The organism is Leptolyngbya subtilissima AS-A7 (assembly GCF_039962255.1).
Taxonomy (GTDB): Bacteria; Cyanobacteriota; Cyanobacteriia; order Phormidesmidales; family Phormidesmidaceae; genus Nodosilinea.
Map to the genome: position 1 here is coordinate 1 of NZ_JAMPKY010000001.1, position 56,677 is coordinate 56,677.

General features: G+C 54.0%; 54 protein-coding genes and 1 rRNA gene (1 of these 55 cut by a window edge). 22 read left to right on the forward strand and 33 right to left on the reverse strand.

Annotated features, from left to right (window positions below):
- The 4 genes from rrf to NC979_RS00015 all read left to right on the forward strand — a co-directional run.
- Positions 1-102, forward strand: a 5S ribosomal RNA gene (rrf, locus tag NC979_RS25255); the annotation flags it as partial.
- A gap of 101 nt (positions 103-203) precedes the next feature.
- Entirely contained in the window at positions 204-710 is a 507-nt protein-coding gene (gene tsaE / locus NC979_RS00005) for a tRNA (adenosine(37)-N6)-threonylcarbamoyltransferase complex ATPase subunit type 1 TsaE (protein WP_190522565.1), read from the forward strand.
- On the forward strand, positions 685-1,143 hold the full coding sequence (locus NC979_RS00010) for an EVE domain-containing protein (protein WP_190522566.1): 459 nt from the start codon (positions 685-687) through the stop codon (positions 1,141-1,143). Before tsaE ends, NC979_RS00010 begins: the two co-directional genes overlap by 26 nt.
- 39 nt (positions 1,144-1,182) lie before the next feature.
- Positions 1,183-1,590, forward strand: coding sequence for an ExbD/TolR family protein (locus tag NC979_RS00015; RefSeq protein ID WP_190522567.1), 408 nt, complete (start codon positions 1,183-1,185; stop codon positions 1,588-1,590).
- Positions 1,591-2,183: 593 nt separating this feature from the next.
- On the opposite strand, the gene NC979_RS00020 is transcribed toward NC979_RS00015, so the two are convergent.
- From NC979_RS00020 to NC979_RS00035, 4 genes are all read right to left on the reverse strand, one after another.
- Positions 2,184-3,677 carry a YcjF family protein gene (locus NC979_RS00020; protein WP_190522568.1) on the reverse strand — a complete coding sequence of 498 codons (1,494 nt, stop codon included), beginning with the start codon at positions 3,675-3,677 and terminating at the stop codon, positions 2,184-2,186.
- A gap of 160 nt (positions 3,678-3,837) precedes the next feature.
- Entirely contained in the window at positions 3,838-4,140 is a 303-nt protein-coding gene (gene rbp, locus NC979_RS00025; RefSeq protein ID WP_190522569.1) for an RNA-binding regulator, read from the reverse strand.
- A gap of 333 nt (positions 4,141-4,473) precedes the next feature.
- Positions 4,474-5,262, reverse strand: coding sequence for a hypothetical protein (locus NC979_RS00030; protein WP_190522570.1), 789 nt, complete (start codon positions 5,260-5,262; stop codon positions 4,474-4,476).
- Positions 5,263-6,101: 839 nt separating this feature from the next.
- Positions 6,102-7,583 carry a leucyl aminopeptidase gene (locus NC979_RS00035; RefSeq protein WP_190522571.1) on the reverse strand — a complete coding sequence of 494 codons (1,482 nt, stop codon included), beginning with the start codon at positions 7,581-7,583 and terminating at the stop codon, positions 6,102-6,104.
- A gap of 206 nt (positions 7,584-7,789) precedes the next feature.
- On the opposite strand from NC979_RS00035, the gene NC979_RS00040 reads away from it, so the two are divergent.
- The 5 genes from NC979_RS00040 (at position 7,790) to NC979_RS00060 (ending at position 17,437) form a co-directional block, all read left to right on the forward strand.
- Positions 7,790-10,000, forward strand: coding sequence for a lytic transglycosylase domain-containing protein (locus NC979_RS00040; RefSeq protein WP_190522573.1), 2,211 nt, complete (start codon positions 7,790-7,792; stop codon positions 9,998-10,000).
- Between the two features lie 33 nt (positions 10,001-10,033).
- The gene (dacB, locus tag NC979_RS00045; protein ID WP_190522575.1) at positions 10,034-11,515 is read left to right on the forward strand and encodes a D-alanyl-D-alanine carboxypeptidase/D-alanyl-D-alanine endopeptidase; all 1,482 of its coding nucleotides are present in this window, start codon (positions 10,034-10,036) and stop codon (positions 11,513-11,515) included.
- A gap of 244 nt (positions 11,516-11,759) precedes the next feature.
- Positions 11,760-13,325: a peptide ligase PGM1-related protein gene (locus NC979_RS00050; RefSeq protein ID WP_190522577.1), complete on the forward strand. Its 1,566-nt coding sequence runs from the start codon at positions 11,760-11,762 to the stop codon at positions 13,323-13,325.
- Positions 13,326-14,001: 676 nt separating this feature from the next.
- Positions 14,002-15,720: an EAL domain-containing response regulator gene (locus tag NC979_RS00055; RefSeq protein ID WP_190522579.1), complete on the forward strand. Its 1,719-nt coding sequence runs from the start codon at positions 14,002-14,004 to the stop codon at positions 15,718-15,720.
- Positions 15,721-15,784: 64 nt separating this feature from the next.
- The gene (locus NC979_RS00060; protein WP_190522581.1) at positions 15,785-17,437 is read left to right on the forward strand and encodes an ATP-binding protein; all 1,653 of its coding nucleotides are present in this window, start codon (positions 15,785-15,787) and stop codon (positions 17,435-17,437) included.
- A 162-nt stretch (positions 17,438-17,599) separates the two neighbouring features.
- Here NC979_RS00060 and NC979_RS00065 read toward each other — a convergent pair whose 3' ends face one another.
- From NC979_RS00065 to NC979_RS00080, 4 genes are all read right to left on the reverse strand, one after another.
- Positions 17,600-18,163 (reverse strand): IS630 family transposase, encoded by a 564-nt coding sequence (locus NC979_RS00065; protein ID WP_190522583.1) that lies wholly within the window; start codon positions 18,161-18,163, stop codon positions 17,600-17,602.
- A 37-nt stretch (positions 18,164-18,200) separates the two neighbouring features.
- Complete coding sequence (locus NC979_RS00070; RefSeq protein ID WP_190522585.1) at positions 18,201-18,551, reverse strand: helix-turn-helix domain-containing protein; 351 nt, start codon at positions 18,549-18,551, stop codon at positions 18,201-18,203.
- A gap of 150 nt (positions 18,552-18,701) precedes the next feature.
- Positions 18,702-19,658, reverse strand: coding sequence for an SPFH domain-containing protein (locus NC979_RS00075; protein ID WP_190522587.1), 957 nt, complete (start codon positions 19,656-19,658; stop codon positions 18,702-18,704).
- Between the two features lie 59 nt (positions 19,659-19,717).
- A complete protein-coding gene (locus tag NC979_RS00080; protein WP_190522589.1) occupies positions 19,718-20,143 on the reverse strand; it encodes an NfeD family protein in 426 nt (141 codons plus the stop codon).
- Positions 20,144-20,356: 213 nt separating this feature from the next.
- On the opposite strand from NC979_RS00080, the gene NC979_RS00085 reads away from it, so the two are divergent.
- The 5 genes from NC979_RS00085 (at position 20,357) to NC979_RS00105 (ending at position 25,285) form a co-directional block, all read left to right on the forward strand.
- Positions 20,357-22,147 carry a protein phosphatase 2C domain-containing protein gene (locus NC979_RS00085; RefSeq protein ID WP_190522591.1) on the forward strand — a complete coding sequence of 597 codons (1,791 nt, stop codon included), beginning with the start codon at positions 20,357-20,359 and terminating at the stop codon, positions 22,145-22,147.
- Positions 22,148-22,271: 124 nt separating this feature from the next.
- Positions 22,272-22,694 carry a hypothetical protein gene (locus NC979_RS00090; RefSeq protein WP_190522593.1) on the forward strand — a complete coding sequence of 141 codons (423 nt, stop codon included), beginning with the start codon at positions 22,272-22,274 and terminating at the stop codon, positions 22,692-22,694.
- A gap of 75 nt (positions 22,695-22,769) precedes the next feature.
- Positions 22,770-23,564, forward strand: a complete 795-nt coding sequence (locus NC979_RS00095) for a YdcF family protein (RefSeq protein WP_190522595.1) — start codon at positions 22,770-22,772, stop codon at positions 23,562-23,564.
- Between the two features lie 69 nt (positions 23,565-23,633).
- Positions 23,634-24,530: an ROK family protein gene (locus tag NC979_RS00100; protein WP_190522598.1), complete on the forward strand. Its 897-nt coding sequence runs from the start codon at positions 23,634-23,636 to the stop codon at positions 24,528-24,530.
- Positions 24,531-24,697: 167 nt separating this feature from the next.
- A complete protein-coding gene (locus NC979_RS00105) occupies positions 24,698-25,285 on the forward strand; it encodes a general stress protein (RefSeq protein ID WP_190522600.1) in 588 nt (195 codons plus the stop codon).
- Positions 25,286-25,504: 219 nt separating this feature from the next.
- Here the strand turns inward: NC979_RS00105 and NC979_RS00110 are convergent, their stop codons facing one another.
- Both NC979_RS00110 and NC979_RS00115 read right to left on the reverse strand, forming a co-directional pair.
- Positions 25,505-26,062 carry a hypothetical protein gene (locus tag NC979_RS00110; RefSeq protein WP_190522602.1) on the reverse strand — a complete coding sequence of 186 codons (558 nt, stop codon included), beginning with the start codon at positions 26,060-26,062 and terminating at the stop codon, positions 25,505-25,507.
- Positions 26,063-26,296: 234 nt separating this feature from the next.
- Complete coding sequence (locus tag NC979_RS00115; protein WP_190522604.1) at positions 26,297-27,157, reverse strand: DUF6559 family protein; 861 nt, start codon at positions 27,155-27,157, stop codon at positions 26,297-26,299.
- Positions 27,158-27,540: 383 nt separating this feature from the next.
- Between NC979_RS00115 and NC979_RS00120 the strand changes: the two genes are divergently transcribed.
- Together NC979_RS00120 and NC979_RS00125 are read left to right on the forward strand one after the other, a co-directional pair.
- The gene (locus NC979_RS00120; RefSeq protein ID WP_190522606.1) at positions 27,541-28,203 is read left to right on the forward strand and encodes a DUF938 domain-containing protein; all 663 of its coding nucleotides are present in this window, start codon (positions 27,541-27,543) and stop codon (positions 28,201-28,203) included.
- A gap of 37 nt (positions 28,204-28,240) precedes the next feature.
- A complete protein-coding gene (locus NC979_RS00125) occupies positions 28,241-28,546 on the forward strand; it encodes a hypothetical protein (RefSeq protein ID WP_190522608.1) in 306 nt (101 codons plus the stop codon).
- A gap of 86 nt (positions 28,547-28,632) precedes the next feature.
- On the opposite strand, the gene NC979_RS00130 is transcribed toward NC979_RS00125, so the two are convergent.
- A complete protein-coding gene (locus NC979_RS00130; RefSeq protein ID WP_190522610.1) occupies positions 28,633-28,815 on the reverse strand; it encodes a hypothetical protein in 183 nt (60 codons plus the stop codon).
- A gap of 223 nt (positions 28,816-29,038) precedes the next feature.
- Between NC979_RS00130 and NC979_RS00135 the strand changes: the two genes are divergently transcribed.
- Positions 29,039-30,148, forward strand: a complete 1,110-nt coding sequence (locus NC979_RS00135) for an extracellular solute-binding protein (RefSeq protein ID WP_190522612.1) — start codon at positions 29,039-29,041, stop codon at positions 30,146-30,148.
- A 50-nt stretch (positions 30,149-30,198) separates the two neighbouring features.
- On the opposite strand, the gene NC979_RS00140 is transcribed toward NC979_RS00135, so the two are convergent.
- From NC979_RS00140 to NC979_RS00150, 3 genes are all read right to left on the reverse strand, one after another.
- Entirely contained in the window at positions 30,199-31,044 is an 846-nt protein-coding gene (locus NC979_RS00140) for a hypothetical protein (RefSeq protein ID WP_190522613.1), read from the reverse strand.
- Between the two features lie 23 nt (positions 31,045-31,067).
- On the reverse strand, positions 31,068-33,722 hold the full coding sequence (locus NC979_RS00145) for a TIGR03960 family B12-binding radical SAM protein (RefSeq protein ID WP_190522615.1): 2,655 nt from the start codon (positions 33,720-33,722) through the stop codon (positions 31,068-31,070).
- A 77-nt stretch (positions 33,723-33,799) separates the two neighbouring features.
- On the reverse strand, positions 33,800-34,108 hold the full coding sequence (locus NC979_RS00150; RefSeq protein WP_242024162.1) for an STAS domain-containing protein: 309 nt from the start codon (positions 34,106-34,108) through the stop codon (positions 33,800-33,802).
- Positions 34,109-34,433: 325 nt separating this feature from the next.
- On the opposite strand from NC979_RS00150, the gene NC979_RS00155 reads away from it, so the two are divergent.
- Positions 34,434-34,667, forward strand: a complete 234-nt coding sequence (locus NC979_RS00155) for a hypothetical protein (RefSeq protein WP_190522619.1) — start codon at positions 34,434-34,436, stop codon at positions 34,665-34,667.
- Between the two features lie 138 nt (positions 34,668-34,805).
- Here the strand turns inward: NC979_RS00155 and NC979_RS00160 are convergent, their stop codons facing one another.
- Positions 34,806-35,204, reverse strand: coding sequence for a hypothetical protein (locus NC979_RS00160; RefSeq protein ID WP_190522620.1), 399 nt, complete (start codon positions 35,202-35,204; stop codon positions 34,806-34,808).
- A 322-nt stretch (positions 35,205-35,526) separates the two neighbouring features.
- Between NC979_RS00160 and clpS the strand changes: the two genes are divergently transcribed.
- Positions 35,527-35,814: an ATP-dependent Clp protease adapter ClpS gene (gene clpS / locus NC979_RS00165; RefSeq protein WP_190522622.1), complete on the forward strand. Its 288-nt coding sequence runs from the start codon at positions 35,527-35,529 to the stop codon at positions 35,812-35,814.
- Positions 35,807-36,679: a CPBP family intramembrane glutamic endopeptidase gene (locus NC979_RS00170; RefSeq protein ID WP_190522624.1), complete on the forward strand. Its 873-nt coding sequence runs from the start codon at positions 35,807-35,809 to the stop codon at positions 36,677-36,679. Before clpS ends, NC979_RS00170 begins: the two co-directional genes overlap by 8 nt.
- Here the strand turns inward: NC979_RS00170 and ppk1 are convergent.
- Both ppk1 and NC979_RS00180 read right to left on the reverse strand, forming a co-directional pair.
- Entirely contained in the window at positions 36,668-38,836 is a 2,169-nt protein-coding gene (ppk1, locus tag NC979_RS00175) for a polyphosphate kinase 1 (RefSeq protein ID WP_190522626.1), read from the reverse strand. The two genes, NC979_RS00170 and ppk1, sit on opposite strands and share 12 nt — an antisense overlap.
- Before the next feature lie 243 nt (positions 38,837-39,079).
- A complete protein-coding gene (locus NC979_RS00180) occupies positions 39,080-40,741 on the reverse strand; it encodes a mechanosensitive ion channel (RefSeq protein ID WP_190522628.1) in 1,662 nt (553 codons plus the stop codon).
- Between the two features lie 242 nt (positions 40,742-40,983).
- Here NC979_RS00180 and NC979_RS00185 point away from each other — a divergent pair, with 242 nt between their 5' ends.
- Complete coding sequence (locus NC979_RS00185; protein ID WP_190522629.1) at positions 40,984-41,439, forward strand: SRPBCC family protein; 456 nt, start codon at positions 40,984-40,986, stop codon at positions 41,437-41,439.
- A 94-nt stretch (positions 41,440-41,533) separates the two neighbouring features.
- Here the strand turns inward: NC979_RS00185 and NC979_RS00190 are convergent, their stop codons facing one another.
- Together NC979_RS00190 and NC979_RS00195 are read right to left on the reverse strand one after the other, a co-directional pair.
- Positions 41,534-41,983 carry an RNA recognition motif domain-containing protein gene (locus NC979_RS00190; protein WP_190522632.1) on the reverse strand — a complete coding sequence of 150 codons (450 nt, stop codon included), beginning with the start codon at positions 41,981-41,983 and terminating at the stop codon, positions 41,534-41,536.
- Positions 41,984-42,667: 684 nt separating this feature from the next.
- A complete protein-coding gene (locus NC979_RS00195) occupies positions 42,668-45,193 on the reverse strand; it encodes a M48 family metalloprotease (RefSeq protein ID WP_190522634.1) in 2,526 nt (841 codons plus the stop codon).
- Positions 45,194-45,367: 174 nt separating this feature from the next.
- Between NC979_RS00195 and NC979_RS00200 the strand changes: the two genes are divergently transcribed.
- Positions 45,368-46,114, forward strand: a complete 747-nt coding sequence (locus tag NC979_RS00200) for a sulfite exporter TauE/SafE family protein (protein ID WP_190522636.1) — start codon at positions 45,368-45,370, stop codon at positions 46,112-46,114.
- On the opposite strand, the gene NC979_RS00205 is transcribed toward NC979_RS00200, so the two are convergent.
- The 14 genes from NC979_RS00205 to ldpA all read right to left on the reverse strand — a co-directional run.
- Entirely contained in the window at positions 46,107-47,441 is a 1,335-nt protein-coding gene (locus tag NC979_RS00205; protein WP_190522638.1) for a metallophosphoesterase family protein, read from the reverse strand. The genes NC979_RS00200 and NC979_RS00205 overlap by 8 nt on opposite strands.
- Positions 47,442-47,556: 115 nt before the next feature.
- Complete coding sequence (prfA, locus tag NC979_RS00210; protein WP_190522640.1) at positions 47,557-48,657, reverse strand: peptide chain release factor 1; 1,101 nt, start codon at positions 48,655-48,657, stop codon at positions 47,557-47,559.
- Between the two features lie 57 nt (positions 48,658-48,714).
- The gene (gene rpmE, locus NC979_RS00215; protein ID WP_190522642.1) at positions 48,715-48,963 is read right to left on the reverse strand and encodes a 50S ribosomal protein L31; all 249 of its coding nucleotides are present in this window, start codon (positions 48,961-48,963) and stop codon (positions 48,715-48,717) included.
- A 125-nt stretch (positions 48,964-49,088) separates the two neighbouring features.
- Entirely contained in the window at positions 49,089-49,502 is a 414-nt protein-coding gene (rpsI, locus tag NC979_RS00220; protein ID WP_073609642.1) for a 30S ribosomal protein S9, read from the reverse strand.
- Entirely contained in the window at positions 49,502-49,960 is a 459-nt protein-coding gene (gene rplM / locus NC979_RS00225; RefSeq protein WP_190522645.1) for a 50S ribosomal protein L13, read from the reverse strand. Before rplM ends, rpsI begins: the two co-directional genes overlap by 1 nt.
- 72 nt (positions 49,961-50,032) lie before the next feature.
- Positions 50,033-50,905 (reverse strand): tRNA pseudouridine(38-40) synthase TruA, encoded by an 873-nt coding sequence (gene truA / locus NC979_RS00230; RefSeq protein ID WP_190522647.1) that lies wholly within the window; start codon positions 50,903-50,905, stop codon positions 50,033-50,035.
- Positions 50,906-50,950: 45 nt separating this feature from the next.
- Positions 50,951-51,301, reverse strand: a complete 351-nt coding sequence (gene rplQ / locus NC979_RS00235) for a 50S ribosomal protein L17 (protein ID WP_190522649.1) — start codon at positions 51,299-51,301, stop codon at positions 50,951-50,953.
- Between the two features lie 105 nt (positions 51,302-51,406).
- The gene (locus NC979_RS00240) at positions 51,407-52,354 is read right to left on the reverse strand and encodes a DNA-directed RNA polymerase subunit alpha (RefSeq protein ID WP_190522652.1); all 948 of its coding nucleotides are present in this window, start codon (positions 52,352-52,354) and stop codon (positions 51,407-51,409) included.
- Between the two features lie 68 nt (positions 52,355-52,422).
- A complete protein-coding gene (gene rpsK / locus NC979_RS00245; protein ID WP_073609638.1) occupies positions 52,423-52,815 on the reverse strand; it encodes a 30S ribosomal protein S11 in 393 nt (130 codons plus the stop codon).
- Between the two features lie 168 nt (positions 52,816-52,983).
- A complete protein-coding gene (gene rpsM / locus NC979_RS00250; RefSeq protein ID WP_190522654.1) occupies positions 52,984-53,367 on the reverse strand; it encodes a 30S ribosomal protein S13 in 384 nt (127 codons plus the stop codon).
- 212 nt (positions 53,368-53,579) lie between these two features.
- Positions 53,580-53,693, reverse strand: coding sequence for a 50S ribosomal protein L36 (rpmJ, locus tag NC979_RS00255; protein WP_071527191.1), 114 nt, complete (start codon positions 53,691-53,693; stop codon positions 53,580-53,582).
- 168 nt (positions 53,694-53,861) lie between these two features.
- Positions 53,862-54,263: a photosystem II protein Psb27 gene (gene psb27, locus NC979_RS00260; protein WP_190522656.1), complete on the reverse strand. Its 402-nt coding sequence runs from the start codon at positions 54,261-54,263 to the stop codon at positions 53,862-53,864.
- Between the two features lie 151 nt (positions 54,264-54,414).
- The gene (locus tag NC979_RS00265; RefSeq protein WP_190522658.1) at positions 54,415-56,289 is read right to left on the reverse strand and encodes a R3H domain-containing nucleic acid-binding protein; all 1,875 of its coding nucleotides are present in this window, start codon (positions 56,287-56,289) and stop codon (positions 54,415-54,417) included.
- Positions 56,282-56,677 carry the 3' end of a circadian clock protein LdpA gene (gene ldpA / locus NC979_RS00270; protein ID WP_190522660.1) on the reverse strand. 921 nt of this gene lie beyond the right edge of the window, so 396 of the gene's 1,317 nt are visible here — the last part of the coding sequence; its start codon lies beyond the right edge, outside the window; its stop codon occupies positions 56,282-56,284. The genes NC979_RS00265 and ldpA overlap by 8 nt, the downstream gene beginning before the upstream one ends.

The window sequence follows — 56,677 nt, forward strand, 5'->3', positions numbered from 1 at the left end:
GCTGTGGTCCCACTCTGACCCATCCCGAACTCAGTCGTGAAACGCAGCTGCGGCGAAGATAGTGAGGGGGTTGCCCCTTGTCAAAATAGCTCGATGCCAGGTCCTTACTTGAACCCCTTCAACTGCTCCTCGGAGTGCTTGGAGGGGTTCTATTTTGAGGCTATGTTTAGTGAATCGAGGGCTATGTCGAGGTTTCCTTGTTGATGAGTAAGCTCTTTTCCTCTATTGTTGATTTGCCAGATCACGATGCAACTTATGAGCTTGGTTATAAGTTAGGGCAATGCTGTCCTGAAGGAACGATATTGCTCCTATTTGGAGATCTAGGTGCCGGGAAGACAACACTGGTGCAGGGGCTCGGTGCAGGTCTTGGAATTGCGGAGCCGATTAGTAGTCCTACGTTTACTCTTGTTAATGAGTATTTGGAAGGGCGTATTCCTCTTTACCACGTAGACTTGTATCGTTTGGAGACGAGTCAAGTAGATGCACTGGAACTAGAGGAAATTTACTGTGAAGGAGATGAGGTGCCTCCTGGTGTGCTAGCAATTGAGTGGGCAGAGCGTATGTGTGAACGTCCGCAGCGGGCGATAACTCTTAGGCTTGAGCATGCAGCCACAGGTGGAAGGCAAGCTATGCTAATGGTCCATGGGAATGTTCAAATAGCTTTATTAAAGAATGTGATTGGCGATGGCTTACTGGTTGATGAAGTCTGAACCTGATGCTTATAGTATTGAAGATCTAAGGCGCGATCGCACTGAAATTTGGGATGGGGTGCGTAACTATCAGGCTCGTAACTTTATTGCCAGCATGGCTTTAGGGGACAAAGCTTTTTTCTATCACTCAAACACTAAGCCACCGGGAATTGTAGGCTTGATGGAAGTTGTAGAAATCAATGTAGTTGATCCTACCCAGTTTGATCGGGAAAGCAAATACTATGACCCAAAATCGCTTAGGGAAAAACCACGCTGGCATACCGTGACAGTTGGTTATTTAGAAACCTTCAAATCTGTCATTTCTTTAGACGAGCTTCGGAAAACGTTTTCTCCTGAGGAGTTATGGGTGGTGCGACAAGGCAATCGTTTATCTGTAATGCCGGTTGATGATATGGTGGCTGAAAAGTTGTTACACAAAATTCAAGCTGCTTAGTTCTTCAAAAATGCTCACGCTTTATTCAAAGTTCTAACTATGCACCTCCCTGAAGACCCGGAAACACCTGTGCAGATTAATATTGTGCCGATGATTGACGTGGTTTTCGCGGTGCTGACGTTTTTTATTCTTTCTAGTTTGTTTTTGAGCCGCAATGAGGGGCTGCCGGTAGCGCTGCCGGGGGCAGAAACAGCGGAAACTCAAGACCAACGCCAAGTTGTGGTGTCTTTGAATGCGGCTGGTGAGCTGTTTGTGGGCGCTCGTGCGGTAACAGATGAGCAGCTTCTGGAGGCGATTCAGACCTTGGGTATTCTGTCTGACGGTGGCCTTGTGGTAATTCGAGCAGACCAATCAGTGAGTCATGGGCAGGTTGTGGCGGTTATGGATCAGCTACGGGCTTTACCTGGAGTGCAGTTAGCGATCGCAACTGAAGGCAATCAACCCTAAGGACCTGAAGTAACACAGCAGCATTTAACTCTCTTAACGCTGTATTGCAGGACATCTAGATTCAATAATTTGTGGATCACAGTGAGCACCAAGCCTAAAATGATAGCTGAAGCTGAGAAAATGAATTTCAATCTTTGAATTATGGTGCTACAACTCATGGCTTTGCCAGTGTGGTTAGTGTCGCTAGTGCAGGTTGCGCTAGTGCCTTTCTGCTTTGTTGTGGCTTGGTTGATGATAGGACTAACTCTTTGGAATCTGGTGATAACCATACGAGATGGGGTAAACCGAGCAACAGTGATGCACAAAATTCCCTGTGCAGAGTGCCGCTACTTTACCAACGACCATCGCTTGAAGTGCCCTATACATCCCAAGATTGCTTTGTCAGAATCTGCTATTGACTGTCCTGACTTTGAGGATTCGGGGTTGGGGTAGAACCTCTGAAGCTCAATAAAAAGCCAGCCCTGTCGGTTAAGTAACCGAATTTAGGGCTGGCGGAAGTGAATAGATATGGCTGCCCTGTAGTATGCCCGGAAAGTTGGCTGTTCTCCGGTTGATCAGCTTGCTGAAAAAGGATTGCGGGGTTTTCTTTAGAGCTACCCTTGGGCTGTTGGTGCAATTCGAGCAATTGCCTCTTTGATAAACGCTTTCATGACTGCATCGCGCTGGTTGAGGCGAAATTGCTGCTCGACAACCGCACCCATCCCATCGTCTCCCCAACTTTGATTGTGGCGAAAATACTCTACAAAGCTTTTGCCGGCAATACGGGTTAGGTAAGCACCGCTGGCTCCTTTTAGTGCGCGCCCGGCAATCACGGTGGCTAAATTGGTTTGCAATCCTATGGCTAATAGGTCTACAGTGCCTTTGACTAACCCTAGACCGGCTAGTGTTTTAGCTACTGATAGAGCCAGGGCTTTTCCTTCTTCTAGGCTGACCTCACAGCCATAAACTTGACTCAGTTCAACAACCATTTGGGCATTGATAACGGCTGTAGCTAAAAAGTCAAGGCCGGGCAGGGGGGTAACTGCGATCGCCCCCGCTCCAAGCCACTGGTAGCGGTCGATAATTGTCTCGGCTTGGATCTGCCTTTGGTCATTGATCATCTGCCGAGCTGTTTCTCCAAGCTGCTGGGTTTGTAGCAACAGGTTGTCAGCGATTAGGGTCTCGCCTTCTTGGCGGAGTAGGTCGGCGAGACGTGTCTGTAGGGGTAAGAGATTAGGCTGCATTTGCAGCCAACCACCCCCTACCTGGGGCAGTGGCTGGGGTAGTGCCGCTACGGCAATGACATCATCGGGGTTGAGGGGTGGCACAAGGCGCGATCGCAGACGGTCTAGCAATGCTCCTAAGTCGGCTTCAACGTAGCGATCGGCCTTGTTGAGCACTACCAACACCCGCTTGCCTACGTCCATCAACGTTTTCAAGACAGTATATTCTGCTTGCCGCAGGTCGTCGTCAAGCACAAATATAACTAAATCGGCTTCGGTCGCGGTTCTGCGAGCTTCTGCTTCCCGCTCTGTGCCAGCAATGCCGACTTCTGCAATACCGGGCGTATCTATAATTTGAATGTTTCTAGAACTGTTGGGTATCGTCCAAGCATAGGTGTGCTGAACTTGTGTTGTGCCCATAGCGGCGCCGATCTCACCGATGGATTGCCCTAAAAGCCCGTTGATTAGCGCTGTTTTTCCCGCTGACCCCACTCCAAAGACGGCAATGACTAGAGGACGGGTATTTAGCTCTGACTGTAGATTTAATGCTTTTTGCTGTAGCGCTTGACGGGCTACCTGGTCTTGAATTTGTTCAACCTGGCGCTGTACAGCAAGTAGGTTGACCGTTGCCGCCTCTTCAGCATGACGAGGGGTTTGAAGATAGCGACGTCGGCGAGGACGCAAAAAAGGCCACAGCCGGTGGATGACAACCCCTAGCGATGCTAGGCCAAGAATTGTCACTATGCTCAGCGTTGCCCGAGCTAGCAGGGGCGACACTAGTGCTAACAAGGTGTAGAGGCGCAGCAATGAGTCGGCTAGCAACAGCAATGCGCCTAAGCCAACCAGTAGCCCTAGCGGAAAAAGTACCCAGTGCCACCGTCCCATAGCTATCCTGTTCAACCAACGGCAGTGGATGAAGAATAGCGTAAAACCACGGTTTAAAGCCTGCTGTGGCAAGACCGTTGAAATAACCCTCTTACCCAGCAACTAATACAACTCCGCGCAGAGCTACCTGCATCTATGGCTAAGGGTCAGAGATACTGGTTTAGAGCGGGTTGTGGGAGAACCGATCGCTGCGATTGGAGCGATCGGCACTGCCATTGTCGGTGCGGGGACGGGCCTTGTTAACGCGCAGTTCGCGACCTAGCCACTCGGCTCCATCCAGCTCAGAAATAGCCTGGTCTTCTTTAGCTTCGTCAGCCATGTCGACAAATGCAAAGCCACGCTTGCGACCGGTTTCGCGATCGATAGGTAGGCTAATACGGGTGACCTCACCGTATTCAGCGAAAATGCTTTTGATGTCGTCCTCAGAAGCCTGAAAGGACAAGTTCCCAATGTAGATAGTCACGAGTCTCTCCGAACCAAAATGCCAAGGTGTTTTAGGTATTGCACCAGTAGGCTAGGAAGCCAGAAGCTTTATCCTGGGGCTTTCAGGGGCAATATTTGCTGCCATGATAGCCGATCAGTTTATCGCTAGCAGTAGCCCACCTCACACCTAGACGGTTTCTTACAACTGAACCCTAGAGCAGTTTCCTACTGCTCTAGGGTCGAGTGCTACTAGGCTTACTAAGAAGCACTATCTTTTGTCTACCTCTGTTTCGCAACCTGCAGGATGCCGAACAAGATGCAATGCCTACAGGACGCCTAAATAGCACTAGGGCAGACGGGGCTTGGCAAAGCTTTAACCAACTTGCTGATCGCTAGGCGTTAAGCTGTGACGAACAAAGTCTGCTGTTTCTAAGCAAAAATTCTTGGTTCCTCGAACAACATGCAAAGCTGAAGACACCCCAGGAATGCGGTCTAATCTGCCCGGGTTAAGGTTGCTTACGCTGCTTAAGGGCCAACCTAAATTAGGTGCAGCAGCCAGGGTAACTAGGTCTGGGTTGCGATAGCGAATCTCGTTCATGTATCCATCAAAATACATGGGTCCACAGTCTGGGTGATTCACAGGGCGATCGAAGGATGCTTCCATAAATTCAACAAGTTTGGGAATGGCCCGGCCTTGGCAAGTCCAAAAATGGGTTTCACGAATGTTTTGGCGAACCCTAATTTGGGAGAAAAAGCGATCGGGCGTGGGGGCAATGGTTGTTTTCTTACCGTTGGCCATGTCGTTGGAGTAGGGCTGACACCCAAAGTAAGCAAAATCCCAGCGGCGATCGGTGAGTTCATCTAAGATTGCTGACTCTTGGCGAATCAGGCGTTGGCTGAGTACACAGTCTTCTTGAAATAGCAGGAGACGTTCAACGTTGTCATCAGCAGCTTTGCGAAGCAACTCATAGTTGCTCATGACGCAGCCCCTCACACTGGCCTTGGGAAATTGTCCCGCATCATCGAACTTTAGACCCTGAAACCATTGCACTTTGTTTTCTATGCCCAAGCGTTTGACCTGGCGCTGAATACTTCTCAACCGTCGTTTCCGCTCCGGTAGATAGACGATCGCAATGCGGTCAAAATAATCGGTGAACTTCATGGGCTTATTCCAATGAGACAACACAAATAGACAGCGATGACACCTCTGGAGTAATCATCTGGGTTTCATCAAAAGCAAGAATAGTTAAGGCGGTGTGCTCACTTTTAAAACCATGATTGTATTCATCGAGCCGACGAATTGCATGTTGGGAATAAATCTACAGCTAAAACTGGGAGGAAAATAACTACCTTTAGGATGAAACCTCAAGTTCCTAAAGACGACCCTTTAAACCAATTTAAATAGGTCTTTCCAGCCTGAAGTTTGCCTGGAAAAAAGCTAAGCACGGCTAGTTAATTAAGATAATGGGCACCTAAAAAACTCTAAGTATCTGGAAAAATTATAGAGGCTTAGAGCGCTGACGTAGAGATACAAAGAATTAGATCGTTCAGAACAGCACTGACTAAGAATTAATAACTTGCTACTAAAACGACTACAAATAAAAAACTCTCACATTTAACCAAAAGGTAAAAAGGTGATGCCCTGATTAACCACTGCTTAAATGGAACAGAGAACTCAAAGCTCAACAGAGTTGCGGCGAGGTCTATCTGATTTACTGTGTTTTAGCACAGGGAACATGGCTTATTAAGTGTTTTTAAGCACAGGAGCCGCTTGAAATGTCAGTGATTTTAGTAATTTCGGATTAACTCACTACTTTGTGGCGTATCGCGTATGTGCTCAAGGCTAAGACGAGCTTAGAAATGGTTTGTTCCGCTCAATGTAGATCTGTAGTCAACATATCAATAGATGAACAGATAAGAATAACCCCGCGACCTTGATGATGCTCGTCCGTATCATCAAGGTCGCGGGGTTACCGACCAACGTAGTTAGATTAGAGTTGTCTAAGCTTCTTGCCTAAGCACCCAATGCACCAGGGTGCGTACCCCAAATCCCGTTCCGCCAGGGTTGTTGTAACCGCTTTCTTTCTCGGTCCACACCGGCCCGGCTACGTCGAGGTGAACCCAGGGAGTGGAGGTAACAAACTGCTTAAGGAAGAGGGCAGCTGTGATAGATCCGCCGGGGCGGGGACCGGTGTTTTTCATGTCGGCCACAATGGACTTGAGCCCGTCGAAGTACTTTTCTTCCATGGGCAGACGCCAGAACTTTTCGCCAGCGGCTTCGGCGGCAGCAGCGATCGCCCCTGCTAGCTCCTCGTTTTCGCTAAACAGTCCGGCAATATCGTCGCCTAGGGCAATGATGCAGGCTCCGGTGAGGGTAGCCAAGTCAACGATCGCATCTACGCCCAGCTTTTCGGCAAACACCAGGGCATCGGCCAGGGTGAGGCGGCCCTCGGCGTCGGTGTTGTTGACTTCAATGGTTTTGCCATTAGAGGCGGTAAGAATGTCGCCGGGGCGCATGGCTCGACCGCTGATCATATTCTCGGCGGCGGCACTGATAAAGTGAACTTCGGTGTTGGGCTTGAGCTGGGCGATCGCCTTGGCGGCCCCGAGCATAGCGGCAGCGCCGCCCATGTCGATTTTCATCATCTCGATGCCGCTGCCTGCACCTTTGATATTAAGACCGCCGGAGTCAAAGGTGAGGCCCTTACCGATGATGGCCAGCTTGCGAGCGGGTGCACCGGCAGGTTTGTAGGTGAGGTGAATGAACTTGGCTGGCAGGTCGGAGGCTTTGGCTACTCCTAGATAGGCGCCCATGCCTAGCGCTTCGCAATCGGCTTGCTCTAGAATCTCTAGCTCTAGGCCATGGCCTGTAGCGATGTCTTGGGCGGTTTGGGCCAGGGCTTCTGGGGTGACAATGTTAGCCGGAGCCGACACCAGCTCACGGGCTAAAATAACGCCGTCACAGATGGCCTGAGCGGTTTGAAGACTGCTTTCTTGCCCAGCTAAATCGAGCAGATGAACCTGTTCGACAGTGGCTTTGCCGTTCTTATCCTCTGACTTGAAGCGGTTGTCTTGGTGCAGGGCCAGGCTGACGCCTTCAGCTAGGGCCTGGGCAGTAAGGGCCGGATCGTTCTGCACTACGGGCATGCTCAGGCCGAGGGAGGCCGATTTTTCTTTTTTGGCAAGGCGGGCGGCGGCAGCGGCGGCGCGGCGCAACGTTTCGGCAGTCATGGTGTTACTCGCCCCTAGGCCAATCAGCCCTAGCTTGCGGAAGCTGGCCCCACCGCCCACGCGAGTGATGGCGGTAGACCCATCTTTGCCGGTGAACTCAACATCGTCGATCAGGTCTTGCAGCAGGCCAGAGACGCGACTGTTGAGCTCGGCCACTGTGCCGGTAAGGGGCAGGGCGTCTTCGCTGAGGCCAATAATGAGGGCGTCGCCAGACCAGTCTAGAAGGGGGGTGTTAGAGGCGTGAAATTCCATTCAACCTTGGGGCTAATATGCTCTGTTTACTATAAACCTTAGGCAGCCTCTGGCGGGGAGAGGGCGGGTGAAGTCATCAATCCCGAATTGGCTAGGTAAGATATAACGGCATGGGTCAGCCAAGGAGAAATTTTACTTCGGCTGCCCCGCTGCGCCACGGGCTAATTTTTCGACTACAACCCTTATCTAGAGTGCATGGACGTGCCATGGTGAAACGGTTAAAGGCGAAGCTGCCCCTGGTGGCGATCGCGGGGCTTGGTGCCCTATCTTTGGGGATGGCCGCTGCCCTGGTGAATACGGTGTCGTCACCGGGTGACTCCACAACAATTTTGGAAGAATCACTGCTGCCGGGCCTGGGGCGATCGCCGGCTTTAGATGCCGATGACCCGGTGCTGGCCCTCGCCCTACAGCCTGCTGAGCAGCGCCAAGAGGCGCTGGTGGCCCTGGCCGATGGGGGAGATGCGCTCAGCCAAAGCCGAGCGCGCTATCTGCTGGCGCTAGATTTAATTGCCCAAGATCGCGGCGGTAGTGCGATTCCCCTGCTAGAGGGGCTGGAGAAAGAGTACCCGGCGATGGCCCCCTACGTGGCGCTGGCGCTAGCTCAGGCCCAGCGAGCGGCGGGGCAGGCCGAGGCCGCCCAGCAAACCCAGCAGCGCCTGCTGAAAGAGTATGAGAAGAATGGCGCGATCGCCCTGCTGCTCTTTGAACTGGGTCAGCAAGACCCGGCCTACTGGGATCGCTTGGTGCAGCAGTTCCCCAACCACCCCAAAGCGGTGGAAGTGGCCCACCAGCGACTGACCGCTGATCCCAATCGCGCGGACACCCTCCCGTTGCTGATGATTATGGCGCGAGCCGGGCTGTATCACCCCAATGCTGGGGCGGCTCTGCTGCGGCTCAAAACTGAGTTTGCTAGCCAGCTCAGCCCGGAAGATTGGCAGACCGTAGGCTTTGGATTTTGGCGAATCGACAGCTATGGCAACGCAGGGACGGCCTACGCCCAGGCCCCGCCGTCGCCCCGCAACCTCTACCGGGCGGCACGAGGAGCCCAAGTGAGCGGCCAGCGCGATCGCGCGATCGCCCTCTACAGTAGGCTCGATCAGCAGTTTCCCGACGCGCCCGAAACCGCCACCGGGCTGTTGCGTCTGGCCCAGAGTGTGCCCGACGAAGCGGCCCTCGGGGTGCTCGATCAGGTGGTCAGCCGCTTTCCCGATCGGGCGGCGGCAGCACTGCTGGAGCGGGCCAAAATTCTCGACAAGTTAAACAGCACTGAATCAGCTCAGGGCACCCGTGAGCTGATTCTCAAGGAGTATCGAGACTCCGATGCAGCAGCCGACATTCGCCTGCAAAATGCCCTCAATGCCGCCGAGCAGGGTGACCTGACCATGGCCGTCAGCTGGGGTGGCGACGTGCTCAAGTACAGCCCCGACAGTGATCTGGCTGCCGATGCTGGCTACTGGGTAGGCAAATGGGGCCGGCAGTTAGGCCAGAATGAGGTGGCGCAAACTGCCCTCGAAAGCGTGATTGCCCGCCATCCGGAGTCGTACTACGCCTGGCGGTCGGCGGTCGCCCTGGGCTGGAATGTGGGCGACTTTCAATCGGTGCGATCGCAGACTCCGGCGGTGACTCCGCCTGCCCAGCGCACTCCCCTGCCCACGGGTTCTAACACACTACAAGAGCTTTACCTGCTGGGGCAAGACCAGCGAGCCTGGGAGCAGTGGCAGATGGAGTACGTCAACTACCAAGACCCAACGCCGGAAGAACAGTTTGTCGATGGGCTGATGCGGTTGGGGACTAACGACAACATCAACGGCATTTACCAGGTATCGAGCCTTAGCCTGGCCGAGGATCCCAAAGACATTGAGGTAGTTCGCGAGCTCAAGCAGCGCCCCGACTTTTGGCATGGTGTCTATCCGATGCCCTACAAAGGTTTGATTACCACCTGGGCGGCAGAGCGTCAGCTCAACCCTCTGCTGGTGGCGGCACTCATGCGTCAGGAGTCGCGCTTTGAGGCCAAAATTCGCTCTGGGGTGGGGGCGGCGGGCCTGATGCAGGTGATGCCAGCCACCGCCGAGTGGATTAAGGGGAAAGCGGGGCTAGAGAGCTATGACCTCAACAACCCTGAAGACAACGTTAAGCTGGGCACCTGGTACCTCGACTACACTCACGCCGAGTACGACAACCACTCGCTGTTTGCAGTGGCCAGCTACAACGCTGGACCGGGCGCTGTGGCGAGCTGGATCAACAAGGGCGGCTTTGTTGATGCCGACGACTTTGCCGAGAAAATTCCGTACCCCGAGACGAAGGGCTATGTGCAATCGGTGTTTGGCGGCTACTGGAACTATCTGCGGCTGTACGATCCGGCGATTGCAGCCCAGGTCGAAACCCTGCAAAAGCGCCATCGCGGTTTTAGGGGCTAGTTTGAATGCTAGGCAGGTTTGATAGGTTTGCCCATGGTGAAACTTCCACGGATTGAGTCTGTTGGCCTAGGGATTGCTCTAGGTCTGTTGAGCACAACCTTTCCCACTGCCGCTGCTTTTGCAGCCCTATGCCCAGCCCAGTTGACCACTCAGTTAGACAGCGCCTTTAACCAGTCTCCTCTAGACCAGGCCTACACCGGGATGGTGCTGCAAACCCAGGGGCAAAATCGCCGTACGCTCTACAACCGCAACGGCGATCGCCTCTTTACGCCAGCCTCTAACATCAAACTGCTGACCACGGCGGCGGCGGCTCACCAACTGGGGGGATACTACCGCCTGCGCACCTCTGTATATGGCACTCCTGAATCGGGGGGAAGCACCGCGCTGCGGGTAGTGGGACGGGGGGACCCCAGTTTGACAACGGCACAGATCGATAGTCTGGTGCAGCAGTTGACCCAGGCTGGGGTGAATCAGGTTAGCCGCCTTACCATCGACGACTCATATTTTCCAGGGTTTGCCACTAACCCTACCTGGGAATGGGAAGACGCCCAGTTTGCTTACGCGGCTCCGGTTAACAGCCTGATTTTCAACCGCAATGCGATCGCCCTACAACTGTCCCCCACCCAGGTGGGCAGTCCGCTAGCGGTGGTGTGGCCCCAGCCCTTACCCGCTGGCCCGCTGCCGGTGGTAAACGATTCCACAACTGTGGCGGCTGGAGCACCCACCACACCCTTAGCTCTTTGGCGCACGGGAGACGCACCCACGGTGCGGGTAACGGGACAGATGGCCCAAGGCAGCAACCCTCAGACCCTAAACTTAGCGGTGCTAAATCCAGCCCAGCAGTTTGCGGCGGCCATGGAACAAGCCCTTCAGCGGCAGTCGGTGGCAGTGGGGCAAACGGTGATTGTGCAAACCTCAGCTCCGATCGCAGACTCAGAATTGGCAGCGGTAGAGTCTCCCTCTGTCCGGGAGCTTATGGTCTTGGCCAACCGCGATAGCGATAACCTTTACGCCGAGACCCTGTTCAAAACCCTGGGGGTGACGGCAGGGGGGAATATCACCGAGGGGGACGATGTCGCGGAGGCGAGTCAGGCGGGGGGCGAGGCGGTCAAAGCGGCCTTGGCAGAGATCGGAGTAGATGCGACAGCCCTGCGGCTGGCGGACGGCTCTGGGCTATCGCGGCACAACCTGGTGTCACCGATCGCGCTGGTAGAGACCCTCCAGGTGATGACTACCCATCCTCAGGGGGCCGTGTTTCGAGATTCGCTGGCGATCGCGAGCCAGACCGGTACCCTGAGCAGTCGACTACGAGGCACCGCGCTAGAAGGTCGTTTGCAGGGTAAATCGGGGGCGCTGACCGGTAACGTTGCGCTGTCAGGCTATGTGCAGCCGCCCAACTACGAGCCCCTCGTGTTTAGCTTGGTGATTAACCATTCAAACCAGTCCGCCACGGTGCTGCGGCAAAAGATCGACCAACTGTTGCTGCTGGTGGCGCAGCTTGAAGAAGGCTGTTAGTCCCTAGCGGTAGTTGGTTGAGCCCCTGCTGTGGAAATGGTAGCTAAAGCTCTGGATCCTATGTCTTAGTGGGGATAGCAGGGGCTCAATGTTGGTGTGAAAATATTTATCCTGGGCGGAGTAATGGCGCTTGTGCCTAGGCCTGAGCGGGCTGACAAAGGCTTTCGTTTATACTCGTCTCATTGCGAAACTTTCATGCCAATTTCATTCTAAAAACGATTGAGCGATCGCGAGGGTAGTCAGTATGGTGACGGCGAACGAGGCGGCTATGGCTACAGAACCGGTGCGCTTGCAGGCTGGGCCCAGTTTTCAGCAACTACAGCAGACGCTGCGCGATCGCTGGTGTTCAACCGACGAATTTGACACCCAGGAGCGGCATGTGGTGGTGGTGCCCTCGCTCAGCCTCGATCAGGAGGAGCTGCAGAAAATTGAGGGGGTGAACCACTACGAAGAACGGCTGCTGTTCTCGCTGATTCGGCTGCGCAACCCAAACACGCACTTGGTCTATGTCACCTCCCAGCCGCTGCACCCCAGCATTATTGATTACTATCTAGAGCTGCTGCCGGGCATTCCTAGTTCCCACGCGCGCGATCGCCTCACCCTGCTGTCGGCCTACGACAGCTCGGGCAAGCCCCTCAGCCAAAAGCTGCTAGAACGCCCCCGCCTGCTCAACCGCATTCGCAAGGCGATCAATCCCGATCGCGCCTACATGACCTGCTACAACTCCACCGCCTGGGAGCGCGATCTGGCCCTGGCCCTGGGGCTGCCTCTGCTGGCTCTCGACCCCGATCTACTGCACTGGGGCACCAAGAGCGGCAGTCGCGAAATTTTTAGACGCTGCGGCATTCCTCACCCTATTGGCAGTGAGCTAGTGTTCGACGAAGCGTCTCTAGCCAAGGTCACCGCCGAGGTGTGGGAGCAAGACCCTAGCCTCAAGCGCATGGTGATCAAGCTCAACGAAGGCTTCTCGGGGGAAGGTAACGCGCTTTTAGATCTGCGGAAATTGTCGGCTGTTGCTCCGGACAGTGCGGGCCATGGCGATCGCGTTCGGGCTTTAACCGAAGCTTTCCACACCCTGAGCTTTCAGAGTGATATCGAAACCTGGGAGCACTTCTCGGCCAAAATTCCCGTGCTGGGGGCGATCGCCGAAGCCTTTATCGAAGGTGACCACAAAGAATCTCCCAGCGTGCAGGGCCGCATCACCCCCCTCGGCGAGGTCGAAATTCTCTCCACCCACGACCAAGAATTGGGCGGTCCCGATGGGCAGATCTTCCTCGGCTGCTCCTTCCCGGCTCGGCCCGACTACCGGCTTGAGATTCAAGACATGGGCCAACGCGTTGGCGAAGAACTGGCCCGCCAAGGTGCCCTAGAGCGCTACGGCGTCGATTTTATTGCCGTCGCCAAGGGTGACCCCAAAGCCCCTCAGTGGGATCTCCAGGCGATCGAGATCAACTTGCGTAAAGGCGGCACCACCCATCCCCTCATGGCCATGAAAATGCTTACCGAGGGGCGCTTTCACCAGGCTGACGGGCTGTTTTACACCAAGCAAGAGCAGGTGCGCTACTACCGCGCCTCCGACAACCTGCAAAAGCCTCACTACAAAGGTCTGCTGCCCAGCGACCTGATGGATATCATCGTGGCTAAACAGCTGCACTTTAACTCGATCAGCGGTGTGGGGGCCGCCTTTCACCTAATGGGCTGCCTGTCGGAGTACGGCAAGGTTGGCCTCACCTGCATTGGCACGAGCCCCAACCACGCCCGCGAAATCTACGATCAGGTGGTGGCAGCCCTAGACGAATCTACAATGTGATCGATGTCGCTAAGAGATTGATCCTGCTGACCCTTGGTGATGGGTTGCGATCGCTAACAAAATGCGAACTCTGTAGCTATGCCTGCCTTGGATCAAAGCAGGCAGTTCAGTTTGGATACCAGAGCGTGATAGCTCCATCTAAGAAAAGGGATTGGCCTGTGTTCGGTGCCTTCGGAACGTGTCGACAGAAGTGTGCCACCATCTCAAAAAACTTTTGCCTTTGATGTTCTTAATGCCGTCAATCGATCCAATAGATAATAGATCGCGATGGTATGAGCCTATCTCGAACGCTTGGGTATTCTAGAGTTTGTCGGGGTGCCGTCCAAGTTAAAGCTTCCATTAATCAAAATATACAAGTCTTTAAACTTCAGGCTGGCTTCTATTGACTTGTCCTACCTTTTTGCCTTGAGCTCAGACTAGTAGGGCTTGGTACACCACCGATAAAACTGCCATCAGGATTCTTTTGGCCTAACATGTATACGTGTTCAGCGGTGTAGCTTAAATTTCGATTCAGCAAAAACTGCTAAAAATCATTTATGCAGTGCATCCGTCAAGAATAAATATATTTTACAAGGCTTCTCGAGGGTTGCTTGTTCATATAGTTATCATGCTAGAAACGGTAGTTTTACCTGTTTTCTGGGAACGTTAAAGTGTTGTAGGAAAAGATGATGCAGCCATGGCAAAAATTCTAGTCATTGAAGATACTGAAGATCTTCGAAAAGGCATTGTTCAGTCTCTAAGCTGTCTTGGTTTTGAAGCAATTGGAGCGGAGAATGGCAAGACTGGAGTTGACCTGGCAAAAATGCATTTTCCAGACCTGATCGTCTGCGATATTATGATGCCAGAGATAGATGGCTATCAGGTCTATGAAATTTTGCATCAAGATCCGGAAATGATGGTTATTCCATTCATTTTCTTATCGGCTAAGGCTGATAGATTAGACATTCGTAAAGGAATGAATTTGGGTGCAGACGACTATCTTGCTAAGCCGTTCACAACCGCTGAATTGGCAGACGCAATTACCAGTCGGCTACACAAAAAAAATACGATTGTTGATCCCTACATTGCAGAGATGAAGAGTGCGACGGATCAAATTAGTTCCTTAGCATATCAGGATGCATTAACTAAGCTGCCCAACCGTATTCTGCTATATCAAAAATTTCAGCAAGCTCTGGCAATAGCAAAACGCCGTCAGCAAGTGATGGCGATTCTGTGCATAAACCTATGCCAATTTAAATCTGTCAACAGCACGTTCGGTTACTCAACGGGGGATTTATTACTTCAAGCCGTAGCTGAACGACTGCTCGAAGTTGCAGGCCAAGAAAACATAGTAGCTCGAATCAATGCTGACGTATTTAGCATGATTCTGGTTAACGTCTTAGACAAAAAAACTGTTGAGGATCAAGTCAAGGCTATTTTAACCAGTCTGGCTAGCCCTTATTGGCTGAATGACCATAAGATCCAGGTGCAGGCTACTATTGGCATTGCTCTCTATCCCGATGATCAAAGTGATTTTGGTAAATTGCTGAGCCATGCCGAAATGGCTATGGGTTTTGCTAAGCAGTCCCGAAAAGATAGCTATCATTTCTACGAGGTGGAAATGGGAGCTAAGTCTGAACAAAATAATTTAATAGAAAAGGGATTAAACACTGCTCTAGAAAACTCTGAGTTTCAAATTTTTTATCAGCCTAAAATTAATTTAATCACTGGACGCATCATGGGAGCCGAAGCTTTACTGCGATGGCATCATCCTGAGTTGGGGATGGTTGACCCAAATGTCTTTATCCCGATCGCAGAAAAAACAGGGCACATTATTGAAATCGGCAACTGGATCTTAGAAGCCGTTTGTACTCAAACTCGTACTTGGCAAGATCTCCATCCTATTCCCCTAAAAGTTTCTGTTAATTTATCAGCATTTCAATTGAGGCAAGCGGATCTAGTTCAAACTATTACCCAGATCTTAAAACAAACCCAGCTCGACCCAAACTGCTTGGAGCTAGAGCTTACTGAAACCAGCTTGATGGATGATATAGAATCTGCGATCGCTATTCTAGGAGAGTTAAAAGCTGTAGGAATTAAGATCTCTCTCGACGATTTCGGTACAGGTTACTCATCTTTAAATTACCTTAAGCGTCTACCGCTTGATATTTTAAAAATCGATCGCTCTTTTATTAACGACGTTTTTCAGGCTCCCCAAAATGCCACGATTGTTACAACAATAATTGCGATGGCTCGGGGCTTAAAGTTACGAGTTATTGCTGAAGGCGTAGAAACTCAAGAACAGTTTAATTTTTTGCGAGAGCAAGGTTGTCAGGCAATTCAGGGTTACTTATTCAGCCCAGCTGTTCCTGTGGAACAGTTTGAAGCCTTCTTGGCCGAGGATAAGCGTTTATAGCAAGTTAAAGCATTCTCAACAATATTCACTTTGACTTGAAAATCAAAACAAAAAACAGAGTTCTATGAGAATCGCCCCTCTTCCCGATAACGAAGCAGAAAGGCTAAAAGTTTTACATAGTCTGAGTATTCTTGATACTGCTCCTGAAGATAGCTTTGATGATTTAACTCGCCTAGCTTCTCAAATTTGTGGCACTTCGATCGCTCTTGTTAGCTTAATTGATGCCGATCGCCAATGGTTTAAATCTAGAGTTGGGCTATTGATGACCGAGACGCATCGGGATATAGCTTTTTGCTCTCATGCTATTTTGCAATCCAATTTATTTTTAGTGCCAGACACATCTACTGATGAACGGTTTTCTGATAACCCCTTAGTTACCGGTGATCCGCATATTCGATTTTATGCAGGTGCTCCGTTAATGACTTCCGAGGGCTCTGCGATCGGTACCCTTTGCGTTCTAGATCAGGAGCCACGAAAGTTGAGTGTTGAGCAGACTGAGAGTTTGAAAATTATCAGCCGTCAAGTTGCAAGGCAAATTGAACAACGGCGTGATTTGGCAAGCTTAGCTCAAATTAGTTTAGACGTACATCAGATTGGAGAAAAGCTACGCCTTAGCCAAGAACGGTTTGAATTGGCAACTCTTGGCTCTAGCGGGGGAATATGGGATTGGGATATGAAGACTAAAGAGGTCTTCTTTTCACCTCGTTGGAAGAACATTTTGGGATACGCAGATCACGAAATTCCCAATTGCTTAGAAGAATGGTTTGAGCGATTACATCCTGAAGATGTTCAACGAGCACAAAATGCCCTGACCGCTTATCTGAAGCGCGAGATTCCGACCTATGACCTGGAGTACCGCCTCCAGCATAAAGATGGAACTTACCGCTGGGTTTTATCTCGATCGGTTGCCCTATGGGACGAACAAGGCAAACCTTATCGAATGGCCGGCTCCCACATTGACATCACAGACCGTAAACAGGCAGAGGAGATTGTTGAAAAAGCGCTTCAAAAAGAACGAGAACTGGGCGAGCTAAAAACTCGCTTCATTTCCATGGCATCCCACGAATTTCGTACCCCTCTGACTAGTATTGTCCTCTACGCTGAACTCTTGAAGAACTACAGCCATACTTGGGACAGAAAAGAGAAAGATGAAGCTTTTCAGCGAATCCAAGACGCGGTTCAAACTATGACCGAGCTTATGGATGGAGTTTTAGCTATTGGTCAGGTTGAGGAAGCTAAACAAGCCTTTAAGCCTACTTTGCTTGATTTTTCAGAGCTAGTTCAAGATGTAGTAGAGCAAATAAAGCTTATTTCTCAAACCCAGTGCAACATCTCTTTTGATGCTTCTCCAGAAAAGATTAATGTTGTTTTAGACGAAATGATTGTCAGGCAGATTTTGACTAATCTAGTCTTTAATGCAGTCAAGTATTCCCATGAGGGAGGGGATGTAAGAGTTTCATGCCGTCATCAAGAAGATTATCTGATTCTGCAAATTCAGGATCAGGGTATTGGTATCCCAAAAGAGAACCAAGAGAACATATTTGAGCCTTTTTATCGAGCCAAAAATGTCGATTACATTGCGGGAACTGGGTTGGGTTTAGCAATTGTGAAGCAGGGAATTCAGGCTCATCAAGGCACCATTTCTGTGGAGAGCGAGGTTGGTAAGGGGACAACATTCACTATCACATTACCCTGCAATATAGAAAATCTACAGTAACCCTAGCTCAAGACAAGTGGAACCACTATGCTGTCGTTGATCGATTTAAGCCGCATCAACGCAATATCTCGTTAATGCAGCTCAAATTAGCATTCATTAGCTAAGGCTTGGTTCTTGGTCAGCGTAAAGTATTTAGGTCCTGTTGGCTTGCTACAGCGGATTTCACGCGAATAAGCCATAGTGAGCGAACCAGGCAATAGCGTTGCTCTCTGAGATCTCCTGAATGACAATCTGCTTCAGCGCCTGTTGCAGTGCTTGAGGTGTTCGAGCCTTGGCCGAACGCAAACAGGCTTTAAGCTTTGACCAACACAACTCAATGGGCGATAAGTCTGGGGAGTAGGGCGGCAAGAAGACCAGCTTTGCCCCTGCGGCCTCAATCAACTCGGCAACCCTAGCCGTATGGTGAACCGATAGGTTGTCCATCACCACAATTGCCCCCACCCATAACTGCGGTATCAAGACTTCGCGGAGGTAGGTGACAAAAACATCGGTGTTGACACTGCCAGGAACACTCATGGTGGCCACTAACCCTTCCATCGAGAGCGCCCCTAGCAAAGACACATTTTGCCCTCGGTTACGAGGGGGTGAATCGTGTACCCGCTCTCCTTGAGGTGCCCGTCCTCGCAAGCGGGTCATCGCCAGATTCACCCCAGCCTCATCAACAAACACTAGATTGCGTGGGTCAACCGTGAAACTCCAATTCCGGTAGTCAAAGCGTCGTTGCATGACGCTAGGGGTTAGTTGCTCGCTAGCGGTGAGCGTTTTATTTGACACTGAGATTGAGGTGTTGCACGGCTCGATGCATGGTTGTAACGCTTACCTTCACCCCACAGTCCACCTCCAACTGCTCGCACAGCTCATGGAGAAAGAGATCGTTGTTTTGCTCAAGCCGTTGACGCACTGTCTCTAGGTGAACTTTGCTCAGCTTTGGTTGATTGCCGCCACCCCGTTCTTTGGGGTGTATGTCTCCACTTTCGCGGTAGCGGCGCAGCAAGTCTCGAACAAAAGAGGAACTGACCTTAAACCGTTGGGCCAGTTCGCGTTGCGAGCCTTCCCCGGCCTGGTGGGCCGCGAGAACACGTTGGCGCAAGTCCGTAGAGTACGGGGATGGCATACAGGATTGGCAGAGTTTTACCTCCGTCTACTTTGGCTTACTCAACCGGAAACTGCTGTAAACAGGTAACGCTCTACAACCTCACAAAACTGGGATGCAGTTGGATATTTGGTGTCGCAGAATCCAACCTATCTATGCAGCTAAGCCTTTCTACGACTGTCCCTCACCGACGATCGCCCGCATGCTCTCTAGCGTTGCCGGAATACTGCGGGGGTCCATAAACATCACCTTGCTGCTGTCGCTGCTGCCGATCTTGAGCCCCATCTCCATATAGTGCTGGGCGATGATAAATTGCAGCGCTTCGCGAGTGCCGGGGTCGATGGCGAGGGTTTTGGCAATTACCTGCATGGCTTCAGCTGTGCCCTTGGCCTGAAGCAGCTGCTCTTGTCGCAGTGCTTCGGCTCGCAGCACAATGGTTTTTTGTTGGGCCTCGGCATCTAAAAGGGCGGCCTTTTGGCGAGCTTCGGCATCTAATACCGACGACTCGGCCCGGCCTTTCGCAGAGTTAACCGCCGCTTCGCGCTCCCCTTCGGAGGTCAACACAGCGGCCCGCTTTTTGCGCTCGGCTGCCATTTGTAGCTCCATCGATTCTTGCACCGCTTTGGAGGGCACAATGTCGCGCAGTTCGACTCGGGTTACCTTCACACCCCATGGCTCGGTGGAGATATCCAGCTCGCGCAGCAGAATTTCGTTGATTTCAGAGCGGGCGGTAAAGGTTTGGTCGAGTTCGAGCTGGCCCATTTCAGCGCGAATTTGGGTGAGCACTAGGTTGACCATCGCCGATTGGAGGTTTTCAACCTTATAGTAGGCCTTCTCCATATCCACAATGCGCCAGTACACCACCGCATCTACCGTGATTGAAACGTTGTCGCGGGTGATGCACTGCTGGGGCGGAATATCGAGCACGCGCTCGCGAATGGTTTGCCTAAACACCACTTTGTCGAGAAAGGGAATTAGAAAATTAAGGCCGGGGGTGAGTTTTTTGCCGTTGTATTTGCCCAAGGTTTCGACTAGGGCTTCGTCGCTTTGGTTGATAATTTTGACGGAGCTAGCGGCGATCGACCCGCCAAAAATCAGCACAATCAGAAAACTAAAAAAGCCGCCCATAGACGTAATTCCTCAAATAGTTTGCGGTGGTGATTTGCAACCCAGTAGTGCTTGCTCCCCTAAGCTCTCAGCGAGCTTTCCGGGATGACATACAGGGTGTTGCCCTTGCGTCTAACCACCACCACCTGCTGATCTGCCCCGATGGTGATGGTTTCGTCGTCGCAGCGAGCTTGCCAAGAGTTGCCCTCGTAGATGACCCGTCCGGTTTGGCCGGGGGCAATGGCGGTTAATGTGCGGGCTTCGGTCGACTCTTGCAGACTGTAGGGGGTGCGCTTGGGCACAAACCGCAGCAGCAGGAAGATCAGCACGAGAGACAGCGCTACCCAAACCACAATTTGAAAGCTAAAGGAAGGCACCCCCAAGGCCATAAAGGCTACGATAAACGCGCTCAAACCCAGGGTGGACTCCACGAAGCCCGTGGGCAAAAACAACTCCATGAGGCAGAAGATCGCCCCCAGAATGGCCCAAAACAGAGGGTAGTTCATAGCAGCCCACAAGAAACGTTAAGGCTAAAACAAAATGGTCCCAATTTAGGCCTCCGTCGAGATTACTGATCCACGAAACCCAACCCAGGTTACCCTTCTGAATGTCTCGCTATCCTCTAGGATTAATCTATCTTTAGCCTCAGGCCTTTTGGGGGCTTAATTACGTTGTTTTAATAGACCTCTGCCGCGTGCCTGTACCCGCCCGTAAACGCTATGAACCGTGTTGAGCGCCGCCCCTCCCGCTATAAGCCTTACCTCTGGGTGATCGGCACTGATATTGAGACTCTGCCAGTCGATGAGCTAGTGGGGCAGCGCTATCGGATAGTGGGTCCGCGCATTTGGCTTGATACCCAGCCAGACCAGCGACCCAGTGCCCCCAACGCCTTTCCTGGGGAGGCGCTGCCTTACCTCAAGGCGCACCCCCATCGGCTGCATGTGCCGGGATTATATGGCGTGCTAGAGCGCACTGGGGCACCGCCGATTTTGCTGTTGGAGAATGCCCCGATTCATTTTCAAGCGGGGGAGCTATTGCCAGAGCTGGCAGGCGGGCTGTTTAGCGCTTCACCCCTGCGCCAGGCTAACTGGCTGTGGCAGCTTTGGGAACTGTGGGGAACGCTGGGCGAACTGGGCTTGGCCAGGAGCTTATTCGTACCTGGTAATTTACGGGTGGATGGCTGGCGGCTGCGGTTGGTGGAACTGCAATCTGATGGGAACCCGACTACCCTGGCCGATTTAGTGGAGCTGTGGCGATCGCTGCTGTCTCCCCTACACCTATCTGTGTCAGAGCCGCTGCGATCGCTGGTTAACCGCATCGACGCCGATGCTGTCGACCTCGACACCGTAGCGCTTGAACTCAACCAAATTCTGCTGCGCCAGGCGGCTCTAGTGCCCACCCGGATTGCCCTGTCTGGAGCCACGGCCCAGGGGCCAACCCAGCCCCGCAATGAAGATGCCTGCTGGCCCCTGGGCACCCAGAGCGAAGCCGCCCCCATGCAAGTGGCGATGGTGTGCGACGGGGTAGGGGGCCACGATGGCGGCGAAGTGGCCAGCCAACTGGCGGTGCAGGCTCTGCAAATTCAGCTGCAAGCACTGCTGGCCGAAGCCCAAAACGAGCTGCGGGGACTGCCGCCTCAGGTTGTCGTTCAGCAGCTTGAGGCGGTGATTCGCATTGTCAACGAGCTGATCAGTTTTCAAAACGATAACCACGGTTGGGCCGGTCGTCAGCGTATGGGCACCACCCTGGTGATGGCGGTGGTCATTCCCCAGCGGGTGCAAACTGACGACGGCTGGGGACGGGTGAATGAAGTGTACCTGGCCCACGTTGGCGATAGCCGTGCTTACTGGATCACTCCCGACTACTGCCACCCGCTCACGGTAGACGATGACATCGCCGGGCGCGAGGTGATCGCCTGTCGTCAAACCTGGCCCCAGGCCCTAGAGCGCAGCGATGCCGGAGCGCTTACCCAGGCCCTGGGCACCCGCAGCGGCGATCATCTCCAGCCCCACATTCAGCGCTTTGTGTTTGACGAGACGGGGATTTTGCTGCTCTGCTCCGATGGCCTCAGCGACAACTACCGCATCGAAGATGCATGGGCCAACTACATCGGCTTGATCGTTAAAGACATTGTCACCCTCGACTCGGCGGTGGCCTCTTGGATTGAGCTGGCTAACCAAAAAAATGGCCACGACAATACTACCGTCGTGCTGATGCAGCACAAGCTTCTGGTTCCTGCTGCGACAGGCCAAGACATTCCAGTTGGAGCTGGTGCCCGACAGGAGTCCGCCATCCCCGCTGGGGCCAAGCTCTACGGTGAAAACCTGCCCCAGGACGAGTTTGTGCCTACTCCGGCGAAACGCAAACCGCCGCGCGGAGTGCCCCGCTGGGTGCTGGCGGTGTCGGGTTCTGCCCTGCTGCTGGGGCTGCTGGGCTGGTGGTTGCTGGCTAGTCGATCGCCGGAGCCGCCGGAGCCGCAGAGGACGCCGCCTGTGGCTCCGGCGCCTTAGGGGGAGTAGATGAGTAGGCGGGTGGATGAGTGGATGGGTAGGGGAGTAGATAAGGGTGAATTTTGGTGTTGGTGGATGTGAGGGAGGGTTTGGGTTTCTTGAAGGTTAGGTAGGTGGGTGCAGTATGGGAGGGTTGACGGATACTTTTACGAATTCGTGGATGGATGCGGCTCAGTCGGCACTGCTGAGGCCGGTGCAGGACTGGCTGATGGAGCATCCGCTGATGGGCTGGTTGGCGGGGCATCCGCTGTGGGTGCTGGTGCTCGTTGTGGTGGGTCTGCTGCTGTTTGCGGGGTTGTGGAGTGCGATCGCCCGCCTCACCGAAGGGTTTTGGCTATCCATCGTCAAGCTGCCGTTTCGGCTTAGCGGCTGGATTTTTGGTGGATTGTCTGGGCTGCTGGTGCGGCAGTGGGCCAAGCCGCAGAAGCTGGCTGCTGGGGACGAGCGGTTGAATGAGATCATGGGCCGGTTAGAAACCCTGCAGACGGAGCAGGAGCATCTATTAGAAGAGATGAGGGAGCTGTTGGCTAAGCGGGGTGAAGGGTAGGGCAGGGTGAGGAGTTATCCTGGCTGGCCGGGTGGGGCTCGAAGAATTAGGTTGGCGTGAGGGAATAGGGCGGAGATGTTTTTGTTTTTGTCGAAGCTGCTGCCGCTGCTGATCTATCCGCTGGGGTTAGCCTGTGTGCTGCTAGTGGTGGCGCTGATCTGCGTTCAGCGGCGACCTCGATGGGCGGCGGGGGCGATCGCCCTAGCTCTAGCCCTACTGCTAATCAGCAGCAATAGCTGGGTATCGACGGCGATAATCCGCTCGCTGGAGTGGCGCTACCAGGACACGGTAAATTTGCCGGAGGCAGAGGCAATTGTGGTGCTGGGGGGCGCGATTAAGCCTAAGTTTCCGCCCCGGCCTTGGATTGATGTGGCTGAAGAGGGCGATCGCGTGCTGCACGGGGCGCGGCTCTACCTGGAAGGCAAGGCGCCGCTGCTGGTGCTGAGCGGCGGGCGCATTACTTGGGGACAGGGGCAAAGTCGTTCTGAAGCAGCTGATATGGCTGAGCTAGCCGAGGCGTTAGGGGTGCCCCCCAGCGCTATGCTGATTGAGCCCGACTCGCTCAACACTTTTGAGAATGCGGCCTACACCCAAGTATTGTTGGCCAATCTCGGCATTGAGCGCATTTTGCTGGTGACCTCCGCGATGCACATGCCCCGTTCCCTGGCGATTTTCAAAAAACAGGGATTTGAGGCCATCCCAGCGCCGACCGATTTTCATGTGGCCCAAGACCCTGCTGACCCAGGGCTGACTACCTGGCAGGGCCGCGCCCTCAGACTGGTGCCCCAGACCGAGAACCTGCACTACCTCACCCGCGCCCTCAAGGAATACATCGGCATTGCTATTTATCGGCTCAAAGGCTGGCTTTAGGCGCAAAAATAAACCTCAGACAATCTGAGACAATGGCCCTGGCATGAGTTCGCAAGGTTGGGGTTAGCCATGGGCACGACAGAGCAGCAGGTGATCGGCGTTGATTTGGGTGGGTCTGCAATCAAGCTGGGGCGCTTTACCCAGTCGGGGCATTGCCTGGCCGAATTTGCTGTGCCCACGCCTCAGCCCGCCACCCCAGAGCTGGTCATTGCGGCGATAGCCGATGCGATCGCCACTCTCGACCCTAACCGCGAGGCCGTTGCTATTGGCGTGGGCACCCCCGGCCCCGCCGATGCCGCTGGCCGGATTGCCCGCGTTGCCATCAACCTAGCTGGTTGGTATGATGTGCCGATCGCCGATGCACTGGAAGCGAAGACGGGGCGATCGGTCACGGTGGCCAACGACGCCAACTGCGCTGGGCTGGGGGAAGCCTGGCTAGGCGCCGGGCGCAACTTTAAAGACGTGCTGACGCTTACCCTGGGCACAGGGGTCGGCGGCGCGATCATTCTCGATGGCAAGCTGTTTGTGGGCCGCAACGGAACCGCTGGGGAACTGGGACTGATTACCCTCAACCCTGAGGGGCCGCCCTGCAACAGCGGCAACCGAGGATCGCTGGAGCAGCACTGCTCGGTGCAGGCGATTCGGCGAGAGACGGGGTTGGCTCCGGCGGCGCTGTTTGACCGGGCCAAGGCGGGGGATAAAGATGCGATCGCCTTTTGGCAAACCTACGGTCGCTGGTTGGGCGCGGGCATTGCCAGCCTGGTCTATGTGCTGACCCCAGAGGCGGTGATTCTCGGTGGCGGCATTAGCGCAGCGGCGGAACTGTTCTTGCCGACGACCTTAGCAGAGCTTGAGAGCCGCGTGTTGCTCAGTTCTCGCGAGGAAATGCAGGTACTGGTGGCGGAGCTGGGCAATCAGGCGGGCATTGCTGGAGCGGCTCGCTTGGCGTTACAGCAGTATGTCTAACTACATTTCCCTTTGCACCGCAAGGGCTAAAGTCTAGCCCTTGAGTATCCTTTGTCTCTAGCCACCGAGCGAGGTGATCAAGCGCTTGGTTAGCAACCATAGAGTAGGCAAGCAGTGGCGTATGCCACGGGCTTTGCCGACTGCAATCCTCACTGGAATAAATTTTTATGGGAACGACTGATAGTCAATCTACTCGACACAGCCGTGCCGTTGGCCTGTTTTCGACTCGGCAGGAGGCTGAGCAAGCCCTGCACCAGCTACGCGATTCAGGCTTTCAAATGGACCGCGTTTCAGTGGTGGCTAAATCTGGAGAAGGGTTGAATGATCTAACCACCGATGGAGACTTCGACCCCGATAAGACCAAGGCTGAGCAGACTCAAGACGGTGCTGGTGCTGGTGCAACGGCCGGTGCCGTGACCGGCGGTGCCGTCGGTCTAATTGGTAGCTTGGGTGTGTTGGCTATTCCTGGTGTGGGGCCACTTGCGGGGGCGGGCATCTTGCTTGCCAACACGCTCTTAGGTAGCGGTATTGGTGCAGCCAGCGGTGGCTTACTTGGTGGGCTCATTGGCTGGGGCGTACCCGAAGACCGCGCCAACTACTACAACGATCGCGTCTATAACAACGACGATTACTTAGTGTTGGTAGAAGGCAGCGAGCAAGAGATTCAGGCCGCTGAATCGGTATTGAGTCAAAACGGCATTCGTGACTGGGGTGTCTATGGCGCTACCGGCTCTCCTGTCTACACAGGTAGCTAATAACAGCTGTTTAGTCAGAGCTTAAGATTGAGGGCGCAGCTTGGCTAAGCCCTCTTTTTCATCGGCCATTAAGAATTTAAGCCGCATGACGGTACAAGGTGTGCGGCAGCAACAACCTCGCACTTCTACTAACAACTTTTGCTCTGTTCGCACGAGCGTGGTGTGAGCTAGCTCTGACCGTAACACTCATACTGATAGCTTGAAAACCGTGCATGGATCTCAACCATAACCATGCAGCAGTGGCTTTCGCTCTGAGAGGGGTTCCGCCTGACTGAGGGGAGTTAGCACAAACAGGTGGTTAGGTTTAGCCGACTCTTCAAGCTCCTCTTCAGTACACCCAATAAGGCTGTAAATACTCACAATGTATTCGCCGGGGGGAACATCGAGTAGCGCTCCCGGCTCCTCATTGGGGTCGAAGTCAGGGGAAAGCCGGAAATTGCCATAGCCTTCAATCGCCAGTTTTCCAGAGGGTAGATTGAGATAGGCACGTTGTACGTGGGGGTAGATACCCACAGCCTCACGCTCTTGGTCGTTCAAAGGGTTTCCTATGGCTACTTCGAGGGCCATCTCGTCGTCTTGACGCAGTTCATAAGCGACTAGAAGACCTTTCTCTGCGACCTCAAAAAGCTCAGAATTAATGTCGCTGTTACCGTACCCTTCAAGAATGGAGGGATTAATGGCTTTTATGGCTTCTTGGTTTTGATCGTCATATAGAAAAATGACGAGGCCATCGTTGTAGAACTGAGCTGTTAGGGAGTCAAGACGAACCGTTTTCATGGCACCTGGACCGCGAGATGAAAAGTACAGAGAGCTGTAGCACCTTTAAAGATGCCCAAGTGGCCCCTTATCTACAAATTAGAAGACAAAGGTTGCCAAGCCATTCGATTCACGTAAGGCATAGCCCGGTTGCTGAAGCGCGTGAGGTAGGTGGCTGAGAAGTTGTTGAGTTCTCTTCGTCAACCCAATGTACGAACTACTAACTCGTTAAAGCAGTTGTAGAGCATAGGCAATTTAGTCACTCCCACTAGAAGAATCACCTCCACCACTATCAAAATTATTCCCACCACTAAAATCGCTTCCATTAGCAAAATTAAGTGAGTCAGGCCACCATGAGCCACTATCTCCCACATCCTTAGCACTGTCGATGCGATCGCTAAGGTCAATCACATCACAAGCATCGAATGTGGTGCTACCCTGAAAAATGGAATAAAAGGAATTAGAGATTTCACTACGCATTGAATTGTAGTCACATGATTCACCTATGGTTCTGTGGTAGTCCACAAAATCATCATGTGAGCAATAGATTGCAAATGCATAACAGTCATAGCCTGAACTGTAGCGACTATTGCTGACAGCCTGCTTAACCTGATAAGGAGTATATTTCTTCTGAACTCCATAGCGTTTGCGGAGTTCGGGGCCGATATACTTTATGTGTCTGTGAATTGCGAGATTTTTTGTATTTTTCTCAATTACGTCAGATACATTAAATGTAGTATCTGTACTAAACAAGCAATAGCTAATCTCGCGTCGCATCATTTCATAGTTATAGCGTTTCCGTGCCGGCCGATAATAGTTTATAAAATCAGCATAAGCACAAAACATCGCTAATCCATAATAGTCATACCCAGTGCTGTAGCCCCATTCTCTTATGATTCTCTGCACCTGAGCAGGAGTATAGTTCTCTTGTATTCCATAGCGGGCACGGAGTAATCTACTAACACGCTTAGCATATGTACGAATTGCAATGCGCTTTTTCCGAGCTCGGAACGATCGTCTAATTAGTTCGATAGGCAACGTAACAGTAGCAGCACATGCTGTAATAAGCCCAACCTTAGCTAGGATGTTCACGGCTTCTTGCGACATATCAAACATCGACTGCCTTCCGCGTACTATCAGGTTATACACCGATCCAATTGTTGATTCCAGAGCATGCCTTGGAAGAGAACATTTACAGGTTGGCATTACGTAATGATTCGTGAGATTAACCGAGCACAGTGGAACTCAGTAGTCTCACGGCTGTTGAGTTCCGCTTTACTCAACCTTTGGCATTTGTAGAGCTATGGCCCTAGGAGCAGGGCCGCTGCTTAGCTTTGCAACAGCGTTTTTGTGATCGCAAACTCAACTCGATCGCCTCATGACGCTGTTGCCCATGGTCGTAGTGTCACAGCCGTCCATCTCAACAGAATTATTATTTCCTGTAACGCCGTTGCCACCGCTTACAATCAGGCGTTAAGCGCTATACCTCCCCCCTTGCCATGACCACCTCGCCCGATGCCCGCCGCTACGCCCCCGCGACCGATCGCAACCGCGAGCCGATCTTAGCGGTGCTCCAGCGAGTGCTGCCCCCCACCGGCACCGTGCTCGAAGTGTCGAGCGGTACCGGGGAGCACGCCGTGTTCTTTGCGCCTCACCTCGCGCCTCGGCAGTGGTTGCCCTCAGACCTCGACCACAATGCCCGCGCCAGTATCGCCGCTTGGCGAGAAGCCGTTCCTGCCGAAAATCTGCACGCGCCCATCGCGTTAGATGCGGCTGCCCCCTTGTGGCCAGTCGAATCTGAAAATTTTAGCGATGTGCTCTCAGATCTCGACTTGCAGCAGCACCCAATCACCGCCCTGGTCAACATCAACATGATTCACATTGCTCCCTGGGCCGCCTGCCTGGGGCTGCTGGCGGCAGCGGGGCGAATTTTGCCGCCCGGCGGTATTTTGTATCTTTACGGACCTTATCAGCAGAACGGGCAGCATACCGCCCCCAGCAGCGCGGCGTTCGACGCCAGCTTGCAGGCCCAAAACCCTGAGTGGGGCGTACGCGACTTAGACGCGGTGGTAGCCGCCGCCAAAGTCTATGGGTTGGCACTAGTCGAAACCATCGCCATGCCTGCCAACAATCTTTCGGTGGTGTTCAGGGCGATCGGTTAGCCTGATGGCCGCTTCGCTAAGGCTGTTTCGTTAGACTGTGGCTAACCTGCGTTCTGAGGTCGCCATGATTGTCAGCAGCCTTCAGTTTTTAACCAGCGATGTTACCTATCACGATCTAGCCCTGCGTTGCCAAGAGTATCTGCACTACCAGCAACGGGGCTGGGCCGACCAGCGCGAGCTGGCCGAAGACATGCTGTTTAATCTGCTAGTGGAATATTTGGTTAGCGCTGGGCAACCACGCGCCGCCGCTGAGCAGTTCTGCACCGATAGCGATAACCTGACCGAGCTGGCAATGCGAATCTCGTCCACCTTGGGCCAGCCCGCCAGCAAAAGCTACCGCTAGCTTGTGGTTGCTTCCCACTACGGTATGATTCTGCGCTGTGGGCTAGCTTCCAAAATACTTCTCAGCGTATTCACCACCTCTCTAGCTTAGAAAGATTCCGTCACCTGCAACCAGTCGAGCTTGAGCCACAGGTCTGGGCAGTCGAGGGTGAGTTGCTTGATTGCGATCGCAGGCACCAAGGGCTTGTGCTGGATGTAGGAAACAGCAATCTGTTCCAGAATCACGGGCAGCCTCAACGTCACCGAGCGTAGTTTGCGCAGGGGACTCATGCGAAGTAAAAGGTTGACTAGAGATCACAGTGCTCTAAGGAATCTGCTGGCTGTGAAGGAAAAAGTACACTAGCCGAGCCAGGCTGAGACCGATAAACGATACCAAGATAATGGTGATCGAGACATTGACGACGTTGCGAACGGCTTTCATGGGCGTAGACTAAAGCGCTATGGTTTAGATCAGTATTCTCCCTTGGCAAAGGGGCGCGGGGGTCAAATGCTCATGAATCGTCGCAGCTTTTTGGTGGGGGCCAGTGGGGTGACCCTGGCTACGCTGCTGGCCGGTTGCCAGCGGTCCAGTGCTGCTAACCTGCGCCTGGCTATGGTGCCCAACTCGGTGCCCGCTCAGCTGCTCAAAGCGTTTCAGCAGCTGCCGGAGCGGGGCAGCAGTGTGGCCGTGACGCCGCAGGATTCGCTGCTGAAGTTGTATAGTCTGCTGCAAGACTGGCACGGCGAGGGGAATGAATCGACACCAAGGGCCGACTGGGTGAGTTTGGCCGACTATTGGCTTGCCTCCGCCATTCGCCAGGAGCTGGTGCAGCCGATTGAGGTGACGTCAATTTCTCGCTGGGGGGACCTGAATCAGGTCTGGCTCGATCTGGTGCGGCGCGATCGCACCGGCACCCCCAGCCTCGAGGGCAGCATCTGGGCTGTGCCCTACCGCTGGAGCCACCTGGTGCTGCTCTACGACCCCTCTCGTTTGCCCCGCCAAGCAGCTCAGCTTAAGACCTGGGCTGACTTGCTGCGGCCTGAACTGACGCGCCGCCTGGTGCTGCCTGACCATCCCCGTCTGGTGCTGGGGCTAGCTCAAAAGGCTTTGAAGGCCTCGGCTAACGGTGCAGACCCGGCCGCTGTTGCAGGCCTAAACGCCTTTTTAGCCAAGCTGCACCAGCAGGTTCGAGTCTACGACTCTAATTACTACCTTGAGAGTTTGATTGTTGGCGATGCGACCGCCGTCGTTGGTTGGTCAGACGATGTACTGCCGCTGCTGCGCCAGTATCGCCATTTAGCCGTCGCGGTGCCCCCTGATGGAACGCTGCTGAGTGCCCAACTCTGGGTACGGCCCCAGGCGGTGCCTGCCCCTGCTCCGGCTGCTACCGAATGGCTCAATTTTTGTTTAGGGGATGACTTTGCCACCCAGCTCGCCATCTTTGGCCACACCACCTCGCCGCTGCTGTGGGGGGTTGACCCGCAGCAGCGGCCCGAGCCCCTGCAAACACCGCCAGAGATCGTGCTGACTCCGGCGATCGCCGACCAGAGCGAGTTTCTACTTCCCCTCAAGGCCGAAGCGGAGGACCGCTACGGTCGTTTGTGGCAAAGCTTACGCGCCTAGCTCAGAATGTTCAGGCCAACGATAACTCCATCCTGAGGGTAGCTAGCCTTCTATGGACTTTCGCTGGGCTCCAAGGCCTGGGCCGTGGGGGTGGGCTGGTAACGGCGCTCTCCCTCTGCCAACAGGTTGCGCTGAAGCTGCACAATTAATGACGAGTCTAGATTGGCCGAGCAGGCAGACACGCTATTTTCAGAGTCTAAGGGCAGCCCCGACTGGTCGACAAAATCACAGGCGTAGAGCCCAACCATCCGTGAGGTGCGAGGATTGCCCTGGAAGAAGCGGAGGTTGTGTCCAAAGTCGCGGGCCGCCGTGCCGAACTGGTTGAGCACAGCGTAGCGCTCGTTGTAGGTCAGCACCGACCACATTTGGGGGTTCACCATTACGTCGACCACCGTCGTGCCTGAGTCTTCAATCTGGTAAGAAATCCAAGATTCCACTAGGCGACGCCCGCCTAGATGCGACGTCAGCGAGTCACGATTCCACCACAGACTGGGCAGGGTCATAGTGGTAGGAGAGGCCCGACGGCTGTCGCTAGACAGTGAGCCATCGACAATGCGATCGGTAAAGTCGTCGCCGTTGCCCAAGGTCGCAGTGGGAAACACCAGCAGCTGACAAAATGTTTGGTTAAGTTCGGTCGATCGCCCCGGCCAGTAGGCGGTGAGCAGTTCGTCTGGGCAGCAGGCTGCGTCAATGATGGCCACTTCCTCGCTACCCTGAACGGCGCAGGCTTCCGACGACTGTGCTTGGGAACGGCTGGCACCTCCTATCATCAGCAGGCCTGCTCCAGCGATCGCCAGCCAGAGCTGCCGAAACCTCCTCGACTGGGGCTGGACCCTAGAGTCCCAGATTTGCCCCTTCACTGATACCCGTGGTGAATGGCCTGGTGCTCCGTCCATGGTTGTGTCCCCTCAGGGTTTTTCTAAAGAAAAATGAGTCGGCTGCGATGCACGTGCTGTAGCGCTAGTGGCTGGTTGGCTACCTTCTCTACCATGGAGACGACGTGCTCTGGGCGCAGCAGGTTCCCGTCGTTGCGACAGTGGCCTACGGCTCTGAGCCAGACTCCAAGACTATCTTTAGGATACTCCAAACCCCCGGGTAGAGGGTGGTCTGGGCTAACCACCGCTAGCTCATGCAAGCGCTCTCGCAAGTTGATGAGTTGCATATTTCCAGACTTGGTTTTCTTTTCCCAAGGCATTTCATCGAGGGCGAGGACGCTCTCAATCCAAGCCTCCCAGTCTGGAGATGCTGCGCCGACGTCTTCTAAACTTACGTACAGGTAGTATTCGGCTTGGTCAAGGAGCTTAGTCGCAGAAGGCTCATCCAGGGGTACCTCAGCGACGGTGTAGAGCGGAATCTCCGGCGGCAGTTGAGCCCCAAGCCGCTGAAGAAAGTCGGCGGGGGCGATCGCCTGAGTCAGCTCAAAATCCACCACTTCGCCGCTGCTGGTGGCGCCTAGAGGGAGCGCATTGGCAGGCGACAGGCGCGGCCCTGGATGGAAACCGCCAGTAAAGGCGATAGGCAGTCCGGCCCGCCGCAGAGCGCGATCGAACAGGCGCACCATGTCTAGGTGGCCTAGTAGAGCCATCGACCCCAGCTTGCCTAGGGTCACCCGCAGGCGCTGCACTCGCTCAGAGCTGGGTTGGCCGTGGCCAAGGAAAGCGGGAATTGGCGGCGGCGGCACCACTACATTGTGGCCAAAATCGGGGCCGCAGACGCCGCAGTGGCTACAGCCCTCAAAGGAGCAGTCGGGGACTGTGGCCGCCTCTAGGGCGCGGAGCAAGTCGTCTTTGAGCCAGGCTTTGTCGATGCCAGTATCCACGTGATCCCAGGGCAAGGGGGTGTCAAGGCTGGGGCGGTCGTCCCCGACATCGGTCACATCGGTGTCCATCACGTTCCATTCGCCCTGATCGACCTTCCGGTACTTCCAGGTCAGATCGGCTTCGTCAATGGCTTGGGTCCAGGCTTTAAAGGCATTCTCTAGGCTCTCCCACCAGCTGTCCATGCCGGCCCCTAGTTCCCAGGCGCGGCGCACCACGGCGGCCAGGCGGCGATCGCCCCGGCCCACAAAGTCTTCCATCGCCGAGATGCGCACGTCGGTAAAGTTGACTTTGGCCCAGCGCAGGGTCCGAAATTCTTCCCGCAGCAGCCGCTGCTTGCGACGAAACTCCTCCGTCGAGACCGAGTGCCACTGAAACGGGGTGTGGGGTTTCGGGGTGAAGTTAGAAATGGTGATATTAAAGGCTAGAGGACGTCGTCCTGGCTGGGTACAGGCCTGGCGAAGCCAGCGCACGGTCTCGGCAATGCCTAACACATCAGTATCGGTCTCACCGGGTAGGCCGATCATAAAGTAGAGTTTGACCCGGCCCCAGCCCTGCTCGTGGGCGGTTTTGATGCCGCGCAGCAGCTCTTCGTTGGTCAGCCCTTTATTGATGATGTCGCGCATGCGCTGGGTGCCTGCCTCGGGAGCAAAGGTGAGCCCGGTGAGGCGGGTGCCGCCAATGATATTGGCAATGTTTTCATCGAAGCGATCGACCCGCTGGCTGGGCAGCGACAGCGAAATATTTTCGTCCTTGAGGCGGTTTTTAACCTCCACCCCCACCGCTGGCAGGGCTAGATAGTCAGAGCAGCTCAGCGACAGCAGCGAAAACTCGTCATAGCCGGTCTTGCGCATGCCGGTCTCAATGGCGTCGATGACGGCCTCTGGCTCCACATCCCGGGCCGGGCGTGTCAGCATACCTGGTTGGCAAAAGCGGCAGCCCCGAGTGCAGCCCCGCCGAATTTCTACCGTCAGGCGGTCGTGGACTGTTTCGACATAGGGCACTAGGCCCATAGCATAGGCGGGAATGGGGGTAGCCACCCGGCGCAGCACCCGTGCGGGTACGTCGGGCCGATTGGGATGCACCGAGCCATCGTCGGCCATGTCGTAAAACCGAGGCACGTAGACCCCTGGCACCTGGGCCAGATCGAGCAGTAGGGCCTCTCGGCTCAAGCCAGCGGCCTTGCCCTCTTCCATTACTAAGGCGATTTCGGGCAATAACTCCTCGCCGTCACCCAGGGCCACGAAGTCAAAGAAGTCGGCGTAGGGTTCGGGGTTAGAGGTGGCAGTTTGGCCACCAGCAAAAACTAACGGCCAGGAGCCTGCCTCGGGGGCAAAGGCTCTGGCCTGGTCGCGCTCCTGCCAGGTGAGCGGAATGCCTGACAGCGATAGCATTTCAAGAATATTTGTGGCCCCTAGCTCATAGCTGAGGCTAAAACCCAGAATGTCAAAATCGATCAGCGATCGCTGCGACTCGACCGCAAACAGGGGCGTCTGGGTAGCTTTGAGCTTAGCGGCTAGGTCAGGGGCCGGTAGGTAGGCACGATCGCACAGCTGCCGAGGTTGGGCATTTAAAATGCTGTAGAGAATGATGTGGCCCAGGTTAGAGGCCCCGACCTCGTAAACCTCAGGGTAAGTTAGCACCCAGCGCACGCTAGCCCCATCCCAGGGCTTGTGAGCAGCACCAAGCTCGTTACCCAGATAGCGACCTGGCCGAGAAACCTCAGCATTCACCAATGTGTTAATTGATACAGACACGATCTAGCTGCCCCAAACGCTCGCGAGCATGACCACCATACTATAGCGAGGCGGGGGTGAGCTGGCAGAGCCTGAAATTAAGCGGCTACCGGCAGCTCATCCACCATCTCAAAGGCGCGATCGAGCTGGGTAAGTTCAAACACAATGCGAATAGCCGGCGGCACAGAGCAGAGGCAGAGGCGCTTTTGTAGCTGACGAGCGTGCTTCAGTGCCGACACCAAAGAGATCAGCCCAGCACTATCAAGCGACTCGACTTGGCTCATGTCTACGAACAGGCCATCGGCCCGGTCAGACTGGATCTTCTGCATTAAAGACGAATGGAACTCATGGGCGTTAGACGCGTTGAGAGAGCCCTGGGCTTGAAAAATAGCCATTTCTTTAGTCATAGTCTGCATACTCGTACACTCCAAAATTATGGATAAAGTTAGAAACTATTAGGGCCAGCCTGCCATATGAAGACGATAATCGGAATCAGACCGGCCTGGGTATATCTAGGGACATAGTTGGTCGTATCTTGATATAGATTCAGACCTCATCAATTCTGTGCTTCCGTGAATCTACTGAACATATCCCCAATGGCTGAATCATTTTGTGATTTGAATCACGAATCAACGTGGTAGAGTGCACAACTTCTGCGGAGTATCATCACTGTCTGTAGCGTGGCCAAGCTCGACAATGGATAGTAACGAAATCACGCTCAGGTAATGGTTCATGGCCCCCACATTTTCCATTCGTCGACTGGTAGAAAAAGCACTCCACAGTGGGTTGCTGACCCCTGATATTGAGCAGGGTATTAACGCTGAACTGTCTCGCCTAGGCTATTTGCCCATTGGTGACTCCGAAGCTCTAGAGCTGCTCATGTACGAAATGGACGAAGGCCGCATTCGGCTGGTTCCGGGATTTGGGGTATACGGTGAGTCACTGCAGCACTCAGTATCTAGCTAGCTAGGAGCGAGCCGGTTGACCCTGGCTAGACCTAATAACCTACCCAGATGCACAGCATTTTCAGGTCACCTCGGGACTTTCCCTAGGGTGACCTCAGTATCTTTATGAAAGCTTTACAGAACCCGTCCGGATTGTTGCTTAGTCATGGAAGCTGCTTGGGTCTGAAGCTTGGCGATCGGCCCATAGCCACTGCACAAACTCGTTGACAGTTAAATGTCTGCGGTCAGAGTCTGGAGGTAATACGGATGCTGAGTTTGGGGATTTAGCCGAGAGGCTGGCTAGCAGCGGAATGACTTCGGTGTCTAAGGCCGGTTGCAGCTGCTCTAGAGGCCAGAGCATGTCGGGTACTGCTGGTTTGGTAGCTGTCAGACTTGTGGCGTCAAAGTCTGCTCCCAGGGCAATCATCTCGGTTTCGCTGACCAGCGCCAAAGGCCTTATCCAGCCGGTGGGGCGAAGTGCTAATACCTGAATGACTTCAGCATAAAGACGGGTTTGGCGGCACTCTAAGAATACGATTTGGCCTGTAACCAGAGTCATGAACGATCCAACAGGAAAACGAATGGGACAGTAGCGCCTGTCAACTGTCTCCTATGGTACCCATCGTATTGGTGCGATCGCTGGAATTTTTGAACAGGCTGAATGGTCACAACAATGGTTTCATTCTCTTTCACCAGACTAAATGTCAGACCATTGCTGAACTAAGTCATAGCCGTGAGCTGGGTAGGGCCGGGTTGAAATTTTTCAAGCCTACCTCTAGTGCCATGCTAAAACCATCGTGAAGTTTTATGATGGGAAAGTTGACCTGGGCAAGGATATTCTTGGAAATCTCTGCCTTGGAGCTTCGCAAGGAGGTATTACTGTGTCAGTTGAAACCATCGAGCGGACTACGACATCTACAGTGCGCAAGCCTGCGCCCCGCTACCGAGTGTTGCTTCACAACGACGCCTTCAACTCAATGGAGCATGTGGTGGAGTCACTGCTAAAGGTGGTGCCCAGTTTGACGATGCCTCAGGCTGTTGACATCATGATGCAGGCCCACACCGCTGGGGTAGCTTTGGTGATTACCTGTGCCCTCGAACATGCTGAGTTTTATAGCGAAGGACTGTGCAACCTAGGACTGACTAGCACTATCGAGCCAGATGAATAAGCTGTCTGGGGTTAAGCTGCCCTGGGCTAAGCTGGCCCACTACCCACCACTGGTGCGAGTAGTGGTCTTTTTGCTAATTGTGGTGGTGCTCTGGTTGCCCTTTGCTTTGCCGCTTTATGGCTTAGCTGCGCGTAGCCTGCTGCCGGGGGGCGATTTATTTCCTACTGCTTTGCTTTACGTTGTCTTTTTGCTGGTGCTGCCGCGCTGGGAACGGGCGGTGCACGCTGAAACGCAGCCTTGGACCAAAATTGGGTTTGCCGGCCGCCGAGAATTGGGCCAGGGCATGGCAACAGGTGCTTTGATCGGAGCAGTGAGCCTGGCACTACTGGCGGTAGTGCAGCTGGCTTTAGGCTGGGCCGTGCTGGACGCGGATGGTGCGCGGGGTGTCAGTCTGTTGCAAACAGCTCTAATTGGAGCTCTGGCTGCTACCGCTGTCGGTTGGTCGGAGGAGGTGTTGTTTCGAGGCTGGCTGCTGCGGGAGTTGGAGCAGAGTTGGTCGCCAGGTATAGCTTTGGGGGCAACTAGCCTAATTTTTGCGATCGCCCACTTCATCAAGCCCCTCGATGCGATTTTGGCCCTGCTGCCTCAGCTAGCAGGGCTTTTGCTGTTGGGTCTGGTGCTGGGCTGGGCCCGCCGAATACCCGTAGGACTCAACAAAACTGGGTTGGGCCATCCAGTAGGTCTCCACGCTGGTCTGGTGTGGGGCTACTATTTGCTTGAGGTGGGTAACTTACTTCAGCCCACTGGTGTCGTCCCCGACTGGGTAACTGGTTTGAACGGCAATCCCCTGGCCGGGCTACTGGGGCTAACGCTGCTGTCAGGGTTGGGGGTGGTAGTATTTCGCTGGAGTCATTCACCCCGCTAAAGATTTGCCCGCGTTGGCCATTAGCTGCTCCTGAACACTGCGGATTTTCTCGTCTTCCCTAGGGCGACGCTGGCGGTAGCTGCCGTCGGTCGCCAAATCCCAAGCCTGCCGGTTGTCTTCTAGGCACAGGTTGAGCACGGCCTTGAGCTCTGCTTGCAGCGCTGGGTCAGTAACGGGCGCCATCACCTCCACGCGGCGATCGAGGTTGCGCGGCATCCAGTCGGCGCTGCCCAGCAGCACAACCTCCTCTCCCCCCTGCTGAAAATACAAAATGCGAGAGTGCTCTAGGAACTGCCCTACGATGCTGATGACGCGAATATTGTCGCTCACCCCCGGCACCCCTGGCCGCAGGCAGCAGATGCCTCGCACAATCAAATCGATTGAGACCCCTGCCTGGGACGCCTGATAGAGTAGCGCAATTAAATCTGGGTCTACCAGAGAATTCATCTTGACGATGATGCGGCCCCCCTTGCCCTTTTTTTGGCAGGCTATTTCATGCTCGATCAGGCTCACTAATCGCTGGCGCAGGGTGAGGGGGGCAACGAGCAGCTGTCGGTAGACCTGCTGGCGAGAATAGCCAGTGAGATAGTTGAATATGTCAGAGATGTCGGCCCCTACATCCTCTCGGGCGCTGAGTAAACCGAGGTCAGTGTAGATCCTGGCGGTTTTGGGATTGTAGTTGCCGGTGCCGATGTGATAGTACCGACGGATGTGCTGTCCCTCCCGGCGCACCACCAGCGTGACTTTGCAGTGGGTTTTGAGGCCCACCAGGCCATAGACCACGTGCACGCCTGACTGTTCAAGCTTGCGGGCCCAGTTGATGTTATTTTCTTCGTCAAAGCGGGCCTTGATTTCGACCAAGACAGTCACCTGTTTACCGTTTTCTGCGGCAGAAATCAGGGAGCTGACAATGGGAGAATCGCCGGAGGTCCGGTACAACGTCATCTTGATGGCCAGCACTTGGGGGTCGTGGGCTGCCTGAGTGATAAATCGTTGCACCGTCGCTGAAAACGAGTGATAGGGATGGTGGACAAGCTGCTCTTGACACCGCAGCAGCGAGAATAGCTCTTCGGCGGTTTCAAGGGTCGTGTCGTCGTCATCGACCCCTGGCGGGCTGAGGCGCTCTAGGGCAGGAGGCACAGCGGCTGTCCAACTGGGGGCTTTAAGGTTGGGCAGGGGAAGAGCCATGAAGGTCATGAGATCTCCTAGCCCCAGCAACCCGTCGACGTTGTACACATCGGTTTCGGCCAGGCCCAGTTCTTCTGTCAGCATCGCGCGCACCGGGCCTGAGGTGTCCCGCTGAATTTCCATGCGTACCGCCGAGCCGCCCCAGCGACGCTTACGCAGTTCTTGTTCAACGGCGAGCATCAAATCGTCGGCTTCGTCTTCCTCGACGGCCAGATCGGCGTCGCGGGTAATGCGAAAGCAGGAGTGTTCCTGCACCACCATGCCTGGGAAAAGCGCGGACAGATTGGCGGCAATGATCTGTTCGAGGGGTACCCCCAACCAGCGATAGGTTTTGCCGTCGGGTTCTTCACCCTGGGGTTCTGGTAAGGGAATAAACCGGGGTAGCACTCGAGGGACTTTAATTCGGGCAAAGTGAGGCTGTTGGGTACGAGGGTCTCTCACCACAACGGCCAGGTTTAGGCTGAGGTTCGAAATGTACGGAAATGGATGTCCTGGATCGACGGCCAAGGGGGTTAAAACCGGGAAAACTTGCTCTTCAAAGTAGTCGCGGCAGTAGGTTTGCTGGGCCGCTGACAGCTCTTCATAGTCGAGTAGCCAAATCCCCTGGTCGGCCATCTGCTGCCTCAAGTCAGTGTTGAAGGCCCGATGCTGCTGTTCGACAATAGGGCGCAGCGTGGCGCTGATATCGTTGAGGTGCTCCTGGGGCGATCGCCCATCGGGCGATCGCCGGGTGACCTGGGCCTCGATCCGCTGCTTGAGGGCCGCTACCCGCACCATAAAGTATTCGTCTAGGTTGTTGCTAAAAATTGCTAAAAACTTCAGCGCTTCTAACAGTGGAGTGCGCTCGTCTAGTCCTTCGTGGAGCACCCGCCGGTTGAACTCTATCCAGCTCAGCTCGCGGCTAATGTAGTACTGAGGGTCGCTGAGATTGGCCTCTGGTTTGCTACTGCGCCGCTCTACCGTGGCCATTGTTTTAAGACTCCCCTAAAAATGACTCCCGGTTACCCCATTCGGGGTTTTCCTATTCCGGTTATTTGGTATCTAGACCTATGGATTGGACCTGGTCTTAGCTGTCCATAGATACCACTAGCTCTGGGTTACAACCCCTAAACCGGTTTGTTAAGGCCGAGTTAATCATACTAACGCGGCAACCGGCCGGAGGGGTCAACCCTCCGGCCGGTTGCCGGTGCTCTTAGGGGTTAGTTAGAGCGATTATTGGCGTTGTTTAAAGGAAGATAGCCACTCCCGCAGCTGGTCAGCGGCAACGTCGCGCCCACCCAGACCGAAGGCGATCGCGATCGCCACTGCGATCGCACCCAGCAGTAGCCCAAAGGCTAAGTTGACGATGTCAGGAGCCACTCCCATCTGCTGTAGGGCCATAGCTCCTACAAAAATCAAGATGGCGATGCGAGCCGCTTGGGCCAGTACCCTTGCCTGTCCAGTGCCCATGGCGTTGACCAGGCGAAAGGCCAAATTGGCCAGGTAGAGGCCTACCGCAAATACCACTACGCCACTGAGCACCCGGGCTCCAATGCGCAGAATTGCCCGCACAATCTCCGTTAGACCGGCGAAATTGAGAATTTCTGTGGCGGTCACGGCCCCAAACAGCACGATCGCCACCAGGGTGATAATGCCAACGATCTCCGAAGGGGTGCGGCTTGGGGTCTGCACCATAGCCATGGGACGGCCTTCGGCGTCGAGCCCAGACTGTACCGTAGCTCCTGTGCCCAGATTTAACTCTGGTAGCCCCAAAATGCCCAATATGTTGTCAAACCCAGCTCCCCGCAGCAAGCTCGTGACCAGGTCAGCCACAAAGCGCCCTACAAAGTAGGCAGCGGCAATCACAACCCCAGCCATAATCACTTGAGGAATCGCGGTCAAAATCTGCTCCAGCATCCCAATGGCGGGAGCCGAAATAGCCTCAATATCAAGCTCGTTGAGGGCGGCTACCACAGCGGGGATGAGCACCAGCACGTAGGCTAAGGTGCCAGCTAGACTGGCGAGGGAAACACCCCCTGTCGCGCTGCTTTGCAGCCCCATTCGGCGACCCAGCTGGTCGACCCCAGCAGCCAGCAGCAGATTGGTCACCACGCCGCGCACAATCCGAGCAATCACCCAGCCAATAGCTAGGACAATTCCAGCGGTGACAATGCGGGGAATAGCTTGGAGGAAAGAATTAATTAACCCTTCCACCGGAGCCAGCAGCCCGGGCAGCTGCAGGGCGCTCAAAATTAGCGGAATAAATAGCAGCAGAATAAACCAGTACAGCACGTTGCCGATGGTTTCATTCAGCACGACCGGGGAACTGCCTTGGTCCATGCCAGTCTGCTGGGCCAGGCGGTCATCTAAGTTGAATCGACCTAGGCCATTGACAACGAGCGATCGCACCAGAGTCGCCGCCAGCCAGGCCACCCCTAGCAGCAGCAGCGCGCCACCAATGCGGGGTATGTAGAGAAAGATTTGGTCGAGAAAATTGTTGAGCGGGGCCGACACCCCGGCCAAGTTAAGGGCGTTGAGCGACGCCACAATGGCGAACAGAAAAATCACCCAATACACGAGGGTCGATACCCACTTCTCAATGGGTATCGACTGATCCGGCGAGCGACCCAAAGCCCAGTTGGCAAGGCGGTTATCCAGGTCGGTACGCCGCAGTAGACTGCGCACCACCAAGGCTGCCACTGTAGCTATAAGCCAGCCCAGCAGCAGCAGCGCGATCGCCCCAATTAAGCTGGGCAAAAATCGCCCCAGTTGCCCAGAAGCCTCTTGCACAAAGCGGCTGGAAGACTCCACAGGGCCAGTTAGCGGCTCAGAGTTGGTAGGTTGAACTCCAGGCTCAGTCACCTGGAGCAGTGTTAGAGAGAAAAAATCAATCATGATCCTTGTAGTTGGGAGCATCCTGAAAGAGCACCGTGCAGGGGGCCGTTGCGCGACCTCGACTGTTAGCCATTCACTACAGGCAAATAAACTGATAGCCAAATCATGTCATTCCATGAACCAGCGTTTCAGCTTAAAAACGAGACCGCCCAGGGCAGTTGCGATGGAAACTCCCCAAAAATACAAGTTTTTGAGGATTTTGGTACCTACACTCGGGCTGATTTTCTCAGGAGTCCGTCAAGATGTCTACTCGCCGCGTCATTGAGCACAGCATTTCCATCACCGCTAGCGCCAGCCAGGTCGAACAGTGTTTAACTCGCCAAGACCTGATGCACCGCTGGCTCAACCCGGCCCTACGTTGCGACCCCATCGGCGACTGGAGCACCGATCTGGGAGCCAAAAGCCGATTTGTGATTCAGGTGCCGCTATGGCAGCCTGCGTTGATCAGTACCGTAGTTGAGCGTCAACCAGGGCTGATTGTGTGGGCGTTTGAAGGATTTTTTGAGGGGCGCGATCACTGGGAATGCACCCCCGAACCAGCAGGCACCCGACTGCTAAATCGGTTTGAGTTTGAGATTCCTAACCCCATCGTACAAGCTGGATTTAACTGGTTTGCCGCCAGCTTGACTCAGCGAGACATGGCGGCTCAGCTGCGCCGCCTAAAACAGGTGGCTGAAACCCAGACCAATCGATGCTGATCGCGGTGTGGGCTACCGCCAACAAAAGAGGCCGTAGAGAGCTTTGTCTCTACGGCCTAGGCGTTACTAAGAATGGGACTACGTCTGGAGCAGTCTAGCTAGAGGTCGTTTGGGTCGCCAGCATCTGCTTAAGCTTCTCCAATTCGCCAGCCCAGCGAGGATCAGGCTGAACAGAGGCACTGCTGGTGGCCGCCGTCGCTGAGGTAGAGGCCTTGCGAGTGTTGCTTTTAGCCGGCCGCTTACCGGTTGATTCGCCGCCGCTGGGGCGAGCTTCCCCTTCACCCTCGGGCTTGGTGCGGGGTAGCGCCTTTTCAATTTTAATGGGCAATTCCGCGAGCATTTGGCCGTTTAGTTTTTCAACAATCTCATCGGCCTTTTCGTCGGTCTTTACGGTTACGAAGCCAAATCCCCGACATTTTCCGGTTTTTTTATCGGCAATCAGCTTGACAGAGACTAGGTCATCGTTGAAGTCGGCAAAAACGTTTTCAAACTCCTGCCGCTCTAGATCCTTAGAAAGGTTACCGACGTAAAGGCGAATTGACATTTGATATACCTCTGGTGTTCTAAAACAAAGGGCCAAAATCGAAATCGATGACTTGCCAAGTGAAGTTTGAATAGCAAGTCAACCGCCACCTTTGACAACCCTATTCACACAATCAATTTCTATCAGGATTACAGATTTTGCTCCAAAAAGCCCAATAAAGTCGTGTTAAAACGTCAAATCTAAATCCTGTATCAACTTAACAAATTCTTGCTCAGTGCGATCGCCCCTAGGCTCTAATCTATCGTTGGGAATAATCTTAAAACCCCAAACCTTAGGAAATGATCGCAACTGTCGCCCTGGAAAGAAACGACTTATCAAACTCTGCAAGTCTCCCAGAAGCTACCTACCTCAATCATCTTCCAAAGGAAAGATCTAACCTGCGTAGACCATGAACTAGGTCCTTGGTTGATGAAATGCTAGCGCTCCATCCCTCTCTACAATTATCTATTACCGTAACACGTCAGAGCCCCGCGACTGGCGCCACTGCTAACCAAAATTGGTTCCAAATAAAAACCAGCCGACGAGGGCTGGTTCATTTGCTGTGTTGAGAGTAGGAGAACCCATTACCTAACAATCCCCAAAGCCAACCCTGAACGGTTAACCCTGGAACCCAGGAATGCGTTTCTGTAAACTAACTTAACATTGAATGCACCGTTTCCGCAACACAACTTTACGTTGTCTCGGTTAGCCCCCTCGGAAAATTGTCAAAACTCCAATCAGGCTGATAACTAAGCTCAAGAGCGTAGCCCAAATCGGCCCATAGGCCTGAAAGCGATGACGGGAGTCCAGCTGCACTTGATGAACGTCGACCCATAACAGGCCGCCGCCATAGCGACTCCAGCCACTGACCGTAACAGCTTGACCAATCCATTGCCGGGGGTGGTGCTGAAATAACCCCTGAAGACTGCCCAAGGGGACTGGGTTAACCAGTTTGACTAGCCCTGAGGTATCTTCAAGGTACAAATTTTGGCAACCCCAGTTTTCTAACCCGGTGGCACCCCGTAGCTGGCCTTGGAGGGTGATAGGCTTTCCCTGTACAGGGAGGACTGAGCTGTTGTTGATCAGCTCTGCGATATTGTCTGGGGCTGGGGAGCTGGTTTGTCGGGTAGTAGGTGAGCTACCCGGCTCGGGAAACAGAGCGTTAATGCGCAGCAACAAGCCTAATCCGAGACCCAACCACAGCCCTCCCATCAGAATGCTGGGGTCTTGGTAGAGCCAGCTTAACCGCTGCCAACCCAACCGATTGACAATGCCGCCTACAAACCACAACCCCATGGCAATTCCGCCCCCTATCAGCAGACCCGCTAGCGGACTCTTTTGCAGCAGCAGTAGCCGGGGTGAAAAGCTGCTTGGGGTAGAAGATGCTAGCGGTAAGGCGATCGCGGTGGGCTGTTGACGAAGGGTTGCCTGCTGGCTGAGCTCGAGCAGCCTCTCTCCTAAAGGCAGGTGGGAGGCGCTGACGCGCAGCCATTGGCGGTAGGGGTTGAAGCTGTCTACTGCAATCAGATTAGCGATGGTGGTGGCGCGATTTGCGAAGCGATCGCTGGAGAATTTGTCTGCTACGTTCAGGTTTTGACCATCAGGCCCTGCTTTTGCCAGCACACTACCTGGGGTAACTGCCTGGCGACTGCTAATGGGCATTAAAACCTCTAGGCTGGTGAGCAAGGGGTGGAGGGTGCCCCGCTGCTCAATGTCGGCTGCGATCGCCTCAGTAAGCTGTAGCAGTTCATCCGCGAGGTGGTCGGGGTGCTGTGTGAGCACGGTGGCGCGGCGATCGCCCCAGGCACAGCACGCTCGCGACAGCCATAGCACGAGCTGCCGCAGCAGCCAAAACAGGTCATAAAAGATGCTGGAGAATATTCCAAGGGGGGTGCGTAGGAAGGACTGGGTCAATCTATCCCCAACCTGGGCCAGGCGATGGTAGGCGGTGTGGAGCAGCAGCAGCAGCAACCCTACCGCTGAGAGAACCGACCCGCTACCGTTTACCATCCGAGCCAGCTCATACCCATACAGCGCCGTTATGGCTTCATCAGACCCTTGGTCTAAAATGCCTTGGCTGACGACGATGCGAGTATTGCGCGCCAACCAGCCATAGCTAAAGCATAGGGGAGCCGGATCGGGAATAACCCGCAGCTCGGGCAGTTGCCAACCGCGCTGGCGGCACACTTGGCGCAAGAGGCGCAGTGTTCCTGGGCTGTGTCCCTGGAGCTGGCGTGTTGATAGAGGCTTTTGGCCATGCCAAAAAGCCAGGACAAAATCCATAATCCACGGACTGGCTAGGGCTAGCAGCACCAGGCTACCGATTACCCAAACGGTGTAGTTCTGGTATGCTCCCGGCAGACTGAGCTGTACCGGCCACCGCACCCACCGCAGCAATCTATCCGCTGTTCTGAGGGCAAAATGAATGGCCCAATTTGTTATCCAGAGCAGGGCGATCGCTGTAAAGGCTTGCTGTAACCATAGCCCCAGCGGGTACTTTGGCAGAGAAGCTTGGAGCTGCCGCTGATGGCCTGGGATAGCCTTTGGGCGCGAGATGGGCTCAGCACTAGCATTAGAAGCTGGAATCGTTGCATCGACGGGGGCCTCTGGAGGGCGATCGCTGTCGTTTTGATCGATACCCGAGCGCTGGTTAAGCTGCTGAAAGTGAAAGAGCGATTGGTAGGTTGACTCTGGTTCCCTCTCTTCAGCGGCGTCCAAATTGCCGTCTTCCGGCCTTGGTTGGTTAAGTTCTTCTGGACTAGGGAGGGGAATGGGCGTTTTGGAAGCAGGTTTTGGTGATGAAGGCGGTGGGGTTTGAGAACTTGTGGTGCCTGCTAACGGCACAAAGCCACTTAAATCGGCCTTAGTTGGTGAGGCGGTCTCTTGGGTTACTGAGGGGACCTCCCCCTTAGTTCTATCGGGCAGCTGGCTCAAAACCTGTTGAGCCCACTGGCGAGCCTCGGATGAAGAACTGTCGAGCAGGACTTGGCAACCCAATCGGGCTTGGTCAACCTGCTTCAGTCGCTGGTATACTCTCACCTGCCCCATCACAGCTTTGAGATAGTAAGGAGAACCCGGCGGCAATTGCCCCAGCCGCTGAAAAAGCGCTAGGGCTTGGTCATAGCTTTGAGCTTTAAAGGCAGTTACCGCCTGCTCGTACACCTGCTTGGCTGAGGCACCACGATTGCCAGGGGCAGAAGCTTGGGATTTGGGGTCTATGGGCTGCGCCATACGCCGCTAATTAAGGGTAAAAAAGCAAAGGAGAAGTTCAAGGATAGCCAACTATTCCCATTCTGTTTCTTCCTCCTGCGGATGACCGTTTGTTAACAGTTGGCGAGACAAACTTTGGCAGCGGACAGCAGTTGCCCTCTAGACTAAGCAACGTGCCACCGTTGCCGCTGATCTATGATTGCCGTTAGCCTTTTTGTTGCTAGTTTCCTGGCTTGGTTTCTCAGCATGTTAGCAGGGGGTGGCAGTCCGTTTATTCTAATTCCCATGATTTCCCTGCTGCTCGGCTCCGCAGCGGTAGCTCCAGTAATCACGGTCGGACTGCTGATTGGCAATACCCAGCGGGGAATTTCTTTTTGGCACCATGTGGACTGGCAAGTAACGGCCTGGTACGTGCCTGGGGCCATGGTAGGAGCAATTATTGGCTGCTATGGACTCACCCAGGTTCATGCAGAGGGCCTACAACTACTGCTCGGCATCGGGCTGCTGACCATGGTTGCCAATCATCTGCTGACTCCCGAAGGTGCTCAGTTTGCGGTCAAAGCCTGGTACTTTTTGCCGCTGTCTTTTATCAACGCCATTGGGTCTGGGCTGATTGGCAGCACTGGCCCAGTGATGAACCCGTTGTACCTAAACTACGGGTTAGAGAAAGAAGCCATGGTAGCTACTAAAGCATTCAATAAGGCGGTGCTACACCTAGTTAAGTTGACAGCCTACGCTGCCTTTAGCAGCCTCAGCTCAGACTACCTAATCTATGGGCTGGTGATTGGGTTAGGTGCCATACCGGCTAACTGGCTGGGTAAGCTGGTGCTGGCAAAAATGTCGGCCCAGCAGTTTAGACAGCTGGTGTTTGCTTTTGTAGCGGTAAGCGGTGTAACCATGATTTGGCAACAGCGCCATTTTTTGACTGTCTGGTTTATGTAGGCTGACTGTTGGCTTGCAAATTCTCTAAGGCGTCTTGAGTTGGTTCTGATGGTTCTTCGGAAAATTCTATTGGGCGGTCTAAATCCAATAACGTTTCGACGAGCCCGTAGAGTGAGATTTCGTCTGCTCCAGAAAGCTGTCGATCTTTGAGGTCTGTAAGTCCTTGGGCGAGCTCTGGGGCTCTGCTCTTGTAGTCGCGGTGGGCAGTAAGCATATCCTCAAAAATAGATTGCTCGATTTCAACCCGATTTTGGCCATCGTTGAGGGGAGTTTGGTAGGCCACATCCTCAACGTCATACTTAACTAGCACCACCAGTGCATTGCTGGCGGCTTTGATGGCTTCCTGTAGGCGGCGTGTGTCGAGTTCGAGCCGATCAAAGCCTACTTGGCCAGTAATTTTTAACTCCAAAATAGGGGCGATGCTGCTCTGATGTTTAGCAGCGGCAGCGATCGCACAATCTAGGGCCATCTGGTTCAGCTCGTCTAGGCTTTCCTGTCCTTTGGCCACCAGCTCTACCCGTTCAATGGGTCGCTGAAAGTAATCCGTCTTGAGCTGCGCGTCGATGCGATCGGGCAACAGTTCTACTAGATAAGCCCCTCGAGGATAGCGGCTTTCCTCGACATTGTTAGCTTCCAGAGAGCCAGGATTGAACACCCATCCCTCGGCGGTGTAATTCTTGTGGATGTGTCCTAAGGCCAAATAGTCTACCCCAGCTTCCTTAAGCGGCAGCAGTTCGCTATAGCGCAGTGCTCCAGCATAGCGAGAGATTTGCCCCTCTAGGCCGTGGTGAAACATCAAAACAGTATGGTCGGGACCAGCGGGCAGGTCTTTGATTGCGCCAGCTAATAGCTCAATGGCGCGAGGGGCAGTGGCCCCATACCAGTTTGATCCAATCACCCGCACACCGCAGGGTAGATCAATGTAGCCTCCGGAACGGGTGCTGTCATCCCACGGAGTGAGCCGCTCTTCGGCATTGGCTCCGTCGTTAGGTTCCAGCAGCTTAAGCAGGTTCCACTCAGAGAGATATTTGAGCCAGCTAGTGCGAGTGCCATAGGGGCGGTTGTCGTGGTTGCCCTCAATGGCCACCACTGGAATATTGGCGCCCTTCAGTGTTTGGAGACAAACCTGAGCCTGGTTGAGGGTGGCGGGTTTAATGTTGCGGTGCTCGAAGAGATCGCCCGCGATCGCCACAAAATCCACTCCTTCCCCGACAGCATATCGTTCCAGCACCGTTTGCAAGGCGCGAAAAAAATCCTTGGTGCGCTCAGGAGTGTCGTAGCGGTCAAACCCTAGGTGAATGTCGGCAATGTGAAGAAACTTGGCCATCAGGCTGTCCGCAGCGCTACTTCCTCAGCCTAGTCCCGATTTTGAATTTTGGAAGTTTGATTTTGGCCAAAAAATTTCTGACTGGTAGCCTCACTATCCGTAATATCAAGGATTCCTAGACAGCAGATGACTCAGCCGCCAGCTCTTCCAATCGTTCCTGCTGATCTCGGCTGACGCATGACTGAATCAGGTCTTCAATGTCCCCTTCTAAGACCGGAGTGAGGGTAAAGTTCTGGTTGAGGCGATGATCAGTCACCCGATTGTCTTTATAGTTGTAGGTGCGAATTTTTTCCGATCGCGCCCCGCTGCCTACCTGCGACTTTCGCATCGAAGATACGGCCTCCTGCTGCTCTCGCATCTTTATGTCAAAGAGCTTAGCCCGCAGAATCTGCATGGCCCGTTCACGGTTTTTGAGCTGCGATCGCTCCTCAGTGCAAAATACCCGAATGCCCGTTGGCTTGTGGATTAGATCGACCGCCGTTTCTACTTTGTTGACGTTCTGGCCGCCAGCCCCACCCGATCGCGCCGTGGTGAGTTCAATATCCTTGGGATCGATTTGCACTTCCACTTCGTCTACCTCAGGCATGATTGCCACAGTAGCCGTAGACGTATGAACCCGCCCACCTGCCTCGGTGACCGGTACCCGCTGAACACGGTGAACTCCTGCCTCAAACTTGAGCTGGCTGTAGACGCGATCGCCCGCAATTTCTAAAATTGCTTCTTTAAAGCCGCCCATGTCGGCTGCCGACTCGCTGAGCAGCTTCACGCGCCAGCCCTGCGTTTCGGCATAGCGAGAATAGAGCCGCACCAAATCCCCAGCCCAGATGCTCGCCTCATCACCGCCGGTACCCGCGCGAATCTCCAGCATGATGTTCTTGTCATCATTGGGATCGCGCGGCAGCAGTAGCACTTTGAGTCGAGCTTCTAGCTCCGCTAGCTTTGCATCTAAAGCCTCAACCTCTAGACCGGCCATCGCCTTCATCTCAGGATCGCTGTTAGCTTCCTTATAGATTTCGCGCGCGTCAGTCAGTTCCTCGCCGGTAGATTTCCACTCAGCGTAGGTTGTGACCGTTTCCTCTAGCGAGGATCTAGACTTGGCAATACGCTGAAACTCATCCGGATCCTTGGCTACATCAGGGTCAGCCATTCTTCGCGTTAGCTCTTGAAACGTCTGTTCCACAGAGTTGAGTTTTTCAATTAAGTATGCCTCAGCCATAGTCCCCTTTTATCCACCGTCTAGCCAGAATGCCTTGCCCTACTACAGCACAGCAAACTAGGCCTTGTCGGCAGCGTCATCGGTGGTAGTAGCCGATGTATCAGCCATGCCATACTTACGCAGAAAGCGCTCAACGCGGCCTTCAGTGTCAATAATTTTCTGGGTACCAGTATAGAAAGGGTGATTCCCAGACCATACGTCTACATGTAGTTCAGGCTTGGTAGAGCCCACGGTCATGATCTCTTTACCGTCGCAGAAGACCTTGGCCTCGGGATACCAATTGGGATGAATGTCAGACTTTGCCATAACAGGGTGTAAAACAACGTCAATAGAATGAGACAGACTTGGCAGAGCAAAACAGCGATTTAGCGGTGTGGCAAAAACCCAAAAGTTGAGTCCTGCCAAACCATGCCTAAATCACTAGATCCAATCTAGCGCTTGGAGAACTGAGGTGCCTTGCGGGCTTTCTTCAGACCGTACTTACGGCGCTCCTTAGCACGAGGATCGCGGGTTAAATACCCTTCTACTTTGAGAGGCTTGCGGTTTTCGGGGTCCAGCTCACACAGTGCTCGGGCCACACCAAGCCGAATTGCATCAGCTTGACCTGTCAGACCACCACCCTTGACGTTGACTAAAACATCGTAGGCATTCTCCAAACCCAGTACCTCGAGGGGAGCCTTGGTAGCGTTGAGATAGGCTGGGTTGAACTGTAGGTAATCATCACCAGGGCGCTTGTTGATTACTAGCTGACCACTTCCAGGCACAAGACGTACCCGCGCGATGGAGGTCTTGCGGCGACCAGTACCCCAGTACACAGCCCGTTCAGATTGATCGGTAGCCTGCATTATTTAGCTTCTCCAGGAATAGTGTTTACGATTTGGGTTACAGGATTCTGGGCCTGATGAGGATGCTCGGGCCCAGCATACACCTTAAGCTTGGTGAACTGCTTGCGACCTAAAGAATTCTTCGGCAGCATACCTTTCACAGCCTGCTCAATAATCCGCGCAGGAATACGAGTCTGGAGCTTGTCGAAGGTCTCAACCTTCATTCCCCCCGGACGACCCGAGTGGCGGCGATAGAGCTTAGTGCTAGATTTACGGCCTGTAACTACCACTTTCTCGGCGTTCACTACGACAACAAAGTCGCCAGTATCCATATGGGGGGTAAAGGTCGGCTTGTTTTTGCCACGCAGAATGGTGGCAATTTCGGTGGCCAATCGTCCCAGGCGCTGACCTTCAGCGTCGATTACGTGCCACTGCCTCTGAATAGAATCGGTGGGGGGAATGTAGGTCTTAGTAGTCATAGCGCTTGAGCTGCCTTTCCTGAATAAACCACACTAAGTAAAACGAACGAGTTAAACAAACTTGGACAAACCTTAGGCTACCGCCGGACCCCAGAAAAAGTGGGGCTGAGTATCAAACCAAACCTCCTGAGCAAAGGGATGGTCGTCGTAGCCGACCCGAAGTAGGCATAACCCTTGGGCGGGGGCCGCATACTTAACCTGCTGTCGCTGGCGTTGTTGCCACAGTTCACCAAACTGCACTGGCGTCAACTCACCACTGCCTACCTTGACCACCAAGCCCATAATCAGCCGCACCATACCGTACAAAAAACCCTTGGCCTGAAGCTCAACAGTGAGAAAGGTATCTTGGCGGTGACACTCAGCTACCTGTAGGTCTACCCAGGAATGACTCTTGCCTGAACGCGCCCTATGAAAGGCCGCCATATCATGATGGCCCACCATGGCATCGAGGGCCACCTGAATTTTTCCCTGGTCTAAATATTGACGGTAGTAGTGCCAGACGAAAGGACGCACAAACAGATTAGGCCGCTGCCCCGTGTAAAGGGTATAGCGATAGCGCCGCCAGCAGGCTGAGAACTGAGCATGCCAGGTATCAGCCACTGCCGCCGAAGCTCGAATCAGAATATCCTCCGGCAGTCGGGCATTGAGCACGTCGGCCCAACGGTGTGCTGGGATAAAGCTAGGCGCATCAAAGTGAGCTACCTGAGCCGCTGCATGAACACCCGTATCGGTCCGCCCTGCACCGCTAAGACGCACCGCATAGCCCAGAACTGAACGCACGGCCGCTTCAATCTCGCCCTGCACCGTACGAGCATTGGGTTGCCACTGCCAACCGTGGAGGCGGGTGCCCACGTACTGCACCACCAAAGCTACCCGCTGAGTTGACTGAGCAAACTCTGCGGGCTGGCTTTCCAGACTTCGCTGTATAGTTGACGACTTCTCCATCAATACGGGCTAAGGGTTAATAAGCAGAAACGCAGGGGAGAGAGGTTAAGTCAACTCAATGATGGCCATCTCTGAGTTGTCGCCCCGGCGGCGAACGGTTTTGACGATACGGGTGTAACCGCCATTGCGACTGCCGTAACGCTCGCTTGCTTGACTAAACAGAGCATGGACTAACTGCTTGTCGTAGATATATCCCATTGCCTGGCGACGAGCCGGTAGAGAACCATCTTTGGCTAGGGTAATCATACGGTCAGCTTCTTCACGCACGGCTCGAGCTCGAGCTTTAGTCGTGGTGATTCGACCGTGGCGAATTAGCTCCGTAGTTAGGGAACGCAGCAGAGCTTTGCGCTGGTCTGCAGGTTTCCCGAGTTGATGAACGCGGCACTGGTGACGCATGGGACTGAACTCAGATGAACGACAAAATAAAAGATACAGATAACCAAGGAACAATCAGAACGGCTCAGCGCATCAGGCTTTTCGGTTCTAACGTCAACCCTGGAATCAAGCTGTCTTAGACGCCTTCTCAAGGGGCAGGGTGATACCCAAACGCTCCTGAAGAGCCTCAATCACCTCTTCGGCAGATTTCTGGCCAAAGTTTTTGATCTCTAGGAGGTCTTCCTGACTGAAGTCCAACAGATCGGCCACAGAATTGATCTGAGCTCGCTTGAGGCAGTTGTAGGCTCTTACCGAAAGCCTTAGTTCCTCAATAGGAATTTGGTTGTTGGGATCTTCTTCCTTAACTTCTTCGTCAAACTTGGGCTCTAGGGTGACATCCTTAAGGGGCATAAACAGACCCACTAGGATGTCAGCGGCCTGGCTCATTGCTTGCTGAGGAGTAATGCTGCCGTTCGTCCAGATGTCCATGATCAGCTGATCGCGCTGCATGGACCCAGAGACAACAACCTCTTCGACAGTGTAGTTGACCTTTTTGACTGGCATAAACACCGAGTCAAGCTGAATAAAGTCCAGCGCCGTGGCGTCATCCTTACTCCGTTCCACAGCTCGATAGCCCTGGCCGCGCTCAACCCGAAACTCCATCTCGAGCGTATGTCCGTCGGCTACTGTCGCCACATATTGCTCAGGATTGACCACTTCTACTTCAGAGGGTAGTTCAAAGTGACCCGCAGTTACCCGAGCAGGACCTTGAACAAGAAGACGACCAATTTGAGGCTGGCTAGTGTAGCTCCTCAAGACGATCTCCTTCATGTTGAGAAGAATGTCAAGAACATCTTCCCGCACCCCGACAATAGTTGAGAACTCGTGGGTTGCCCCAGCAATTCTCACGGCTGTAATTGCAATACCCTCTAGGTTGGATAGCAATACCCGCCGTAGTGCATTGCCTACGGTGGTACCTTGACTACGCTCTAAAGGCTCGATGACAAATCGACCGTACTGACTTTGGTCGTTTTCAACGACAGACTCTACGCAATCAACATGAAACTGTGCCAAAATCCTGCCTCCCTTAAACCTCGCGATACCCTGCCCGCCAAATGCGCCAACGACACTATAGTAAGTGCCTAAACCCGACGACGCTTGGGTGGTCGACAACCGTTGTGGGGAATAGGAGTAACGTCTCTAATTAGAGTGATTTCCAAACCCGCTCCCTGCAAGGCACGAATAGCGGTCTCGCGACCAGCCCCAGGACCGCTCACCATAACTTCAATCTGCCGCATCCCTTGATCCATTGCCCGTCGGGCAGCACTATCAGCCGCCGTTTGAGCCGCAAAGGGGGTGCCTTTTTTTGCTCCCTTGAATCCACTAGAGCCTGCTGAAGCCCAGGAAATTGCTTCCCCTGACTGGTCAGTAATAGTCACAATGGTGTTGTTGAATGTTGAACGAATGTGAGCGACACCGCTCGGTACGTTCTTCTTACTCTTTCGAGGTCCAGTCTTTCGAGTTGGTTTGGCCATAGCGTTGTCACTAAATTCAATTCAAGGAAACTTGAGTCAATGCGATTATCGGTGGGCCACTAACACTAGCAAACACCGGTAAACAGTCAGAAAAACTCGCTACAAAGCTTAGCGAGCTTTCTGCTCTAACCCCCCATGTTGACTGGAGGCTAAGGAGGCGAAGCAGTTCTACTTACGAGGCGCTTTCTTCTTGCCAGCCACTGTGCGACGGGTGCCGCCTCGACGGGTGCGAGAGTTAGTTCGGGTACGCTGCCCACGCACTGGCAAGCCAGCGCGATGACGCCGTCCACGGTAGGAGCCGATGTCCATCAATCGCTTGATGTTCATGCTTTCCAACCGTCGTAGATCGCCCTCTACTTGATAGTCGCTCTCGACGGAATCACGTAGCTTTGCTACATCGGAATCGGTTAGGTCCTTAACCCGCACATCGGGACTAACCCCAGTTTTAGCGAGAATTTCCTTAGAACGGGTAAGGCCAATACCGTAGATATAGGTCAAGCCAATTTCAACTCGTTTGTCGCGTGGCAAATCCACGCCTGCTATCCGTGCCACCTTTACTATCTCCCCAGTATGTGGTTTTAACCATGCAGCCCAGCTACGGCTACTCAGTCTGCTATGTTAGGCCGCTGCCCAAACCGTCAAAAGCTTATACAGAAACTCGAACAGAATGTTTAGATTCAGTTGCTTTGAGTCAGTATACTCAACACCATCTGACAGATCAAAATGGCATTCACACTGTTGCAAAAGCCCTGCCAGACCCTACGTTACCCCTGTCGTTGCTTATGCTTGGGGTTAGAACAAATCACCATGACCCGGCCACGGCGGCGGATCACACGACACTTATCACACATCTTGCGCACAGACGCACGGACTTTCATGTCCAACTCGCACTTCACTACAGAATTGCTATGCTAGCAAGCTGACGGCAATCCGTCAAATAAAAATTTGTCTCTAGGGTAATGTCCGAAGCAAAAAGAGGTCGCCCACTGGACGACCTCTTCTTAGGAATTAATCAGAAAATTGGCGAAAGAATGCGGCTTCTGTCTCTAAGCTCCGCGCTTTAGGGCCGATTCTACCTGCTTCAGTTCTTGCTCAACGCGAGTCCTGAGCTTTTCAGGCAAGGGGCGGTTGGGATAGCTGCTGTAGTGACCTGCGATCGCATTCAGTGCCGTGCGCATAGTGGTAAACGAGCTGAGGTTTGCTACAGAAGTATCTCGGCGATAGCGAGAGGCAAAGTCGCTAATGATGGCCTTGGCCTCAGCTTGGGCCTCTACCTTGGCGGGGTCATCGTCAGGTAGGTTAATCGAGGTTCTAAGGCTATCTACCAGCATCAGTGTGTCTTGGCGATAGTCACCACTGAGCCTGCCGCTGACGCCTGCACCGCAGCCTGTGAGGCCAACAACGGCCACGAGTACTAAGGCCAAGAGACGAGAAATTAAAGATTTCATAGGATTCTTTGAAAGAGGTCAGGTCAAACGACAGGCCAGGGGGAATAGGCACTAAATCCTGTGCTAAAGCTGCGCTGGTGTCATTTTGGTGCTTTCATTCTATAGCGCACCGTGGTCATAGTATTCTTTGGTTGATTGAGGGCGCTCTGCCTCAGGCCGGATAGATGCGCAGCCGTCGGTTAGGTTCTTCGCCGCAGCTGAGGGATTTGAGCCGATAATGTTCGGCTAGCTCGTGCTGCATCTTGCGGATGTGGGCTGAGCGGGGCAGCAGTTCAACAGGCTGGCCTTTGGGAATCACAATTTGCTCAACTGCTAGCCGAGCTTCTTCTAAGGCTTCTAGCTCATCGTCACCGCCACTGTGACTAAACAGTTCTAAGTCAATGGCGGCTGGATTGTCATCCATATCCAGCAGGCGCTGGAGGGCGCGGGTAATCTGGGGAATGCTGTTGGACTTGACCAAGTGGACAGGAATCTGCCGCCCCTGGGCCATGTGCTTGAGCTTGGCTTGGGCCTTAGCATGCGATCGCAGTGCGATCACTGCATCAGCGTTGTCCAAATCCTTAGTAATTACTACAGGCATATGTAGGGTCTGAATCACCCGCTCAATCTGGTAACGGCTGAGGCCATAGGGATAGAGGCGCATGGCATCCTCCCCATTGGGTCCGATGATGTCGTCATCGGGAGTCGTCTCTAGCAGATGAGCGAACATGGGGTCAGTGGTTGGTTCTTGGCTATAGACCTTACCCAGGGGCCGAATGTTGTTGCCATTGCCTGTGGTGCGTTGGGCGATCGCGGCATTGGTCGGAGGCACCATTTGCCCTGCTGCGCGCCAGCCCATACCCGATCGCGATGGCTTGGCGACCTCTCGCCCTGAGCCCGGCAGCTCGTGGGTAATGATTACCTTCTGGTTCTCATCCACAGTGCGAATCTGTAGCCCTGGCTGTCGCCCCCGCAGCAGATTATCAATAGTGACCGTCACATCCTCATGGATGGCCCAGCGCTGCCGCTCTAGCATTTCCACAGCGATGTCAAAGGTCGGAGGAGCCTTGCGCTCTAGCACGCTTTTTTGGCTGCCTCGACGGCGAGCTTCTTCATCCCCAAGCGTGACCGATTGAATGCCGCCAATTAAGTCTGAAAGAGTAGGGTTTTTAATCAGATTTTCGAGCTGATTGCCGTGGGCGGTACCCACTAGCTGTACCCCACGCTCAGCGATGGTGCGGGCCGCCAAGGCCTCTAGCTCGGTGCCAATCTCATCAATGACAATCACTTCAGGCATGTGGTTCTCCACCGCCTCGATCATGACTCGATGTTGTTCTTCAGGGCGGGCTACCTGCATGCGCCGTGCTCGACCAATGGCGGGATGGGGAATGTCGCCATCGCCCGCAATTTCATTGGAGGTGTCGATGATCACCACCCGCTTTTGCAAGTCGTCGGCTAGCACTCGGGCGATTTCGCGCAGAGCTGTGGTCTTACCTACACCGGGTCGACCCAGCATTAGAATGGACCGACCTGTTTCCACCAGGTCTCGAATCATACCAATGGTGCCAAAAATCGCTCGCCCCACACGGCAGGTAAGGCCAATCACTTCCCCAGAGCGATTGCGAATGGCGCTGATGCGGTGCAAAGTTTTCTCAATGCCGGCTCGGTTATCGCCGCCAAAGATGCCCACCCGCTTGATGCAATGGTCCAAATCGGCGTGGGTAACGGGTTCTTCAGACAGATACTCAACGCTGCCAAAAAACCTAGCTTCGGGCAGGCGACCCAGATCTAAAACGACCTCAATCAGACTCTGACGTTGGGGGTGGTGCAGGAGCTGAGCGCGGATTGACGGAGGTAGAATACTGAGGATTTGCTCTAGGTCATCGATGGGTGTGTCTTGGGCAGGGGCAGACTGATGCTGGGCTGTCCCTTCAGATTCGGTGGGTAAAAAGTCCACGGCAAGGTTATTAATGGCAGAAATATTGTCGGCAGGGGCGTTGCTGCTCGATCCGTCACTCATCGAGCGATCGTCGCTATAGCTAACCATAACGTGTTGGTAAAAAATGTCTATGGGATTTGAGTGGGCCTACCAGCTGCCGGGCCAAGGCTAGGCTTTGGCCCAAGACACTACTGTCTAGCCGCTGCCAAGGGGCAACGATTGGTTTGGAGTTGTCACTAACTGAAGTGCTTTGACCGATAGCGGGCTGGTCAAGGGAGTCATTCCCCAGCCAGGGTTGAAGCTCTTGGTCAAGGGCGTTAAGCAGCGGCATTACTTGCGATCGCCCGTAGCTACCGTAGGCAATGCCTGAAATAGTTTTGGGGGCTAAGGCTGTATCATTGGCGGCCATCCCAACCTGCTGAGAAGGCCAGGCATTGGGTTGAGACGCATCAGGCTGAGGTGGAAATGCTGTATTGACCAAACCGAGATTGAGCAA

Excerpts from the sequence above, each read along its gene's own strand:
- tsaE (WP_190522565.1), top strand. The coding sequence starts at position 204 with ATGAGTAAGCTCTTTTCCTCTATTGTTGATTTGCCAGATCACGATGCA.
- NC979_RS00010 (WP_190522566.1), top strand. The coding sequence starts at position 685 with ATGGCTTACTGGTTGATGAAGTCTGAACCTGATGCTTATAGTATTGAA.
- NC979_RS00015 (WP_190522567.1), top strand. The coding sequence starts at position 1,183 with ATGCACCTCCCTGAAGACCCGGAAACACCTGTGCAGATTAATATTGTG.
- NC979_RS00020 (WP_190522568.1), bottom strand. The coding sequence starts at position 3,677 with ATGGGACGGTGGCACTGGGTACTTTTTCCGCTAGGGCTACTGGTTGGC.
- NC979_RS00030 (WP_190522570.1), bottom strand. The coding sequence starts at position 5,262 with ATGAAGTTCACCGATTATTTTGACCGCATTGCGATCGTCTATCTACCG.
- NC979_RS00035 (WP_190522571.1), bottom strand. The coding sequence starts at position 7,583 with ATGGAATTTCACGCCTCTAACACCCCCCTTCTAGACTGGTCTGGCGAC.
- NC979_RS00040 (WP_190522573.1), top strand. The coding sequence starts at position 7,790 with ATGGTGAAACGGTTAAAGGCGAAGCTGCCCCTGGTGGCGATCGCGGGG.
- dacB (WP_190522575.1), top strand. The coding sequence starts at position 10,034 with ATGGTGAAACTTCCACGGATTGAGTCTGTTGGCCTAGGGATTGCTCTA.
- NC979_RS00050 (WP_190522577.1), top strand. The coding sequence starts at position 11,760 with ATGGTGACGGCGAACGAGGCGGCTATGGCTACAGAACCGGTGCGCTTG.
- NC979_RS00055 (WP_190522579.1), top strand. The coding sequence starts at position 14,002 with ATGGCAAAAATTCTAGTCATTGAAGATACTGAAGATCTTCGAAAAGGC.
- NC979_RS00060 (WP_190522581.1), top strand. The coding sequence starts at position 15,785 with ATGAGAATCGCCCCTCTTCCCGATAACGAAGCAGAAAGGCTAAAAGTT.
- NC979_RS00065 (WP_190522583.1), bottom strand. The coding sequence starts at position 18,163 with ATGCAACGACGCTTTGACTACCGGAATTGGAGTTTCACGGTTGACCCA.
- NC979_RS00070 (WP_190522585.1), bottom strand. The coding sequence starts at position 18,551 with ATGCCATCCCCGTACTCTACGGACTTGCGCCAACGTGTTCTCGCGGCC.
- NC979_RS00075 (WP_190522587.1), bottom strand. The coding sequence starts at position 19,658 with ATGGGCGGCTTTTTTAGTTTTCTGATTGTGCTGATTTTTGGCGGGTCG.
- NC979_RS00080 (WP_190522589.1), bottom strand. The coding sequence starts at position 20,143 with ATGAACTACCCTCTGTTTTGGGCCATTCTGGGGGCGATCTTCTGCCTC.
- NC979_RS00085 (WP_190522591.1), top strand. The coding sequence starts at position 20,357 with ATGAACCGTGTTGAGCGCCGCCCCTCCCGCTATAAGCCTTACCTCTGG.
- NC979_RS00090 (WP_190522593.1), top strand. The coding sequence starts at position 22,272 with ATGGGAGGGTTGACGGATACTTTTACGAATTCGTGGATGGATGCGGCT.
- NC979_RS00095 (WP_190522595.1), top strand. The coding sequence starts at position 22,770 with ATGTTTTTGTTTTTGTCGAAGCTGCTGCCGCTGCTGATCTATCCGCTG.
- NC979_RS00100 (WP_190522598.1), top strand. The coding sequence starts at position 23,634 with ATGGGCACGACAGAGCAGCAGGTGATCGGCGTTGATTTGGGTGGGTCT.
- NC979_RS00105 (WP_190522600.1), top strand. The coding sequence starts at position 24,698 with ATGGGAACGACTGATAGTCAATCTACTCGACACAGCCGTGCCGTTGGC.
- NC979_RS00110 (WP_190522602.1), bottom strand. The coding sequence starts at position 26,062 with ATGAAAACGGTTCGTCTTGACTCCCTAACAGCTCAGTTCTACAACGAT.
- NC979_RS00115 (WP_190522604.1), bottom strand. The coding sequence starts at position 27,157 with ATGTTTGATATGTCGCAAGAAGCCGTGAACATCCTAGCTAAGGTTGGG.
- NC979_RS00120 (WP_190522606.1), top strand. The coding sequence starts at position 27,541 with ATGACCACCTCGCCCGATGCCCGCCGCTACGCCCCCGCGACCGATCGC.
- NC979_RS00130 (WP_190522610.1), bottom strand. The coding sequence starts at position 28,815 with ATGAGTCCCCTGCGCAAACTACGCTCGGTGACGTTGAGGCTGCCCGTG.
- NC979_RS00135 (WP_190522612.1), top strand. The coding sequence starts at position 29,039 with ATGAATCGTCGCAGCTTTTTGGTGGGGGCCAGTGGGGTGACCCTGGCT.
- NC979_RS00140 (WP_190522613.1), bottom strand. The coding sequence starts at position 31,044 with ATGGACGGAGCACCAGGCCATTCACCACGGGTATCAGTGAAGGGGCAA.
- NC979_RS00150 (WP_242024162.1), bottom strand. The coding sequence starts at position 34,108 with ATGACTAAAGAAATGGCTATTTTTCAAGCCCAGGGCTCTCTCAACGCG.
- NC979_RS00155 (WP_190522619.1), top strand. The coding sequence starts at position 34,434 with ATGGCCCCCACATTTTCCATTCGTCGACTGGTAGAAAAAGCACTCCAC.
- NC979_RS00160 (WP_190522620.1), bottom strand. The coding sequence starts at position 35,204 with ATGACTCTGGTTACAGGCCAAATCGTATTCTTAGAGTGCCGCCAAACC.
- NC979_RS00170 (WP_190522624.1), top strand. The coding sequence starts at position 35,807 with ATGAATAAGCTGTCTGGGGTTAAGCTGCCCTGGGCTAAGCTGGCCCAC.
- ppk1 (WP_190522626.1), bottom strand. The coding sequence starts at position 38,836 with ATGGCCACGGTAGAGCGGCGCAGTAGCAAACCAGAGGCCAATCTCAGC.
- NC979_RS00180 (WP_190522628.1), bottom strand. The coding sequence starts at position 40,741 with ATGATTGATTTTTTCTCTCTAACACTGCTCCAGGTGACTGAGCCTGGA.
- NC979_RS00185 (WP_190522629.1), top strand. The coding sequence starts at position 40,984 with ATGTCTACTCGCCGCGTCATTGAGCACAGCATTTCCATCACCGCTAGC.
- NC979_RS00190 (WP_190522632.1), bottom strand. The coding sequence starts at position 41,983 with ATGTCAATTCGCCTTTACGTCGGTAACCTTTCTAAGGATCTAGAGCGG.
- NC979_RS00195 (WP_190522634.1), bottom strand. The coding sequence starts at position 45,193 with ATGGCGCAGCCCATAGACCCCAAATCCCAAGCTTCTGCCCCTGGCAAT.
- NC979_RS00200 (WP_190522636.1), top strand. The coding sequence starts at position 45,368 with ATGATTGCCGTTAGCCTTTTTGTTGCTAGTTTCCTGGCTTGGTTTCTC.
- NC979_RS00205 (WP_190522638.1), bottom strand. The coding sequence starts at position 47,441 with ATGGCCAAGTTTCTTCACATTGCCGACATTCACCTAGGGTTTGACCGC.
- prfA (WP_190522640.1), bottom strand. The coding sequence starts at position 48,657 with ATGGCTGAGGCATACTTAATTGAAAAACTCAACTCTGTGGAACAGACG.
- rpmE (WP_190522642.1), bottom strand. The coding sequence starts at position 48,963 with ATGGCAAAGTCTGACATTCATCCCAATTGGTATCCCGAGGCCAAGGTC.
- rpsI (WP_073609642.1), bottom strand. The coding sequence starts at position 49,502 with ATGCAGGCTACCGATCAATCTGAACGGGCTGTGTACTGGGGTACTGGT.
- rplM (WP_190522645.1), bottom strand. The coding sequence starts at position 49,960 with ATGACTACTAAGACCTACATTCCCCCCACCGATTCTATTCAGAGGCAG.
- truA (WP_190522647.1), bottom strand. The coding sequence starts at position 50,905 with ATGGAGAAGTCGTCAACTATACAGCGAAGTCTGGAAAGCCAGCCCGCA.
- rplQ (WP_190522649.1), bottom strand. The coding sequence starts at position 51,301 with ATGCGTCACCAGTGCCGCGTTCATCAACTCGGGAAACCTGCAGACCAG.
- rpsK (WP_073609638.1), bottom strand. The coding sequence starts at position 52,815 with ATGGCCAAACCAACTCGAAAGACTGGACCTCGAAAGAGTAAGAAGAAC.
- rpmJ (WP_071527191.1), bottom strand. The coding sequence starts at position 53,693 with ATGAAAGTCCGTGCGTCTGTGCGCAAGATGTGTGATAAGTGTCGTGTG.
- psb27 (WP_190522656.1), bottom strand. The coding sequence starts at position 54,263 with ATGAAATCTTTAATTTCTCGTCTCTTGGCCTTAGTACTCGTGGCCGTT.
- NC979_RS00265 (WP_190522658.1), bottom strand. The coding sequence starts at position 56,289 with ATGGTTAGCTATAGCGACGATCGCTCGATGAGTGACGGATCGAGCAGC.